The organism is Bacillus mojavensis, from assembly GCF_012648005.1.
Taxonomy (GTDB): Bacteria; Bacillota; Bacilli; order Bacillales; family Bacillaceae; genus Bacillus; species Bacillus mojavensis.
Genome location: NZ_CP051464.1, coordinates 581200 through 638870 on the forward strand (window position 1 = coordinate 581200; position 57671 = coordinate 638870).

Annotated in this window: 49 protein-coding genes, 2 tRNA genes, 2 rRNA genes, 3 pseudogenes and 1 riboswitch (2 of these 57 only partly in view); of the genes and pseudogenes, 41 read left to right on the top strand and 15 right to left on the bottom strand. The window is 42.9% G+C overall.

Translation table 11 applies throughout. The annotated features are described in order from the left end of the window. Positions 1-774: the 5' portion of a DMT family transporter gene (locus HC660_RS03045; protein WP_010333149.1), read on the bottom strand. It extends 90 nt beyond the left edge of the window; the window shows 774 of its 864 coding nt (coding positions 1-774); the start codon lies at positions 772-774; its stop codon lies beyond the left edge, outside the window. A gap of 155 nt (positions 775-929) precedes the next feature. Here HC660_RS03045 and pdxR (HC660_RS03050) point away from each other — a divergent pair, with 155 nt between their 5' ends. The 5 genes from pdxR (HC660_RS03050) (at position 930) to HC660_RS03070 (ending at position 5643) form a co-directional block, all read left to right on the top strand. Continuing rightward, positions 930-2321 carry a MocR-like pyridoxine biosynthesis transcription factor PdxR gene (pdxR, locus tag HC660_RS03050; protein ID WP_168747035.1) on the top strand — a complete coding sequence of 464 codons (1392 nt, stop codon included), beginning with the start codon at positions 930-932 and terminating at the stop codon, positions 2319-2321. 208 nt (positions 2322-2529) lie between these two features. After that, on the top strand, positions 2530-2838 hold the full coding sequence (locus tag HC660_RS03055) for an ArsR/SmtB family transcription factor (protein WP_168747036.1): 309 nt from the start codon (positions 2530-2532) through the stop codon (positions 2836-2838). A gap of 64 nt (positions 2839-2902) precedes the next feature. After that, a complete protein-coding gene (locus HC660_RS03060; RefSeq protein WP_168747037.1) occupies positions 2903-3316 on the top strand; it encodes an ArsI/CadI family heavy metal resistance metalloenzyme in 414 nt (137 codons plus the stop codon). A 502-nt stretch (positions 3317-3818) separates the two neighbouring features. After that, entirely contained in the window at positions 3819-4691 is an 873-nt protein-coding gene (locus HC660_RS03065; protein WP_010333153.1) for a YitT family protein, read from the top strand. Positions 4692-4878: 187 nt separating this feature from the next. Continuing rightward, positions 4879-5643: a Vgb family protein gene (locus tag HC660_RS03070; RefSeq protein ID WP_168747038.1), complete on the top strand. Its 765-nt coding sequence runs from the start codon at positions 4879-4881 to the stop codon at positions 5641-5643. Between the two features lie 139 nt (positions 5644-5782). On the opposite strand, the gene HC660_RS03075 is transcribed toward HC660_RS03070, so the two are convergent. Then, entirely contained in the window at positions 5783-6241 is a 459-nt protein-coding gene (locus HC660_RS03075) for a spermine/spermidine acetyltransferase (protein WP_168747039.1), read from the bottom strand. Positions 6242-6739: 498 nt separating this feature from the next. Here HC660_RS03075 and manR point away from each other — a divergent pair, with 498 nt between their 5' ends. The 4 genes from manR (at position 6740) to HC660_RS03095 (ending at position 12562) form a co-directional block, all read left to right on the top strand. Further along, entirely contained in the window at positions 6740-8692 is a 1953-nt protein-coding gene (manR, locus tag HC660_RS03080; RefSeq protein WP_168747040.1) for a mannose transport/utilization transcriptional regulator ManR, read from the top strand. A 148-nt stretch (positions 8693-8840) separates the two neighbouring features. Beyond that, positions 8841-10781, top strand: coding sequence for a PTS fructose transporter subunit IIABC (locus HC660_RS03085; RefSeq protein ID WP_168747041.1), 1941 nt, complete (start codon positions 8841-8843; stop codon positions 10779-10781). 13 nt (positions 10782-10794) lie between these two features. Next, positions 10795-11742 (top strand): mannose-6-phosphate isomerase, class I, encoded by a 948-nt coding sequence (manA, locus tag HC660_RS03090; protein ID WP_168747042.1) that lies wholly within the window; start codon positions 10795-10797, stop codon positions 11740-11742. 394 nt (positions 11743-12136) lie between these two features. Continuing rightward, positions 12137-12562, top strand: coding sequence for a MaoC family dehydratase (locus HC660_RS03095; protein WP_010333159.1), 426 nt, complete (start codon positions 12137-12139; stop codon positions 12560-12562). A 223-nt stretch (positions 12563-12785) separates the two neighbouring features. On the opposite strand, the gene HC660_RS03100 is transcribed toward HC660_RS03095, so the two are convergent. Next, positions 12786-13685 (bottom strand): DMT family transporter, encoded by a 900-nt coding sequence (locus tag HC660_RS03100; RefSeq protein WP_168747043.1) that lies wholly within the window; start codon positions 13683-13685, stop codon positions 12786-12788. Positions 13686-13817: 132 nt separating this feature from the next. Here HC660_RS03100 and pdxR (HC660_RS03105) point away from each other — a divergent pair, with 132 nt between their 5' ends. Beyond that, the gene (pdxR, locus tag HC660_RS03105) at positions 13818-15266 is read left to right on the top strand and encodes a MocR-like pyridoxine biosynthesis transcription factor PdxR (RefSeq protein WP_168747044.1); all 1449 of its coding nucleotides are present in this window, start codon (positions 13818-13820) and stop codon (positions 15264-15266) included. A gap of 206 nt (positions 15267-15472) precedes the next feature. Continuing rightward, a complete protein-coding gene (locus HC660_RS03110) occupies positions 15473-16246 on the top strand; it encodes a GNAT family N-acetyltransferase (protein WP_168747045.1) in 774 nt (257 codons plus the stop codon). Positions 16247-16332: 86 nt separating this feature from the next. On the opposite strand, the pseudogene HC660_RS03115 reads toward HC660_RS03110, so the two are convergent. Next, positions 16333-16450: pseudogene (locus tag HC660_RS03115) on the bottom strand (MBL fold metallo-hydrolase); the annotation flags it as partial. Here HC660_RS03115 and HC660_RS03120 point away from each other — a divergent pair. The 6 genes and pseudogenes from HC660_RS03120 to HC660_RS03145 all read left to right on the top strand — a co-directional run. Further along, positions 16446-16630, top strand: a pseudogene (locus HC660_RS03120) (PLP-dependent aminotransferase family protein); the annotation flags it as partial. The pseudogenes HC660_RS03115 and HC660_RS03120 sit on opposite strands and share 5 nt — an antisense overlap. Before the next feature lie 303 nt (positions 16631-16933). After that, on the top strand, positions 16934-17554 hold the full coding sequence (locus HC660_RS03125) for a nitroreductase family protein (protein WP_010333164.1): 621 nt from the start codon (positions 16934-16936) through the stop codon (positions 17552-17554). A 26-nt stretch (positions 17555-17580) separates the two neighbouring features. Continuing rightward, positions 17581-18525 (top strand): ring-cleaving dioxygenase, encoded by a 945-nt coding sequence (locus HC660_RS03130; RefSeq protein WP_168747046.1) that lies wholly within the window; start codon positions 17581-17583, stop codon positions 18523-18525. Positions 18526-18651: 126 nt separating this feature from the next. Further along, complete coding sequence (locus HC660_RS03135) at positions 18652-19041, top strand: DoxX family protein (RefSeq protein ID WP_168747047.1); 390 nt, start codon at positions 18652-18654, stop codon at positions 19039-19041. A gap of 184 nt (positions 19042-19225) precedes the next feature. Continuing rightward, positions 19226-19564: a thioredoxin family protein gene (locus HC660_RS03140; RefSeq protein ID WP_168747048.1), complete on the top strand. Its 339-nt coding sequence runs from the start codon at positions 19226-19228 to the stop codon at positions 19562-19564. 589 nt (positions 19565-20153) lie between these two features. Further along, on the top strand, positions 20154-20627 hold the full coding sequence (locus HC660_RS03145; protein ID WP_168747049.1) for a GNAT family N-acetyltransferase: 474 nt from the start codon (positions 20154-20156) through the stop codon (positions 20625-20627). A gap of 317 nt (positions 20628-20944) precedes the next feature. Here HC660_RS03145 and abc-f read toward each other — a convergent pair whose 3' ends face one another. The 3 genes from abc-f to dinB all read right to left on the bottom strand — a co-directional run bounded on the left by abc-f (position 20945) and on the right by dinB (position 24994). After that, entirely contained in the window at positions 20945-22579 is a 1635-nt protein-coding gene (abc-f, locus tag HC660_RS03150; protein WP_168747050.1) for a ribosomal protection-like ABC-F family protein, read from the bottom strand. 340 nt (positions 22580-22919) lie between these two features. Continuing rightward, positions 22920-24296: an amino acid permease gene (locus HC660_RS03155; RefSeq protein ID WP_010333171.1), complete on the bottom strand. Its 1377-nt coding sequence runs from the start codon at positions 24294-24296 to the stop codon at positions 22920-22922. A gap of 188 nt (positions 24297-24484) precedes the next feature. Continuing rightward, positions 24485-24994, bottom strand: coding sequence for a damage-inducible protein DinB (gene dinB, locus HC660_RS03160; protein WP_168747051.1), 510 nt, complete (start codon positions 24992-24994; stop codon positions 24485-24487). Between the two features lie 167 nt (positions 24995-25161). Here dinB and HC660_RS03165 point away from each other — a divergent pair, with 167 nt between their 5' ends. The 3 genes and pseudogenes from HC660_RS03165 to HC660_RS03175 all read left to right on the top strand — a co-directional run. After that, positions 25162-25620: a MarR family transcriptional regulator gene (locus HC660_RS03165; RefSeq protein WP_168747052.1), complete on the top strand. Its 459-nt coding sequence runs from the start codon at positions 25162-25164 to the stop codon at positions 25618-25620. Then, positions 25617-28274 carry an MMPL family transporter gene (locus tag HC660_RS03170; RefSeq protein WP_168747053.1) on the top strand — a complete coding sequence of 886 codons (2658 nt, stop codon included), beginning with the start codon at positions 25617-25619 and terminating at the stop codon, positions 28272-28274. Before HC660_RS03165 ends, HC660_RS03170 begins: the two co-directional genes overlap by 4 nt. 51 nt (positions 28275-28325) lie before the next feature. Next, a pseudogene (locus tag HC660_RS03175) lies at positions 28326-28707 on the top strand (SDR family oxidoreductase); the annotation flags it as partial. Between the two features lie 40 nt (positions 28708-28747). On the opposite strand, the gene HC660_RS03180 reads toward HC660_RS03175, so the two are convergent. The 3 genes from HC660_RS03180 to HC660_RS03190 form a co-directional block, all read right to left on the bottom strand. After that, the gene (locus tag HC660_RS03180) at positions 28748-29377 is read right to left on the bottom strand and encodes a nitroreductase family protein (protein WP_010333176.1); all 630 of its coding nucleotides are present in this window, start codon (positions 29375-29377) and stop codon (positions 28748-28750) included. Positions 29378-29392: 15 nt separating this feature from the next. Further along, on the bottom strand, positions 29393-29887 hold the full coding sequence (locus tag HC660_RS03185) for a MarR family transcriptional regulator (protein ID WP_168747054.1): 495 nt from the start codon (positions 29885-29887) through the stop codon (positions 29393-29395). An 82-nt stretch (positions 29888-29969) separates the two neighbouring features. Further along, positions 29970-30527: a helix-turn-helix domain-containing protein gene (locus tag HC660_RS03190; RefSeq protein ID WP_168747055.1), complete on the bottom strand. Its 558-nt coding sequence runs from the start codon at positions 30525-30527 to the stop codon at positions 29970-29972. Positions 30528-30646: 119 nt separating this feature from the next. Here HC660_RS03190 and HC660_RS03195 point away from each other — a divergent pair, with 119 nt between their 5' ends. From HC660_RS03195 to HC660_RS03205, 3 genes are all read left to right on the top strand, one after another. Next, entirely contained in the window at positions 30647-31372 is a 726-nt protein-coding gene (locus HC660_RS03195; RefSeq protein WP_168747056.1) for an AzlC family ABC transporter permease, read from the top strand. Beyond that, positions 31369-31692 (top strand): AzlD domain-containing protein, encoded by a 324-nt coding sequence (locus HC660_RS03200; protein ID WP_168747057.1) that lies wholly within the window; start codon positions 31369-31371, stop codon positions 31690-31692. The genes HC660_RS03195 and HC660_RS03200 overlap by 4 nt, the downstream gene beginning before the upstream one ends. 203 nt (positions 31693-31895) lie before the next feature. Continuing rightward, positions 31896-33101 carry a Bcr/CflA family efflux MFS transporter gene (locus HC660_RS03205; protein ID WP_010333181.1) on the top strand — a complete coding sequence of 402 codons (1206 nt, stop codon included), beginning with the start codon at positions 31896-31898 and terminating at the stop codon, positions 33099-33101. A 41-nt stretch (positions 33102-33142) separates the two neighbouring features. Here the strand turns inward: HC660_RS03205 and HC660_RS03210 are convergent, their stop codons facing one another. After that, complete coding sequence (locus HC660_RS03210) at positions 33143-33880, bottom strand: sulfite exporter TauE/SafE family protein (protein ID WP_168747058.1); 738 nt, start codon at positions 33878-33880, stop codon at positions 33143-33145. Positions 33881-34131: 251 nt separating this feature from the next. Here HC660_RS03210 and HC660_RS03215 point away from each other — a divergent pair, with 251 nt between their 5' ends. The 4 genes from HC660_RS03215 (at position 34132) to HC660_RS03230 (ending at position 39385) form a co-directional block, all read left to right on the top strand. Then, entirely contained in the window at positions 34132-34806 is a 675-nt protein-coding gene (locus HC660_RS03215; RefSeq protein WP_168747059.1) for a GntR family transcriptional regulator, read from the top strand. A 138-nt stretch (positions 34807-34944) separates the two neighbouring features. Continuing rightward, positions 34945-36207, top strand: coding sequence for a glycoside hydrolase family 18 protein (locus tag HC660_RS03220; RefSeq protein WP_168747060.1), 1263 nt, complete (start codon positions 34945-34947; stop codon positions 36205-36207). Between the two features lie 281 nt (positions 36208-36488). Continuing rightward, positions 36489-37673 carry a macrolide family glycosyltransferase gene (locus HC660_RS03225; protein ID WP_168747061.1) on the top strand — a complete coding sequence of 395 codons (1185 nt, stop codon included), beginning with the start codon at positions 36489-36491 and terminating at the stop codon, positions 37671-37673. Between the two features lie 365 nt (positions 37674-38038). Then, the gene (locus tag HC660_RS03230; RefSeq protein WP_168747062.1) at positions 38039-39385 is read left to right on the top strand and encodes a collagen-like protein; all 1347 of its coding nucleotides are present in this window, start codon (positions 38039-38041) and stop codon (positions 39383-39385) included. A gap of 311 nt (positions 39386-39696) precedes the next feature. Here the strand turns inward: HC660_RS03230 and HC660_RS03235 are convergent, their stop codons facing one another. After that, positions 39697-40404 carry a DUF4352 domain-containing protein gene (locus HC660_RS03235; RefSeq protein WP_168747063.1) on the bottom strand — a complete coding sequence of 236 codons (708 nt, stop codon included), beginning with the start codon at positions 40402-40404 and terminating at the stop codon, positions 39697-39699. A gap of 64 nt (positions 40405-40468) precedes the next feature. After that, positions 40469-41857: an alkaline phosphatase family protein gene (gene phoB / locus HC660_RS03240; protein WP_168747064.1), complete on the bottom strand. Its 1389-nt coding sequence runs from the start codon at positions 41855-41857 to the stop codon at positions 40469-40471. 322 nt (positions 41858-42179) lie between these two features. On the opposite strand from phoB, the gene HC660_RS03245 reads away from it, so the two are divergent. Then, entirely contained in the window at positions 42180-43157 is a 978-nt protein-coding gene (locus HC660_RS03245) for an HD domain-containing protein (protein WP_168747065.1), read from the top strand. Positions 43158-43300: 143 nt separating this feature from the next. Further along, positions 43301-43921 carry a YdhK family protein gene (locus HC660_RS03250; RefSeq protein ID WP_168749393.1) on the top strand — a complete coding sequence of 207 codons (621 nt, stop codon included), beginning with the start codon at positions 43301-43303 and terminating at the stop codon, positions 43919-43921. A gap of 16 nt (positions 43922-43937) precedes the next feature. Here HC660_RS03250 and pbuE read toward each other — a convergent pair whose 3' ends face one another. Further along, positions 43938-45104, bottom strand: a complete 1167-nt coding sequence (pbuE, locus tag HC660_RS03255) for a purine transporter PbuE (RefSeq protein ID WP_168747066.1) — start codon at positions 45102-45104, stop codon at positions 43938-43940. A 54-nt stretch (positions 45105-45158) separates the two neighbouring features. Next, positions 45159-45258, bottom strand: a riboswitch (purine riboswitch). Between the two features lie 177 nt (positions 45259-45435). On the opposite strand from pbuE, the gene HC660_RS03260 reads away from it, so the two are divergent. The 8 genes from HC660_RS03260 (at position 45436) to HC660_RS03295 (ending at position 52682) form a co-directional block, all read left to right on the top strand. Then, positions 45436-45747, top strand: a complete 312-nt coding sequence (locus HC660_RS03260) for a PTS sugar transporter subunit IIB (RefSeq protein WP_168747067.1) — start codon at positions 45436-45438, stop codon at positions 45745-45747. Then, a complete protein-coding gene (locus tag HC660_RS03265; protein WP_010333194.1) occupies positions 45747-46079 on the top strand; it encodes a PTS sugar transporter subunit IIA in 333 nt (110 codons plus the stop codon). The genes HC660_RS03260 and HC660_RS03265 overlap by 1 nt, the downstream gene beginning before the upstream one ends. Positions 46080-46096: 17 nt before the next feature. Beyond that, complete coding sequence (gene celB, locus HC660_RS03270; protein ID WP_168747068.1) at positions 46097-47422, top strand: PTS cellobiose transporter subunit IIC; 1326 nt, start codon at positions 46097-46099, stop codon at positions 47420-47422. A gap of 18 nt (positions 47423-47440) precedes the next feature. Beyond that, positions 47441-48838 carry a glycoside hydrolase family 1 protein gene (locus HC660_RS03275; protein WP_168747069.1) on the top strand — a complete coding sequence of 466 codons (1398 nt, stop codon included), beginning with the start codon at positions 47441-47443 and terminating at the stop codon, positions 48836-48838. Between the two features lie 150 nt (positions 48839-48988). Beyond that, positions 48989-49702 carry a transcriptional regulator GmuR gene (gmuR, locus tag HC660_RS03280; RefSeq protein WP_168747070.1) on the top strand — a complete coding sequence of 238 codons (714 nt, stop codon included), beginning with the start codon at positions 48989-48991 and terminating at the stop codon, positions 49700-49702. A 28-nt stretch (positions 49703-49730) separates the two neighbouring features. Beyond that, a complete protein-coding gene (locus HC660_RS03285; protein ID WP_168747071.1) occupies positions 49731-50630 on the top strand; it encodes an ROK family protein in 900 nt (299 codons plus the stop codon). Beyond that, positions 50627-51577, top strand: coding sequence for a mannose-6-phosphate isomerase, class I (manA, locus tag HC660_RS03290; protein ID WP_168747072.1), 951 nt, complete (start codon positions 50627-50629; stop codon positions 51575-51577). Before HC660_RS03285 ends, manA (HC660_RS03290) begins: the two co-directional genes overlap by 4 nt. Positions 51578-51593: 16 nt before the next feature. Continuing rightward, complete coding sequence (locus HC660_RS03295) at positions 51594-52682, top strand: mannan endo-1,4-beta-mannosidase (protein WP_168747073.1); 1089 nt, start codon at positions 51594-51596, stop codon at positions 52680-52682. Between the two features lie 57 nt (positions 52683-52739). Here the strand turns inward: HC660_RS03295 and HC660_RS03300 are convergent, their stop codons facing one another. Further along, positions 52740-53594, bottom strand: a complete 855-nt coding sequence (locus HC660_RS03300) for a manganese catalase family protein (RefSeq protein ID WP_168747074.1) — start codon at positions 53592-53594, stop codon at positions 52740-52742. A 335-nt stretch (positions 53595-53929) separates the two neighbouring features. Between HC660_RS03300 and HC660_RS03305 the strand changes: the two genes are divergently transcribed. From HC660_RS03305 to HC660_RS03320, 4 genes are all read left to right on the top strand, one after another. Further along, positions 53930-54006 (top strand) — tRNA-Arg (locus tag HC660_RS03305). A 13-nt stretch (positions 54007-54019) separates the two neighbouring features. After that, positions 54020-54093: transfer RNA gene (locus HC660_RS03310), tRNA-Gly, on the top strand. 105 nt (positions 54094-54198) lie between these two features. Continuing rightward, positions 54199-55747, top strand: a 16S ribosomal RNA gene (locus HC660_RS03315). Between the two features lie 169 nt (positions 55748-55916). After that, positions 55917-57671 (top strand): 23S ribosomal RNA (locus HC660_RS03320); it runs 1173 nt beyond the window's last position. The 16S and 23S rRNA genes sit together here with 2 tRNA genes alongside, the layout of an rRNA operon.

Genomic DNA, 57671 nt, shown 5'->3' on the forward strand with positions numbered 1-57671 from the left:
CACTGAGGCAAGCAGCAGTCCAAAGAAGGGCTGGAGGAGCTGCAGCTGTCCAACCGCCGCAATACCGCCTTGGGCGAGACCTCGATACCAGAACACAAAGCCGATCAGCATACTGAATAAAGATACATACGCAAGACTGAGCAGCGCAGGAACGCCGACGCCCGACCATGAGTCCGGCGTAAAATAGAATGACAATGGCAGCATAAGAGGAAGCGACAGAACGAGAGCCCAAGAGATCACCTGCCAGTTTCCCAGCCGCCGTGAGAGCCGTGCTCCTTCTGCATAACCGAGTCCGCATACGACGATAGAAGCCAGCATGTACGCGTCGCCGATCGGGGAGGATACTCCGCCTTGGATGAGGGCGAATCCTGCTACTAGTAAGCTACCTGCAGCCGAGAAAATCCAGAAGGCTGGCCGGGGGCGTTCCCCTCCGCGCAGTACGCCGAAGATCGCTGTCGCGAGCGGAAGTAGTCCAATGAAAACAATGGCATGGGCGGATGTGACATACTGAAGCGCCAAGGCTGTCAGCAACGGGAAACCGACCACCACGCCGAACGCTACCACCAATAGCGCAGTTATGTCACCTTTGGCGGGTCGCTGCTGCCGGAAGATGAAAAGGAGCGCTCCAGCCAGTACACCAGCTATCGCAGCGCGGCATACGGTGAGGAACAACGGATCGAAGTCCGCCACAGCCAAGCGGGTCGCAGGCAGCGAGCCGCTGAAAATGAGCACCCCCAGAAAACCATTCATCCAGCCATTTGTTGCTTTGTTCATTTACAATCACTCCATCATATGTTTCTTCTCACAAGATCATTTTTTCTCTGTCAAAACCTGTATTTAAGGATTACAATGACTATAAACTGTAATTGACCTTTTAAAAACAGCCAGTTTTCATAAAAAAATGCATACCAGTTAGGGGAAACGAGCAAATGGATATCACGCCTTTTTTAAATAGAAATCTGGATATTCCGCTTTATCAGCAGCTTTATCAGTATTTCAAAGAAAACATGCATCAGGGGCGTATTCAAAAAGGAATGAAACTGCCATCAAAGAGGCTTCTGGCGAGTCAGCTTTCCATCAGTCAAACGACTGTTGAGCGTGCCTATGAACAGCTTGCTGCTGAAGGCTATATTGTGAGCAAGCCAAGAAGCGGATGGTTTGCTGATTATAATGATGCTGATTTTGTCCATAGTAAAATGCTTAGCACATCACCAGCGAGTCAAAAATCGCAGAAAAATGAACAATGGATTGATTTTCACTATGGAAATGTAGATTCTTCTCACTTCCCTTTTTCCGCTTGGCGAAAAAGTATGGTCAATAGTTTGGACCAATATGGCCACGAGCTTTATCGGCCAGGAAATGCTTTAGGGGAGCTTGAGCTGAGGACACTTATTGCAGATTATCTGTATCAATCACGCGGAGTTCATTGTGTCCCTGAACAAGTGATCATAGGTGCCGGAAACCCTTTTCTTCTGCAAATCTTGTGCCAGGTTTTTGAACCGGATATTTTCATAGGATATGAGGATCCGGGTTATCCAAGAGCTAGGAAGATTTTTGAAGCCAATCGTATGAATATCGTTCCTATACCGGTCGACGATGAAGGAATTTGTATACAGAAGATCAAAGAACACCAGCCAACCCTTGTTTATGTCACGCCTTCTCACCAATTTACGCTGGGAACAATCATGACAATTAACAGAAGAATGCAGCTTCTCAAATGGGCGGCAGACAATCAATCATTCATCATAGAGGACGATTATGACGGGGAATTTAGATACACAGGACAGCCGGTCCCATCCTTGCAAGGGCTTGATCAGCATAACCGTGTCATTTATATGGGCACTTTTTCTAAATCTCTTCTTCCTTCGCTGCGTATCAGCTATATGATTCTCCCTTCGCCTCTTTTGGAAAAAGGCCATGACATCACTTCTTTATATAAGCAAACAGTGTCCTGCCACAGTCAGCTGACGCTGGCTCAATTTATAAAAAATGGAGAGTGGCAAAAACACATCAACAGAATGAGAAAGCTATACCGAAAGAAAAGGGCCATTTTATTAGAGACTGTGCAAAGAGAATTAGGAAATCACGTCAGGATTCGCGGGGAAAATTCTGGACTTCGTATCTTACTAGACGTTTTCTTGCCATTCAGTGAAGAACAATTAATTGAGAAGGCAAAGGAATATGGAGTGAAAATTTATCCGGTTTCTCTTTCTTATCAAAAACATCCTCCTACAAAAACGGTTTCACTTGGATTTGCAGGGGTTTCGGAAGTCAACATACGAGAAGGCATAAAAAAGCTGAAAGCTGCTTGGGAGATATAAGGGAGCTTTCAGGTTTGCCATTTGATATTCCTTCAGGTTGAATAAAAGAGCGAGTGACGGAGATTAACAATGTTGGCGGAAAAATCATACGAAAACGGCTTTTGTATTTTGCCTTTAATCAAAAAAAATCGGTTCATTTTATTGAATTTTATGAAAATTTATGATTATAATTAATATATCAAAAAAAATTGATTAAAGAGGTGATATGATGAATGATACCAAATTAGAACTGTTTCAGATTTATGAGAAAAAATTTAAAGCTCTAGCAGATCAAAAACGGTTAGAGATCATGTATGAACTTTGTCAAAGAGGAAAAACCTGTGTTTGTGATTTGACTGAGATCTTTAATATGACTCAATCAAAGCTTTCTTATCATCTTAAAATATTGCTGGACGCGAACTTAATTACTAAAGAAGTTAAGGGAACATGGAGCTATTATGATGTAAATAATCCTGAGTTCAACCAATTACTGTCAGAAGAGGTTTGTTGTGTATTTAGAAAGAGCAGGGAGGGATGATGCGGTTACATTTTAACCATTAAATCAATATTTCTTGATGAATATCAATAAAGGAGGAATCATTATGATGTATGTTCATGTAGGAGTGAATGTAACCAAATTAGGGGATTCAATCACATTCTATGAAAAAGTTTTAGGGGTGAAACCTGTAAAAGTAAAAACAGACTATGCAAAGTTTCTGTTAGATAAACCGGGATTGAATTTTACGTTGAATGTTCGTGATCAGGTGCAAGGGAACCAAGTGAATCATTTTGGATTCCAAGTCGATAGTGTAGATGAAGTGTTGAGACATAAGGAGCGGCTTGAAAAAGAAGGCTTTTTTGCACGTAAGGAAATGAATACAACATGCTGTTATGCAGTCCAAGATAAATTCTGGGTTACAGATCCCGACGGAAATGAATGGGAGTTTTTCTATACCAAGCCGAATAATGTTGACCAAAAACAAGATTCTCCCTCTTGTTGTTTAACACCTGAGTGAAAGTGTTAATTATTTAGATGAAGGTCAAAATTTCCGCCAGCTAGGCAGAGTGGGTAAACATAAACATTAAGCTCGATTAGCTGAGCATAGTAAAAAGGAGCAGCACTTGTTGCTCTTTTTCACCTTTCTTTTTTTCATCATTTTTATATCCTCAGCTTCACCTAGGGGTGGGTCGACTTGAGGCAAATGAAGCGACCAACAATGAAGAAGTCTATAAAACAACAATTCGCAAAAATATTAGGATATTTTCTCCCTTTTTTGTGGCTTTTTTGATCGTTTACCGTTTTTTCAGAATTTCTTTTCGGTTTATACTTTGCACCCCAAGGGAAGAAGTCAGCCGGGCTATGAACATGTAGAAGCAAGTTCTGGAACTTATCAGAGGAATTCATTTATTGGTTTACTATTGGGAAATATACATATACCTTCTGAATATGGTCTTTAGTACAAATAACTCTATTATGGTATATTTAAATAAGACTAAATATTCGAAACGAGGAATGATATGAATACGAACAAAAAACAAAAGCATATTAAAATAAAAAGGATACTGCAAGTCATAATGGTTATTATTGGAGGAATTATAGCGGCATATGGACTGGAAACCGTATTGATTCCAAACAGTGTGTCTGATGGAGGGGTGACAGGCCTTAGTATCGTTGGTTCACAGCTATTTGATTTGCCATTAGGGGTCCTTATCGCAGCTTTAAATATCCCATTTGTCTGGTTAGGATATAAACAAATCGGGAAAGACTTTGCATTATTATCCATTATCGGAATCGTATCACTTGCCGCTGGCACAATGTTTTTCCACCACACTCCAGCTATCATAGAGGGGGATACCTTGCTAATAACCGTTGTTGGCGGGATTATCCTTGGATTGGGAATGGGGTTGGCCTTACGTAATGGCGGCGCATTGGATGGAATTGATATGCTCGCTGTGCTGCTATCTCGAAAATTGCCATTTGGAACGAGCGATCTCATTTTATTCTTAAACCTTTTTGTGTTTATTTTTGTATCCATTGTATTTGGCTTACAAGGGGCATTACTGTCAGTCATTGCTTACTACATTGCGTCTAAAGTCATACATATTGTTGAGGAAGGCTTAAGTGGTTCTAAAACCTTTCAAATTATTTCAACTCAGCCTGAATTAATGGTAGAGACAATACGTGATCAGTTAGGTCGAAGTGCTACCTATAAAGAAGCTTATGGCGGTTTTTCCCACGAGAAATTTAAAGAAATTACATGTGTCATCAACCGCCTGGAAGAAACAAAACTAAAGGAAATTATTAATGAAATTGATAAAAATGCCTTTGTTACCGTATATGACGTAGCTGAAGTGAAGGGCAGTAATTTTAGAAGACATACGAGTCATTAGAGAAAAACACAACGTCTAACCCAAAAGCGAGAAACCGCTTTTAAAATGGTAAGCCTCAGAAATTTTATATTAAATTGTTTCTGTCATTTGCTCAGAAAACTGTACTGGAATTACATTGCCTCCTGTCTCGTATAATGAGAATAGGAGGCTTTTTTGTATCAGGTTATGCTTAAATGGAGGGATTTATTTGAATATTGAGCTGCAAGAAATAGATATGTTACAAGCGGATTCGGGTCCTTATGGGATAGCGGTCTCTCGTGAAGGAAATGTATGGTTTACTCAACATAAAGCAAATAAAATCAGTTGTCTTCATCAAGATGGAACAATCAAAGAATTTATTGTTCCAACTCCTGATGCACGAGTGCTGTGTTTGACTATATCATCAATAGGTGATATTTGGTTTACTGAAATGAATGGAAATCGCATAGGGAGGTTGATAGCAGAAGGTATGATTCATGAATATGAACTGCCGAATAAAGAATCATATCCTTCTTTTATTACGTTGGGGCCCGATGACTCGCTTTGGTTCACTGAAAATCAAAACAATGCGATTGGCAAGATAACCGGATCAGGAGAAATAACGGAATACCCAATCCCAACACCGGGAGCAGCACCAGTAGGTCTTGCAAACGGAAATGATGGTGACCTTTGGTTTACAGAAATAATGGGGAATAAAATAGGAAGGATCACGATGTCCGGCGAAATAACGGAATATGATATTCCTACACCAAATGCCCGGCCTCATGCTATTGCTGCGGGAGTCGAATCGGATTTATGGTTCACTGAATGGGGAGCAAATAAAATAGGAAGGTTCACGAAAGAGAGAACCTTTGAAGAATATACAATCCAAACCCCTAATGGCGAACCTCACGGAATTGGCTGTGACAAAGAAGGCTGCGTATGGTTCGCATTAGAGTGTAATAAAATCGGAAAGTTACGCTTTCTGAAATAAACATTGAGGTTTAGTCTAAGAACAATGCATGATATAAAAAGCATACCAAGAACATTGTATGCTTTTTCATCTCCGTGAAATAATGGTACATTAACTGAAACTGAGGTTCATCAACGTAGATTTTCAAAAAATTAAGTGCTTATAGTTCTTTTACCATGACCTTCTCGCCGTTATAATCGAGCTCGCCATTAAATGTAAAACCGAATTTTTGATACAGGCGCAAAGCATGAATGTTGTTCTCAAAAATGCTTAAATAAATTCTGTTACATGTATATAGCTCAGCAAGGTGATGAATAAGAGCTTCAAGCATCATGCTTCCTAATCCTTGACCCTGAAAACGCTCGTCAATGAAAAATCGGTCAAGCCACACTCTTCCGTTTTTATTTTCTTCATCAATTTCAGGAAACCATCCATACATAGCAAAACCGACTAACTCTCCTTCGTAATAAAGTCCAGCAGGTTTATAATACTGACATTTTGTTGCATCCTCTAGACATTGCTTGGTTGATTCTATATATGATATTTGGCTCTTGTGAACATGAAGAGACAGAATAGATTCACGATTCTCTTCAGTTACCGCCTTTATCTCAATACTCATAGTCATTCTCCTTTTATCTGTTTATCTGAAAAGGACAGAAGCTTTTCAGATCAATTGTTACGCTTTCATCCACATCATGTAGTCTTAAAAAAACAATGAGTTCTGTAGTTAATCCCCTAACTTTACTTTTGAACAAAACCTTCATTAAATCCTTTTTATAACCTTTAACTGATAGCTCATCTAACATCACTTCTTTTCATAGTTTTGTCGCGGCAGCTGAGGAGCTGCTTTTTTTGTAAACCTGTATGGGAGTCTTGCGGTACACTAGGTGCTCTTTCATAAATTAGTTTCACCTGAACATTCTTTATGGTGAGCATCTTCTTTTTAATGATGAACAGGTGAATTTTCTGAGCAAAAATCCAATTTTTCCGGAAGTTTCGGTAAAAAACGAAACTTTTAGCGCGTGTATTTTACTTTATAATGTAAGCGGTTTCTCCTATAGTATACTTATACTATCGTACATCATTTGAGTGAAACACAGGAAGGATAGAAAAACAGATGAGATACATGAATACTAGACAAAAAGACATTTTGTATCTGTTGTTATCTGAACCTGATGACTATTTAGTTGTGCAAGATTTCGCCGACAGGGTAAAGTGTTCTGAAAAAACGATCAGGAATGATCTGAAAACAATCGAAGGTTATCTGCATGAACATTCCCCTGCTCAGCTCATTCGCAAACCAGGATTAGGAGTCTATTTAAATATAGAAGAACATGAAAGGGCCCGGTTAACTCAACAATTAGGTACTGAACATTTTGGCTCAAAGCACCAGTCCGATGAAGAAAGAATTCTGCAAATCGCTTATCAATTATTAATGAACCCAAAACATGTGTCAGCAAAAGAAATTGCCGCTCAGCATTTTTTGAATAAGTCTTCCATTAAAAGGGATTTACATGAAATTGAAGGGTGGCTAAAGCGATTTGATCTCAAATTGGTGTCAAAGCAGCGGCTCGGTTTAAAGATCGAGGGAAATGAAAGAAATAAAAGAAAAGCCTTAGCCAGAATCTCTGATTTGATTGATAATCCAGAGTTTACAAGTCAATTTATCAAAAGCAAGTTCTTAAGTCATGAAGTGAAATTTGTGGCGAATGAATTCAAAACATTGCAAAAGCACCATTCTATCTATTTCACAGATGAAACCTTCGAGAATCTATTATTGCATACATTGCTGATGATACGCCGAATCAAAATGAAGCAGCCCATCTCGATTTCGCCAACAGAAATGGCAGCAGTAGAAAAGAAGAAAGAATATCAGTGGGCAATGACATGTTTAAAACGGCTGGAAGCGGTTTTTGCCATCCGCTTCCCTAAAGAAGAAGCCGTGTATGTAACGTTGCATATACTCGGCGGAAAAGTTCGTTTTCGAGCTCAGGGAGAAGAGAAAAAGGTTCTGGAAAATCCCTTGCTTCCCATGGTTGTGCGGCATTTAATTGATCGTGTATCAGAGCTGAAAATGCTTGATTTTCATAGTGATCAGGATTTGATCAACGGATTGAACATCCATCTCAATACAGTGCTAAACCGGCTGAATTATGATCTTTCTGTATCAAATCCAATGCTAAATGACATAAAAAAAATGTACCCTTATCTGTTTCATATGATCATTGACGTTCTGGAAGACATCAATCAAACGTTTGCTCTTTCTATTCCTGAGGAAGAAGCCGCTTATCTGACATTGCATTTTCAAGCTGCGGTCGAACGTTTGCACCACAGCAGCGAGAAGCGTAAAAAGGCAATCATCGTCTGCCACATGGGCATTGGAATGTCACAATTGCTGCGAACAAAAATTGAACGGAAATTTCATCAAATCGCGGTGAAGGCCTGTATTGCAAAAGCTGATTTAGCAGATTACACAACAAAGCATGGGGACGTAGATCTTGTCATTTCCACGATAGCGTTAGAACATGTGCCGATTCCTCATATTGTTGTATCACCGCTGTTGGAGCCTTCTGAGGAGAAGAAACTAAGTGCATTTATGGATCAGGTTGACGTATCGCAACGCCAAACACAAAAAACGTTTAAGATGCTGAACAATACGACTCCTTTCTTAGTTTTTTTGCAGCAAGAGTCAGTTCATCGCTATAAGCTGATTGAACAAATGGCAATGGTTTTATACGAGAAAGGCTATGTGGAAAAGGAGTATGCCATTCATGCTGTGATGAGAGAAAAAATGTCGGCGACAAACATTGGAGCTGGCATTGCGATTCCTCATGCAAACTCTAAATTGATTAAACAATCAGCGATTGCGATTGCCACATTAAAAGAGCCGCTTGATTGGGGGGCCGAAAAAGTGTCACTCGTCTTTATGCTGGCTGTCAAACACGAGGATCAAAACATGACAAAGCAATTGTTCCATGAACTGTCATATCTAAGTGAGCAGCCGGCATTCATTCATAAGCTGACGAAGGAAACAAATGTTATGAGATTTTTATCTTATTTGGATTATTAAAAGCGGGGCTTCGATGCCCTGCTTTTTTTGTATATGGAAATATGCTAGTTTTTCCGGAATTAACGGTAAAAAACAGCGCTTTTACAAGCATGATTTTGATATACAGTTGTTACAGGCCTTATGATTCATACTTTAAAGGAGGACTCGTATGAAACTGTTAGCGATTACATCATGTCCGAATGGAATTGCCCATACATATATGGCGGCTGAAAATCTGCAAAAAGCTGCCGACAGATTAGGCGTCCAAATGAAAGTCGAGACCCAAGGCGGAATCGGGGTGGAAAATGAGCTGACCGGAGAGGAGATTCGTGAAGCAGACGCGATCATTATCGCTGCAGACCGCTCGGTAAACAAAGACCGGTTTATAGGAAAAAAGCTGTTGTCTGTCGGGGTTCAGGATGGTATCCGCAAACCGGAAGAATTAATTCAAAAAGCACTTAGCAGCGATGTGCCGGTCTACCGTTCAGCTTCAAAATCGGAAGCCGGCAATCAACAGGAGAAAAAACAAAATCCGATTTACCGTCATTTAATGAACGGTGTTTCCTTTATGGTTCCATTCATCGTCGTCGGAGGATTATTGATAGCGGTTGCATTGACGCTTGGAGGTGAGAAAACACCGAAAGGCTTAGTCATTCCGGACGAATCTTTTTGGAAAACGATTGAACAGATCGGAAGTGCCTCATTCTCATTCATGATCCCGATTTTGGCCGGATATATCGCGTACAGCATCGCTGATAAGCCCGGGCTTGTACCAGGAATGATCGGCGGATACATTGCAGCGACGGGAAGCTTTTACGGCAGTGCAAGCGGCGCCGGTTTCCTCGGCGGCATCATCGCCGGTTTTTTGGCGGGGTATGCTGCCCTTTGGATCAAAAAATTGAAGGTTCCAAAGGCGATTCAGCCGATTATGCCGATTATTATTATTCCAGTGTTCGCTTCACTAATTGTAGGTTTGGCGTTTGTGTTTTTGATCGGTGCACCTGTAGCCCAAATTTTCGAATCTTTAACGGTATGGCTGGCGGGTATGAAAGGTTCGAGCTCCATCCTGCTGGCATTGATTTTAGGCGCAATGATTTCATTTGATATGGGAGGTCCCGTAAACAAAGTGGCATTCCTGTTTGGATCGGCCATGATCGGAGAAGGAAACTATGAAATTATGGGACCGATTGCCGTCGCCATTTGTATACCGCCGATCGGCCTTGGGATTGCAACGTTTTTTGGAAAAAGAAAATTTCAGGAGTCGGAAAGAGAAATGGGAAAAGCATCATTTACCATGGGGCTTTTCGGCATCACTGAAGGAGCCATTCCATTCGCGGCACAGGATCCGCTTCGCGTCATTCCGGGGATTATGGCAGGTTCTATGACTGGTTCTGTGATCGCTATGATCGGCAATGTCGGAGACAGAGTAGCACACGGCGGGCCCATAGTTGCAGTACTAGGCGCCGTTGATCATGTATTGATGTTTTTTATTGCAGTGATTGCCGGATCTCTTACCACCGCTCTTTTAGTTAATGTACTAAAAAAAGATATTCCGGTTTCTTCACCCGCCGGGCTGAGTGAAGCTGCAGCGGCGAATGACGTTCCGCAACAGCACAATGAAGCGGAAAGCAGACAGATGGAGAAGACGGATATTCACAAGCTGACAGACATTATGAGTTTAGATCTAATTGAACCAACTTTATCAGGCGAAACCAGAGATGACATTATTGATGAAATGATTCAAAAATTGTCCCGAACAGGTATGCTGCATTCAGAGAGCGGTTTTAAACAAGCGATCATGAATCGCGAACAAGAGGGGACAACGGCGATTGGCATGAATATCGCGATTCCGCACGGGAAATCTGATGCGGTCAAGAAGCCTAGTGTGGCATTCGGAATCAAACAATCAGGCATTGACTGGAACAGTCTCGATGGATCAGAAGCAAAGTTAATCTTTATGATCGCTGTACCGAAAGATAGCGGAGGGAACCAGCATCTGAAACTGCTGCAAATGCTATCTCGAAAACTGATGGATGACAGCTACAGGGAAAGGCTGCTCTCTGTGCAGACAAAAGAAGAAGCATACAAACTCCTGGATGAAATCATATAAAGGGGGGGGGATCATGATGGCTGAACCGCTATTTTTCAAGCCGGTTTTCAAAGAAAAGATTTGGGGCGGCACCGCTTTAACCGCTTTCGGCTATGACATTCCGTCAGAACGAACGGCGGAATGCTGGGCTTTTGCAGCACATCAAAATGGACAAAGCATTGTTCAAAACGGGATATACAAGGGGCTTACGCTCAGCGAATTATGGGACCATCATCGGCATTTATTCGGACATCTGAAGGGGGATCGCTTCCCTCTTCTCACGAAAATTTTGGATGCCAATCAAGACTTATCCGTTCAGGTGCATCCAAAAGACGAGTATGCAAAAATGCGTGAAAAAGGGGAGCTCGGAAAAACGGAATGCTGGTATATCATAGACTGCCAAGAAGATGCAGAAATCGTTTATGGCCACAACGCAAAAACAAAGGAAGAACTGATCTCGATGATAGAAGTTGGAAAATGGGACGAGCTCCTGCGCCGCGTAAAGGTAAAACCGGGGGATTTCTTCTATGTGCCAAGCGGCACCGTTCATGCGATTGGGAAAGGCATTCTCATTTTAGAGACGCAGCAGAATTCCGATACTACCTACAGATTATATGATTATGGCCGAAAAGATACAGAAGGCAATTTTCGCGAGCTCCATTTGGAAAAGAGCATAGATGTGATAGACGTACCATTTGCACCGGATCAGCAAACGGTTCAATATGAACAAACAGATGATTTGCACAGAGCCGTATTGATAGAGTGCCCTTATTTTTCAGTGGAAAAGTGGGATTTAACAGGATCAGCAAGTTTAAAACAGCAAAAATCATTCCATCTTGTCAGTGTCATCGAAGGAGAAGGCCGGATAATCTCAAGCGACCATACATATGACTTTAACAAAGGAGATCATATGTTGCTGCCTTACGGGTTTGGGGAATTCAAACTCACAGGGGGTGCGGAGTGTATCGTATCTCATCTGTAAAATAAAACTTTATACCAGTTTCATTTTTGATATAAAGAACGAACCAAAGTGATCTCATTTTGAGCTAAATGAATAGTTAAATATAAAAAGATACCACTGGTATCTTTTTTCACGCTTCAATCTTATTTGAGCAAAAGAGAAGACGAAATGTGTTTCTGAATGATTTGTTTGTAAAAAAACAAGCTATCCTATTATAAACGCAGGTTTTTTATTTCATGTGCAAAATCATCTTTGAGCTGTCACGTTCGCTATTTCAAATGTTTCTTTCCCGAAACCCAACATTTGATCTGACAAGTTTTATAGGTAAGAATGTAAAGGATGATCTACATGAAATATGATAAAGTATTTTTAATGCGTTAGTTGTTGAAGGAATATTTTGATAAGAGGTGTATTTATGAAGTTTGATGAATTTGCGATTGGACAAGTATTTCATACAAAGTCTTTTAGGGTAACAAAAGAAAATGTAATGAGGTTTGCGGAAGAATTTGACCCTCAATATATGCATGTAGATGAGGAAAAAGCGAATCAAGGCAGATTTAATGGAATCATCGCTTCTGGAATACAAACGTTAGCCATTTCTTTTAAGCTGTGGATTGAAGAGGGTTACTATGGCGACGATATTATCGCTGGAACAGAGATGAATCATATTAAATTCATAAAACCCGTGTATCCAGACGATGAATTGCATTCAGTTGTTGAGGTTGTAGATAAGAAACCAAAGAAAAGTGGAACGGGAATACTTACTGTATTGATATTTACTTATAATCATAAAGAAGAGAAAGTATTTGAAGGTGAGTTATCGGTATTGATTAAGCAGTGACTAATGTAAATTAAAGTTTTTCATCATCAACTACCTATTGATATGGATATCAATGTTAAAGGCTCATCTTAGAAAGAAACATACCAAATCATATTGGTATGTTTTTTTGTTCATGCATTTTTTTATGGAACCTGTCATTCCTGCAATGACAGGAAGCAGAGTACCGATACCTTGCATCAAGTCGGTAAAGAAAAGAAAATTGGCAGTTTGACAGAAAAGAAAATTAGAACTTTCTAATCTCCTTTACCACCTTCATTTTGCTTCCTTTTATGTAGGTGAAACAAACCCCGCAGACAGTAACTATTCCGCCTAGCAGTGAAATAAATGCAGGCATTTCGCCTATCCACACCCAGGAAATCACCAGTGTCAAAGCAGGCGTTACATAAAGTGAAATCGTTGCTTCAGAAGGACCGACGATTGAAGTTACGTATGCAAGCGCAAAGTATGGGATAACCGTCGGGAATAAACCTAAGTAAACGATAGACAATGTGGAGTTCATTGAGGCGAGTATAAACTCTCCCCATAAACCTGGAAGAAAAACAAGCATTGGTATGACTGCCCCCCAAATTGTGAACGTTACAAATGGAATAAAGCCATACTTTTTTATATAGCGGGCTTGAAAAACGAAATAAATACTCTCTGCAAAAGCTGCCAGCAGGATGAACAAAATCCCTTTCATAGAATGCGTATGATCTCCTGTCCCAAATGTAATAAATGACACACCCAATAAACTAATGATAGAGCCAATCCATTTAGAAAAACCAAAATGTTCACCAAAAAACAGTCGAGATAACACCGCAGAAAAGATTGGTGCTGTTGTTACGAGTAAGCTTGCAATCCCGGCACTAACTGTTTTTTCACCGATATTAAGCAAAAGGTGATATAGTGCAAAACCTAAAAACCCTAATAATAAGATGACAGGGACATCTTTCATGTCAGGTAAGCGCATTTTAGTCAGCGCAGCAAAAAGTAACAACGCCATAGATCCGATTAACAAACGAAATAAAGCAAGGTGTTCTGGTGTGTAGTATTCCAAACCTACACGAATTCCAGGAAAAGCTGATGCCCACAATCCAATCATAAGACTGTAAGATATAATCAGTTGAACAGTTTTCTTTTTCATGATCTTCACTCCTTCTCTACAAAAACCAACCAGTGATTTAGTGTGTTATATACTAATAGAGATTTGATAAAATGACTTCAACCAGTTACGCAATTTATGACCCAACCACTTAGTAGAAGGAGACTGCTTTTGATGAGCTTTACAGAAGAAAAAACGAATAGAAAGCTTCCTAAGTACTTACAAATCATTGACTATATAAAAGAGAAAATAGGAAATGGAGAGTGGCCGATTGGAAGTAAGATTCCTAGTCAGCGAACGCTTGCAAAAGACTTTCATGTAAATCGAAGCACGGTTATCACAGCGTTAGAGGAATTGATGGCAGATGGATTGATTGAAGGCAGAATGGGTAAAGGGACAGTTGTCATCAACAATACTTGGACACTGTTAGCTAAGAATTCTGCACCTAATTGGGAGAAATATGTAACTTCTGGAATCCAGCAGCCAAGCCGAAGAATTGTTCAAGAAATCAATAAATCAGAATCAAATTCCGATCTTATACAGCTCAGCAAAGGAGAACTTTCAAATGAGATTTTTCCTTTGTCTGCCATGAAAGAGATTATGGGCAAGGTATCTAAAAATATAGAGGCGTTCGGATATGAGGAACCAAAAGGATACTTACCCTTAAGAGAGGCATTGAGTGTTTATTTAAAAACAATCGGGATTCAGGCTTCTCCTTCATCCATTCTTATTGTTTCAGGAGCACTGCAAGCCTTACAGCTTATATCAATGGGGCTTTTGCAAAGAGGATCAACTGTTTTTCTTGATCAGCCATCTTATCTTTATTCATTACATGTATTTCAATCAGCCGGAATGAATCTGACCGGACTTCCTATGGATAAAGAGGGGCTTTTGCCAAACCATATTCATATGACAAAGGGAGAACGGGGGAAAGCCATATTATATACAAACCCTTGTTTTCATAATCCGACTGGTATCTTAATGTCAGAAGAGCGGCGGAAAGAAATCCTTGCAGCAAGCGAGGAAACACAGCTTCCCATTATTGAAGATGACATATATCGTGAGCTATGGATAGATGAAAACCCGCCATATCCCATTAAAACAATAGATAAAAACGGCCATGTGCTATATGTAGGAAGTTTATCGAAAACGCTAAGTCCCGGCTTAAGGATTGGATGGATAGTCGGACCAGAACCAGTGATTGAACGTTTATCCGACATTAAAATGCAGACAGATTACGGATCCAGTTCGTTATCTCAAAGAGTTGCGGCGGAATGGTTCACATCTGGCCAATATCAGCGGCATTTAGAACGTGTGAGACATCAATTAAAGATAAGAAGGCAATTTGTTACGAGCGCTTTAGAAACCAATATGAAGAATGCAGCTGTTTGGACTATTCCAAAAGGGGGATTCTTTATCTGGTTAAAAATTTTGCCTTCGATATCTATGAAATTACTTTATAAAAAAGCCTTAACAAAAGGGATTCTTCTCAATCTTGGCAGTATCTATGCTCAGGAAAAAGGCAATTATATTCGCTTGTCATACGCTTATGCATCCCTTGAAGATCTCCAAAAGGGAATTTATGAATTAAGTTTGATGATTAAGGAACTTGCAAGTAAATAAATATGCATTCAATGTTGAGAACCTATCTATCAAGCAATGTTGGTATGTTTTTATTTTTATGCGTTCTTAGAAATGTAAGATGAATATGTAGAGGAGTAGGTATCTCCTCATCTTACTGGGCTGTTCTAAAAAACAGAAGTGTCCCTTAAAAGAGGGAATTCTTTTATGGATAGAATAAAAGAGAGAAAGTGATAGGAGGGTACAGTTTGCAGGAGGTAAAGAAAGAACAATATAGTGATGTCAAAGCATTGATCCATCATAAAGAAACATGTTGCCCGACATTTGTTTATTCAATATTAGAACAAACCATTCCAGGAGTTGTTTATGCAGAGGATCAATCGTTTCTGATAGGAACCAGCTCAGGAATTTATTATGTTGCAGGGGATGAAAGGAATCAAAATGTCCATGAATGTATCGTTGAATTACACAAAAAGAGAGCAGAATCCAAAAAAAGATTTACGCTGTATTCTCCCAATCGTTCATGGGACAGCGTAATAAAAACTGTACTGCGTGATGAATTGAACCAAATGATGCGATATGCGCTTTCTCAACAATTTTCTGCCAAAAAGGCTTTTCAGCTTCCAAAGGGATTTACATTAAAAAGAATAAATGAAGATATCATTTCAACCAGCACTGAATTTCATAAAGCTTATTATGAGGAGTATTGGGGTTCAGTCTCGAATTTTTTTAAAAACGGATTTGGATTCGCTGTTTTGTATGACAATCATGTTGTCAGTGAGTGCACTTCCATATTTCTAGGCGGCGATCATGCGGAAATGGATATCTATACAAGCGAAGAATATAGAGGGATGGGGTTCGCTTATATTGCTGGGAGCAAATTTATAAATGATTGTCTCGAAAAAGGCGTCACCCCTAGCTGGGATTGTGATGTCAGCAACAAGTCATCTATTCATTTAGCAAAAAAACTAGGATTTAAGATATCAACCAAATACTCCATCTTTTTTAAAAAATCGGGTTAAAAAAACCCTTCTTAGGAAGGGTCTTTTCTTGAGCACCAAGCTGACGGAGAATACCATGTTTATCCACATGAACCCTTTTCTCCATTTTAAAATGAATAGGATTCGCCATCATCCGGTACCAGGTACATGAGATGACATGCCTTTTTCATGAATAAAGCTTTTTAATTCTTCTCTAGATAACGCCCAATGGTTGACAGTCTCCATATCAATGAAATCCCTTTATATAAAAGCTTTATCAAAAGGGATTCTTCTCAATCTCGCCAGTATCTATGCTCAGGAAAAAGGGAATTATGTTCGCTTATCATATGCTTATGCATCGCTTGAAGACTTCAAAAGGGGATTTATGAATTGGGTTTGATGATTAAAGAATTGGCAAGGAAGTAAGGTGAAAGAAAAAAAGTTGGAGCCGGGCTAAAAGATCACACACCAAACATATAGGTTCTTATGAAACAAGCGGTGATGGCACACCAATTAACATCTGCTTCAGTGGAAAATTCCACTATTTTTTAAAAACAGTTGACATTTGAACATCCATATTTTATTATTATCTCATATTCAAGATATTTTAATTCGAGATAAATAGCCATGACCAAGCGTAAACCTGCTTGTATATAGAATCTCAATCCTTCTAATGTGATTTTTTTTAATATAATATCTCGAATTCGAGATAAAAGAGGAGTGGCGTAAATGGCTGAATTTTCACAGCTAGTCAAAGAAAGAAGATCTGCAAGCAACTTCCTATCGGATCATCCAATCACGAAAGAAGAACTTAATGAGATGTTTGAATGGGTTGCATTGGCTCCATCGGCTTTTAATTTACAGCATACAAAATATGTGACGGTTCTAGACCCGGGTGTAAAAGAAAAGCTGAAACAGGCCGCAAACGGACAATATAAAGTGTTTAGCTCATCTGCGGTTCTTTTGGTATTAGGAGATAAGCAGGCATATCAACAAGCGGCTGACATCTATGAAGGATTAAAGGTGTTGGGGGTGCTAAATAAGCAAGAGTATGACCACATGGTTCAAGACACCGTTTCATTTTATGAAAGCAAGGGAGAACAATTTAAGAGGGATGAGGCGATAAGGAATGCTTCACTTTCTGCGATGATGTTTATGCTGAGTGCTAAGGAAAAGGGCTGGGACACCTGCCCTATGATCGGCTTTGATGCTGAAGCCGTGAAACGGATTTTGAATATAGATGATCAATTTGAGGTTGTCATGATGATTACAATCGGGAAAGAAAAAACAGAGAGCAGAAGGCCGCGCGGTTACCGGAAACCTGTGAATGAGTTTGTTGAGTATATCTAAATGAACATGTAAAGGAGCGGGTAAAAATGGCTAAAACAACGATGGGAATACATCATATTACAGCAATTGTCGGTCACCCTCAAGAGAACGCAGATTTTTACGCAGGAGTCTTGGGGCTTCGATTGGTCAAGCAAACTGTCAATTTTGATGATCCAGGTACGTATCATCTTTATTTTGGAAATGAAGGCGGGAAGCCGGGAACAATCATCACCTTCTTTCCGTGGGCAGGAGCCCGCCAAGGCATCATTGGGGACGGTCAAGTTGGCGTGACTTCTTATGTTGTGCCGAAGGGAGCTATGGCTTTTTGGGAAAAGAGACTTGAAAAGTTCAACGTTCCATACACCAAAATCGAGCGTTTTGGAGAACAATATGTAGAATTTGATGATCCGCACGGTCTGCACTTAGAAATCGTGGAAAGAGAAGAAGGAGAAGCCAATACGTGGACGTTTGGAGATATAACACCTGATGTTGCCATTAAAGGCTTTGGCGGTGCAACCCTGTTATCAGCACAGCCTGATAAAACCGCTGAGCTATTAGAAAATATCATGGGACTGGAACAAGTCGGCAAGGAAGGTGACTTCGTTCGTTTTCGTTCTGCCGGTGATATCGGAAATGTGATTGACCTTAAATTAACGCCTATTGGCCGCGGACAAATGGGAGTCGGCACAGTGCATCACATCGCTTGGCGTGCTAGTGATGACGAAGATCAATTAGATTGGCAAAGATATATTGCTTCTCACGGATACGGTGTGACTCCTGTTCAGGATAGAAATTATTTTAATGCGGTTTACTTCAGAGAACATGGGGAAATCCTGTTTGAAATAGCAACTGATCCGCCGGGCTTTGCTCATGATGAATCACCAGAAACAATGGGTGGAAGGTTGATGCTGCCTGTGCAGTATGAACCGCATCGAACACAAATTGAACAAGGGCTGCTGCCGTTTGAAGTGAGAGAGTTAGACGGATTGTAATAACGCATGAAGAGAAATAAAGAGACATATATTCAACAGATGACCGCTGGAAGTTACTGGAGGTAAATAACAAGACGTGCTGCCTTTCAGCACATCATGTTACATCAAAAATAAGGAGAGATAAAAATGGAAGATGCAGGACTATTGCTTATTCGTATTATGATTGGTGTGGTGTTTCTGTTTTATGGATCACAAAAAGTATTCGGCTGGTTTGGCGGATACGGGATTAAAGGAACCGGACAATGGTTCGAGTCAATTGGGGTTAAACCAGGTAACGCCGCGGCCGCTTTATCAGGTCTTGGGGAATTAGTAAGCGGAATATTATTTATTTTAGGTGTATTCCTCCCGCTTGGAGCTGCTATCATAACGATCATTATGTTAGGTGCCATCGTAAAAGTCCATGGAGCGAAAGGATTTGCGAATGGCGCGGGCGGTTTTGAATATAACGTGGTGCTGATTGCAGTCTCCATCGGGGTTGCACTCATCGGTTCAGGGGCTTACGCTTTGCATTTTTAATACGAAAGTATGTAAGAACAGTTACTGGCAAGCGGTAACTGTTCTTTTGTTTTGCCATTTTCATGCAAACTTGCAGGTGCCCTGCAAAGCAAAAAAGCGGATATCATAAATATAAATGTGTATAGTGAATGATACGTATCGATGCTTGGTCATGAAAAATAGACCAATTTGAAGGAGTAAATGGATGAAAGAGATGACAGAATTACATTCATTAGATGCTATAGAGCATTTTATTATGCAGCATCAATTCAGTTTTATCTATATATCAAGACCCGGCTGTACAGTATGTCATGCTGTTCTGCCGCAGCTCAGAATATTATTGGATCAGTTTCCAAACATCACATTGGGGCATATCAATGCTGACGATGTAGAAGAGGTCGCCGGCCGATTTTCGGTCTTCACCGTCCCTGTGCTTCTTTTGTTTATCGATGGGACTGAGTTTCTGAGAGAAGCTCGTTTTGTTCATTTTGAACAGCTCGAAGAAAGGCTGAAAAGGGTTTATCGTTTATATGAAAATGAATAAAGCTTTACGCTTTCCAAATGAAAAGGAGCTCTCTGAAATGGGGCTGGAGCAAATGAATCAAGATGTTCTGTATCATACATGAGGATCAATCAGGGGATATAAATGATTTCCTCATTTCATCATATCTTCAGCCGTCATCTAGTAGAATATCATTGGGCTTGCATAGAAACATCACATCATTTCTAAACAAACCAATAAGTGAAGCAAAAAAGGGTGTTACAAGGTGTAGCATCCTTTTTGATTTTTTAGAAATAGTAATATTCAAATAATGTAGGAAAGGGGGTTTATTAATGAAGAGCAAAGATGTTAAGAAAGAAGGGCATCATCGTGGGGATCGTCACAAGGGCAGAGGCGGTTCACACCATCATGGACCAAAAACTTTTCGCCGCGGCAGGGCCATTGCACTTTAGAGATGGTGCATTTTTTTCTCTTATATCCCTACAGTCTTTTATACTGGTTTGCAGGAAATCTTTTTCTCTTATCGAATGATAGAGAGTCAGAGGCTTAAAACGGGTTATTGAAGAGCTTTTCATTTGTACGCAGTGATGTCCGGCATTGGCTGGACTTTTTTTATAAGGAGGAATACAGGATGGCGTTAACTTTGGAAGATATGACTGTGGAAGAGTTTAAAGCATTTCGCGGGATGTCCGTGCAAAATTATGCGAAACAAAACATAGCGTCGGGAACTTGGACAGAAAAAGAGGCGATTGAGAAATCGGAGCAAGCATATGAGAAAATGATTCCGGATGGACGAAACAGCAGCAATCACAACTTTTGGAACATTACAAATGAACAAGGGGAAAGGATAGGATGGCTCTGGCTGTATGCTGATCCGCTCCATCCACAAAAGGAAGCATTTATTTATTCCTTTGGATTATATGAAGCCTATCGCGGAAAAGGGCTGGCTCAATTGGCGCTTCAAACGCTGGATGGAAGAGCAAGAGAGATGGGCGTGGAAAGACTTGCGCTTCATGTGTTTGCGCACAACGAGACAGCCGTCTATCTCTATCAGAAGATGGGCTATATCATGACAAATATCAAAATGCGGAGACAGCTGTGCTAGCAGGTGAAAATGGGGGTCTGCTTAGCGGACGCGTTTAGTCCAATAAAAGACAATGACTACTTGGATAGCGTCGCGGCGTATTTTATTCCCTCCTTTGAGACGCTAAGGTCATGGGAATCGATAGAGTCATGAGGAATTCCAAAATCATTGAGATGTCTGAGGTTGTTGAAGAAGAAGTGGCGTCTATCATTGACTTTTTAAGTCCCGGAAGCATGTGCTAAATGTAGCCTTTTGCAGGCAATGTCATGTAAGACTCTATCTTTTGGCGAAAACTTGAAAAATACCAAGGGCGAACAGCCCTTGGTATCCCTTACACACTATTGATCCAGCTCTTTCATTCGTTTCGTAAGCTCATTGAACGCCTGATCAAGCTCTTTGTACCCTTTATCATTTGGCGTCATAAAACTAAGCTTTCCCAGCACTTCTTGTCTTTCTGTCTCTAGCTTTAAACGAAGCTCTTCCCGGTCATTCCTTTCTGAAGGAACGTCCTTCAATTGCTTTTCGATGCCATTGTCTGAAATAACGAGTTTACTGTTCGTTGTTTTCTCAAGAAAATAACGGTCGTGTGATACCACAATCAGTGTGCCGCTGTATTGTGACAGTGTTTCTTCCAGCTGTTCGCGTGACGGCAGGTCGAGGTGATTGGTCGGTTCATCTAATATCAGCACGTCTTTTTCCTCTAAGATATATGCCATCAGCTTGCACTTTACACGCTCACCCATACTCATATGTTGAATTGGTTCTGTCCATTGAGAAGCTGTAAAGCCCAATTGCGTCATGATATTCTGCACGTTTCCTCTCGCCTTGAACGTGTCTTGATAAAATAACTCCTCCGGTGTTTGTGCTAAAGGCAAATCAAATACTTCCTGTGTTAAATAACCGATTTTTGCAGATGGTGATATCCATACCTTTCCCTCTGCCGTTTCCTGTCCAAGAATGACTTTCAATAAGGTTGTTTTTCCGCTGCCGTTTGGGCCTGTAATGGCAACCTTTTCTCCGTGCTGAATCGTAAAGCGGGCGTTTTGAAACAGTGTCTTTTCGCCAAATGACTTCGTCAGGTTTTGAACCTCCAAAAACCGTTTTCCTGTTTTATGAGCTGTATCAATTGAAAAACGAACAGTATATTCCGGATCGACAGGTTCAGCCTTTGTTTTTTCGAGTTCTTTTTCAAGCCGCTTTTGTTTCGATTTGATCTGGGCATCTGTGCGCTTTGCTTTTACACGATGGTATTCTTTAAACCCTTCCTTTTTCGTCGATTGTGCGTGGGCTTTTTTCGACCATGAAGTGAGTTCTGTCATTTGTGCTTCAATTCGTTCAATCATTTTCTGCTGTTTTTCATATTCACGCTGCTGTGCCAGTCTTTTCTCTTTCCGGAACTTCATGTAACCAGAGTAATTCCCTTTATATTCAGTCAGCGTGTGGCCTTCGATTGACCATATTTTCGTGGCAACTTCATCTAAGAAATACCGATCGTGCGAAACGAGAATGACAGTGCCGCTAACATTTTTCAGCTGTTGAATGAGAAATTGCAGGCTTATGTCATCAAGATGGTTTGTCGGTTCATCTAACAGGAACAGGTCTGCATCCTCTGATAGTCCTTTTGCCAGCCGTGCTTTCAGTTTTTCTCCGCCGCTTAACTGGCTGAAATCACGGGCTGGCACGCGCCATTTCTCCAGCAGTTTCACTTCGGCAGGTGTCTGATTCTCAAAGGAAAACGATTCAGTCTCCTGTTCAACCAGCACCGTTTTTAAGCCGTGCTGCATCCATTGGATTTGTCCCTGTGACGGAGTTAAGTCCTTGTTGATCAGGTGAAGCAGTGTCGATTTTCCAGCTCCATTTTTACCGATAATCCCAATGATATCGCCTTGCTGAACGCTTGCATGTATGTGATTAAAAATGGTAAGATCCTTCACTTCATAGCTGACGTTTGTAAGTTTTAATTGTTCTTTCATCTATATCCCTCGCTTTAAGGGAGAACAAAAAAATCCTCCCAAATGTTTTGGAAGGATTAGCCGTGCCTTTGCCATGATGAAATAAGCTATTCTTCATAAAATAGCGCGTACGTATATAGAAAATGGGCAGACTAATCCTATTTTTTATGATTTGAAATATACGATTTCAAACGTGAAAAATAAGATTAGTTAATCATTGTCCACCCATCATCCCTTCTCAATTTATTACAAACAATATAGCATTATTTTTCAATTTGAGCAAAGAAAAATGGGAACTCCTCTGGATATTCAATTAAAAAAGCTCCTGCTCTCATTTCTGAGGGCAGGAGCTGTAAGAGGGTTATTGCTGCTTTAATTTTCTTACTTTATAAATCACAATCAGCAAAATAAACCAAACCGGTGTAACAAATAAGGAAACCCGAGTATCCTGTGCTAATGCCAGCACAACAAGGACAAACGCCAGAAATGCCAAAATTAAATAATTCGTAAATGGATAAAGCGGGAGCTTAAATTTGTTTGCTTTCGCCAATTCAGGTCTTGTTTTACGGTATTTCATATGGCAGATAACAGTAATTCCCCAAATATAGATAAAACATACGGTGGAAATACTTGTGATCAAGGTAAATACGCCTTCCGGCATGATGTAGTTCAATGTGACACCGATTAAAATCACAATAGCTGAAAAGAACAATGCATTTCTCGGTACCTTGCGCGGTGTCAGTTTTGCCATTGATTCCGGCGCATTCTTATCTTTCGCCAGTGAATAGACCATGCGGCTTGTACTAAATACAGCACTGTTGCAGGCTGAGGCAGCTGACGTTAATACAACAAAGTTGATAATGCTTGCCGCACCGACGATGCCGACTGCAACAAAGACCTGTACGAATGGGCTTTCGCTAGGGTTGATGACATCCCATGGATAGATGCTCATAATCACAAGAAGCGCCCCAATATAGAAAAGCAGCACCCTTACAGGGATATTGTTGATCGCCTTAGGGATGACTTTTTCAGGGTTTTCTGTTTCACCCGCTGTAAGCCCGACGAGTTCAATACCGACAAAGGCAAACACAACCATCTGGAACGACAGGATAAACCCGTGCATGCCATTTGGAAACATACCTCCGTGGCTCCAGAGATTTGTGAAACTGGAGACGCCTGAGCTTGTGGAAAAACCTTTAAAGATCATGACAAGGCCAATGACGATCAGCGCCAAAATGGCAATGACTTTAATTAAAGCAAACCAAAATTCTAATTCTCCAAAAAGCTTGACGGTTGCCAAGTTCATAATCAGTAAAATAATCAGAGCGATTAAGCCGGGCACCCATTGCGGCACACCAGGGAGCCAATATTGAGTGTAGAGCCCGACGGCTGTCAGATCAGCCATTGCAATCGAAATCCAGCAGAACCAATAAGTCCAGCCGGTGATAAAGGCTGCCATATCGCCTAAATAGTCTTGTACAAAATCAACAAAAGAGTGATAGTTCAAATTTGATAGCAGCAGTTCACCCAGAGATCTCATAATCAAAAAGCAAATGATCCCTGTGATCATGTAAGCAAATAGAATCGACGGTCCGGCAAAATGAATGGATTTTCCTGAGCCGAGAAATAAGCCCGTTCCAATGGCCCCGCCGATGGCGATGAGCTGGATGTGCCTGTTTTTCAGGCCTCTTTCCAATTTTTGCTGATTTATATTGTCTTTCGTCATGTCGTCTGTCACTTTGTGTGTTCCTCCATTGAAAATTGTTTATTGAGTCAGCAATATATTTTTAATGATTATTATAACACTAAAATTTCGATCTTTTTTACTATACAGGAAATATGGAAGGAAATTTTAAGGTTTATCGATGCTTCACATGATACGAAAAAAGCGGCTCAATTGTGGGAGCCGCTTTTGTTTACGCCATTTTATGCTTTTTTCATATACAGATAAAGCCCATAATCAGTCGGAGCAGATGCGTACCCTATCTGATGCAGCATCGCTGTTATGTTGCCGCGGTGGTATGTCCCGTGATTCACAACGTGGGGAACCAGCTCAGAAACAGTCGTTTTCATGATTCCGCCTGAGGGATTTATAATTTGGAGGGGCTTATTGAGCTGTTCTTTTTGCTGCAAAAATAATGTATAGCGCTCCGATAATGTCAGAAACTGGGCTTCCATTTCCTCCATTTCTTTTGCTTCTGTCTGTTCTTTAAGTTGTTCAGCTAACGCCAAAGCATCGGTCATGCTTTGGCCGGAAAACACTTCCATCCAGCCGAGATCAGAAAGATAAACATGAGACAACACATGCGATATCGATGGAAACACGCTTTGAATGTCTTGGTGGTACACCTCTTTTGGAAGCTCTTTTAATCGGTTGAATATTTGCTGATTGGCCCAGACGTTATATTCATACGATTTTAATGAAAAATCCGACATGTTAATTTTTCCCCTTTCGCATTTATAGAATCCATTATACACGAACGAGTGTTCTTGTTGTCGTGTTCGTGAATAAAATATGTTGACAGACATAGTTTAGGGGAATAAACTAATTGACATTGAGCATAAAGTTTAGAGGGGTAAACTATAGTGAGGAGGGGCAGATGTTGAATGAACAAAAGCTATGTCAGGCGATAAACCTGTTTGTAGAAGTATTACTTGAAGGGACAGAGTTTGTGCATCGTGAAATCAATCAGGATGTCTTCAAGCATATCTCAAGGGAACAGGCGGACCTGTTAAAAATTTTAAAAGTTAAGGGCCCAACGTCTCCCGGCAGCCTGGCCATGTATCAAAATGTACATAAAAGCGCGATTTCGAACAGGCTGAAAAAGCTGATCGATAAGGGATTGGTTGAATGGGATGACTGTCCGGCAAAAAGTGATAAGCGCTCTAAGCTTATTAACATCACAGCCAGCGGTGAAAGCATACTGGAAGAATTAGATTCAGCCATTTTTAATGCTCTCAAAGAGCTGATTGATGATATAGATGAGAAACACTTAAATTCTATCATAGAGATATTCACTATTCTAAAAAGCAAATTTAAAGGAGGAGATTCTGCAGAATGAGAGCAATCATCAAATTCAAGTGGGCCATTGCAGCAGTTATATTAGCACTTACCGTCGTATTGAGTTTGTTTTCTCCGAACTTAACGGAGCTGGCCAATCAAAAGGGGCAGGCCCAGCTTCCTGCTGATGCGGTTTCAGAAAGAGCAAATGCCATTTTAAAACAAGCGGGAGAAGACAATAATTCGCTCAGTATCGTCTTTACATTAGACCACGCTTTGAAGAAAGAAACAGAGGATCAGCTCGAGACAATGATTGATAAAGTCAAAAAGATCGACGGTGTAGAAGAAGTAACGTCTCCTCTAACAGCAGAAAAAGAAGTCAAAGACCAATTGATTTCAAAAGGCAAGAAAACGATTCTCATTCCTGTCACGATTACAGGTTCTGATAAAAAAGCGGAAAAAATCGCGGATGACATCTATAAAATCGTTCCTAATGATTTGACTGCATATATTACGGGAGCCTCTCTCATCAATCAGGATTTCGCTCATAGCTCAGAAGAAGGGCTCAAGAAAACGGAAGTGATCACAGTCTGCTTGATCATCGGTTTACTGCTGATCGTGTTCCGATCTGTTGTGACGCCTTTTATCCCGATTGTAGTTGTCGGTTTCTCTTATCTGATCAGTCAATCTATACTGGGCATCCTTGTATACAATGTAGATTTTCCGATCTCGACGTTTACGCAAACCTTCTTAGTTGCCATCCTGTTCGGTATCGGAACAGATTACTGCATTCTGCTTCTTACCCGATTCCGTGAAGAGTTAGCAAACGGGCATGATAAAAAAGAAGCGGCGCTTATCGCTTACCGTACAGGAGGAAAAACCTTATTTATTAGTGGATTTGCGGTATTGGTCGGTTTTTCCGCCTTAGGATTTGCGAAGTTTGCGATTTTCCAATCCGCAGTAGGGGTCGCAGTCGGTGTAGGGATCTTAATGATCATTCTCTATACACTGCTGCCATTATTTATGGTAACGCTGGGTGAGAAATTATTTTGGCCTTCTAAGAAAGTGCTGTCGCACAGTGACAACAAATTATGGGCGTTTCTCGGCAGACATTCCGTTATGCGTCCGTTTCTGTTTATTGCCATTACGGTGTTTATCACGCTTCCGTTTATTTTGACCTATGATGACCAGATTTCCTTCGATTCGACTGCGGAAATCAGCAGCGATTATAAATCAGTAAAAGCTCTCGAGGCCATCAAAGATGGATTCGGTGAAGGGAAAGCGTTCCCGATCAATGTTGTCATAAAAGGAGACAAAGATCTCACAACAGCTGATACAATCCCTTATCTCGGAAATATCAGCAAAGCGATTGAGAAAGTCGAGCATGTTGACTCTGTCTTGACCATCACGCAGCCGACTGGTGAAAAAATCAAAGATTTATATATTGATAAACAGCTAGGCTCGGTTTCAGACGGGCTAGATAAGACGGTAAAAGGAATTGCCGATGTCCAAAGCGGTTTAACTGATATCGAAAACGGGTTGAATCAAATGGCGGGTCAAACCGGCTCAAACTCAAATAGCAGCTCCGGCGGTTCACTGGGCGATGCGGCAGACGGATTGGGCAAAATCAATCAGCAGCTGCAGCTCGTAAGTAAACAGATTTCCCAAACCGGCAATACTGCACAGACCGTGCAGCAGCTTGCGGCAATCAGCGGACAGCTTGGACAGATTCAAACCGGACTTGAACAAGCGAACCAGCAGATCTCAGGCCAGCAGGCGCAAGCTGGAACACTGACAGAAAGCCTGAAGAAGCTTGCAGGGGGCGTGAAGAGTGCAAATGATGGCCTGACGAAAATCTCTGACGGCATGACAGCTTCCAGTGATATGTTAGAGGACATGAGCAAAAGCTCAACCGTAAGGGATACAGGGATATTCATTCCTGATCAAGTCATGAAGGATAAAGACTTTAAGAAGTCAATCGACCAATATTCCTTTGAAGACGGCAAAGGCGTGCAATTAAGCGTCGTCTTGGATTCTAATCCTTATTCAGAACAAGCCATTACAACAATAAACCAAATCAAAAAAGCTGTAGCAAACGAAGTGGACGGCACTCCTCTCGAGGATGCACAGATCGTATTCGGCGGGGTCACGAGTGTGAATGCTGATTTAAAAGAGCTTTCCACAACGGACTTCTCCAGAACAATGGTGATCATGATTATTGGCCTGTTTATTGTGTTAACGATTTTGTTCCGCTCCATGATCATGCCGATTTATATGATCGCGTCACTGCTGCTGACGTATTATACGTCGATATCCATAACAGAATTAATTTTTGTAAACGGCTTAGGTAACGCCGGCGTCAGCTGGGCAGTACCGTTCTTCAGTTTTGTCATATTGATCGCGTTAGGCGTAGATTATTCGATCTTCTTGCTGGACCGATTTAAGGAAGAGGTACACCTTGGCATTCATCAAGGTGTCATCAGGTCAATGAGCAAAATGGGCTCTGTCATCATCACCGCGGCTATTATTTTGGCCGGTACATTCGCGGCGATGATGCCATCAGGCGTCAATACGCTGATGCAGGTGGCAAGTGTCATCATTATCGGGCTGCTGCTTTACGGCCTTGTCATTCTTCCGCTCTTGATGCCGGCAATCATTGTGACATTTGGAGAAGGAAACTGGTGGCCGTTTGGCAGAAAGAAAAATATAGAATAGAAAAAAAGAGTGGTGACAATTCATTTGTTCATCACTCTTTTTTGTAGATGGAAGAGGCCGTTTTTCGTCTGTCAGCAAGCGATGAAATACATGGAGGGGAAGGGGGGAAAGCCTCAACTTTTCTGCATTGTTGTCAGGCAAATGTCTCCTGCGTACAGCGTATATGCGGGAACAAAAGGTGCGGTTGAGCAATTCGCCCGTCAGCTAGCCAAAGAATTAGCCGGAAACAAATCACCATTAATGCGGTTGCACAAGGGCCAGAGAACACCGGGCTGTTTCATGCAGGCAAAACCGAGCAGCAGCTAGAAGGAGTGAACAAGTCGACTGCATTGGCGAACCGGAGGATATCGCAAATGTGATTGACTTTTTGGTGAGCGAAAAATCCCAATGGATCACAGGCCAGACGATCCGTGTGCATGGCGGATTTATCTAAAATGAAAAAGCTCCCAAGAGTCATTCTTGGGAGCTTTGTATTATTTCCATTCTGCAATGGTATCAACCGGCAGACGGTAGGAAGCGTATCCTTCGTCCGCAGCTTTTCCGATAGAAAGAAGCATAACAGGCACATAACGCTCTTTGTCTAATCCGAAGGCTTCTGCGATGTTTTCTTTATCGTAGCCGCCGATCGGGTTTGTGTCATAGCCGTGCGCGCGTGCAGTCAGCATAAGCTGCATAGAAACAAGGCCGCCGTCAATCAGGATCGTTTCACGGTTTACCTGTGCAGGAAGCTTTTCAAAATGAGCAGTCAGGGCAGCGATTTGTCTGTCTTTTACCTCCTGCGGCATGTAACCGAGCTCAACGGCTTTTGAATAAATGTCTTCTAAATAGTCTGCATTGTTCATGTCTGCAAAAACAGCGATGACAGCAGATGAAGTTGTGACCTGTGTTTGGTTAAAGCTTGCTAGCGGCGCGAGCTTCTCTTTTCCTTCCGGGCTGTCGATGACGAGAAAACGCCATGGCTGCGCGTTGACAGAGGATGGTGCAGTTGTAGCTTCCTCTAGGATTTCTGTCATTTCTTCTTTGCTGATTTTTACTGTCGGATCATAATTGCGAATGGAACGGCGTCCTTTCATAATCTCCATAAAATCGTTTGTTTTAATCATGTTGATACACTCCTTCTAAGCTTCGATATTATCTATGTTGTTTCGCATGCGCCCAAGCACATCAATAAGCACGCGGCGCTCTTCAGCACTTACATTTGCGAGCATTTCTTTCATGAAACGCTCCTTTTCTTTCTTAGAAGACTCGATTCGTTTTCTTCCTTGATCTGTTAACCGCACAAGGGTAATCCGATTGTCTTCGGGCTTGCGCCGTCTTAATACCATGCCTTTGGCTTCAAGCTGTTTTAGGTGTCTTGTGACGGCCGCGCTATCGATATTGACTTTCTTTTGAAGGTCGCTTTGACTAATCTCATCCGCATGATAAAGCAATGTCAGCAATTCCAAACGAGATTGGCTGATGCCCGTGCATGCCTCGAACTTCACGCCAATCACTTTGTTCACGCCTTGCAGTTGATATAAAATCTCGGCTTCCTCAGAACAAAATGATGCCAAAACCCATCCCTTCTTTCTTGTCAAAAAAAATAATTGATATATCAATGATTGACACATCAATTAATATACAACGATTGATTTCAATTTGCAAGCCTTTTGCACATTTGAAAAACCTCCCAACATATAAGTTGGGAGGTTCTTGTTATCCTTGCGGCTCAGGATAAAACATCAGCAGAAAAAAGCTGGCCGTTTCCTGTGATGAATTGATGTAGCTGTGCGGTGTGGATCCCGTAAACTGCAAGGCGTCTCCGGAAACAAGCGTATGCTTCTGGTTCTGCAGATTGACGGTTAACTCGCCCTCTTTAATTAAAATGTATTCTTCTCCTAAATGTGTTTTTGCTTCATGTATGCACCCCGGTTTCAGATCGACAACATAAATTTCAAACTTTGTTTCAGGATTGTAGGGAAAAAAGGGGTAAACGATGTAGTTTTCTTCATTATCTGTAACAGGTTCAATATCTTTGAGATTAATTTTTCTTACTTTCGGCTTGTCTTCTTTCAGAAAAACAGAAAAAGATACTTGCAGCCCATTTGCGATCTTCCAGAGAGTGGTGACAGTCGGGGTCGATTTTTTTTTCTCAATTTGTCCGAGCATCGCTTTGCTGACGCCTGTTAACTCAGAAACTTGATCAAGAGTCAGGTTTCTGCTTTTTCTGAGTTTGGCAAGATTCTTTGCGATAATGGCTTGGATATCATCCATACATGTATCTCCTTACGTCATATTCGCTTTATTATAGCATATTAAAATCAGCTCTTACATACTGTTGTAAGCTATAACGTATATGTGTATAATATGTTAGACGAGGGGGGAGGAACAGAATGATATCAGAGAAGGAACTAACCCATGCCCAAACATGCGAGCCATCGTTCATACAAGGGTTTAAAGATTGTGTCCCGACGCTAATCGGCTATATCAGTATAGGTTTGGCTGCCGGTATCGTGGGGATTGCCTCGCATTTAAGTGTCCTTGAAATTACACTGTTGTCAGGTTTGGTTTTTGCAGGCGGCGCCCAGTTCATTATCTGTGCTTTGTTAGCAGCAAACAGTCCGATGTCCGCTATTATCCTGACAACATTTATTGTGAATTTACGAAATTTTCTATTAAGTGCTGCGCTTGCTCCTCATTTTTCAAAGTATTCGCTAGTGAAAAATGTGGGGATCGGCATGATGGTGACAGATGAGTCCTTTGGTGTTGCTTCAAATAAGATTGTAAAAAAAGAACCGATTAGTGATCGATGGATGTTCGGTTTAAATCTCACTGCATATGCGTGCTGGGTGCTTTCTTGTGTGGCAGGTGCAGTCTTTGGTAAATGGATTACCGATCCGGAAATGTTCGGACTCGACTTTGCGGTGACGGCCATGTTTTTAGCATTGCTGATTTTGCAGATGGAACATGTTGTGCCTGCAAAGGTTAAACACTATGTATCTCTCATCATTTATATGGTGATTGCGATGATTATTTTCTCTTTCATTATGCCGTCTCATCTCGCTGTCATCATGTCAACGATCATCGTAGCGACAATCGGGGTGGTGACAGATAAATGAGCATAAATGCATACATCCTGATGGTGATTATCGGCTGCGCGCTGGTCACAATGATTCCCCGCGTGGTTCCATTTTTAGTTGTCCGGAATATTTCCTTGCCGGTGCCTGTGCTGAAATGGCTCTCCTATGTGCCGGTTTGTATATTGACGGCACTTGTTGTGAAGGATTGCATGATTCAATCCAATGATTCTCTTACATTGAATTGGCAGGTCACTGTTGTATTGGTTCCTACTCTATTGATTGCATTGAAAACAAAAAGTTTATCTATGACAGTTATCAGCGGTGTTGTTCTTATGGCCGGCTTGCGCTTATGGGTATAAAACAGCTGTTTACATTTACATTAAAACCACGATATCAGGGGGAAGTAGACCCTGGTATTTTTTGTGTCTATGATTCAATCTTTAAGCGGCTTTCACTGGCTGAAAGTTATGGTACAATATACAAATGTTTTACAGCTTCAATCAATTGTTGGAGTGACATCTATTGAAAATAAATACTAGATTAAAGGGAAGGTTTTGATAGAATGCTGCAAAATCCAACTGGAAAAGAGCGTTTGGCATTGGCGTTTCTGCTCGGCATGCTTGCTATATTGGGCCCACTTAATATAGATATGTATTTGCCTAGTTTTCCTGACATTGCCGATGATTTATCGGCCAGTGCCTCGCTTGTACAGTTAAGTTTAACAGCCTGCCTGATCGGGCTTACCATAGGCCAAGTAATTGTCGGGCCGGTCAGTGATGCGCAGGGAAGACGGAAACCGCTATTAATCTGTATTTTCTTATTTGCGTTATCTTCTCTGTTCTGTGCGCTTTCACCAAACATTACAACACTGGTGGCAGCCCGTTTTTTACAGGGGATTACTGCCTCTGCGGGACTTGTGCTGTCTCGGGCAATCGTGCGGGATGTGTTTACAGGGAGAGAGCTTTCTAAATTTTTCTCACTGTTAATGGTGATTACTGCAGTCGCGCCAATGATTGCGCCAATGACAGGCGGTGCTCTTTTATTGCTGCCGTTTGCAACGTGGCATACGATTTTTCACTTTTTAACGATCATCGGATTTGTACTTGTACTGATTATTGCGCTGAAGTTAAAAGAAACATTGCCGCCGGAAAAGCGGATTCCAAGCTCAATCGGAACATCTGTCAGAACGATGGGGAGCCTGCTGAAGGATCGTTCTTTTATGGGCTACGCGTTAACTGTCGGATTTATTCACGGAGGAAGCTTTGCTTATGTATCCGGTACGCCTTTTGTGTACCAGGATATTTATGGGGTGTCGCCGCAGGTGTTTAGTATTTTATTCGGCATAAACGGCTTGGCGATTATTACGGGAAGTTTTATGATCGGGCGCTTTGGCGGAATCATTCATGAAAAAAGCCTGCTCCGCATGGCGGTCATTACAGCTATGATTGCGACTGCCGTGCTATTAACGATGACGATGATTCACGGCCCTCTCGCTGCATTGGTTATCTCTATTTTTGTCTATATGATTACGATCGGCATGGTTCTGACGAGCACATTTACGCTGGCCATGGAAAAACAGGGGCACCGCGCCGGAAGTGCAAGTGCGCTGCTGGGAATGCTCCCGCTGCTCCTTGGCTCCATCGTTTCGCCGCTTGTGGGCATTGATGAGACGACAGCTGTTCCGATGGGAGCGATCATGTTTGTTACAGCAGTTATCGGTTCGCTCGCCTTTTTTAGATTAACAAAGGAGAGCGTGAAGCAAAATTAATCAAAAAAACCTGACGGCATGTCAGGTTTTTTTTGATCTCATTAAAATAGCAAAAGCAGGCCGGCGATGGCCGGAGTCAAAAAGATTGCTGATTTCAAGACGGCCTTTGGCATGAGATTGGTGAATTTCGCGCCAACATACGCACCGCACATGGTTCCGATCAAGACTTTGATCAGCAATACGTAATCAACAAATCCTTCCGAGATATACCCTATGCCTCCGCCTACAGCAAGAGGGATAATGACAAGCATCGTCGTTCCGACAGAATGACGGATGGACAGGTTCAGCATAATCATTAAACCAATCTGGATAAAAGGAGCAGAACCGATGCCGAATGTGCCGGAAAGTATGCCTGATACGATTCCTAAAATCACGGCTTTTGTATACATTGATACATTGCTTTGATTCACTTGAGATTTTTCTTTTAAGATAAATAACCTGATTAGAATAAGAATCGCTGATAAAAATAACATTCCCGCTGTCAAATAATGAAGCAAATCGGCCGGAATAAAAGATGTCAGCTTTGCCCCGAAAAATGATCCAACGGCAGCGAAGCATCCGACCGTTAAACCGATTTTCACTTGAATGTTGCCTTCCCTGTAATGGCTGTACGCCCCCGATAAGCTGGTGAAAGCCATACCGGCGAGGGAAGTGCCTAAAGCCGTATGAATCGGAATATGAAAAACAAGGGTTAAAAGAGCGATAACAAAGCCGGCTCCCCCAGCACCAATAAAGCCTAAAATGATTCCAAGAAGAAACATAACAAGAATAATGAGCATAGCTTTTCCTCCATTGTATACTGAGCTGTAAATGTAATGATCTAGTGCTTGTAGCTGAGGCGAACTGTTCGGTAACACATGAGAGGATCATCTCATTGGTTGACAGTAGTCCGTCGACCGTCGTTTAGCAAAAATATCGTACCGCAAATTTTGGGATTTGACAAGGCAGTTTGTTGCTTCCCTTTATTATCTGTTATATGATTTTGATGAAGAACAGACCCCTGAATCTATTCAAAAGAGGTATTATGTATATGGATGATTTTAAATTAGACAAGCCGACTCCTTATTACCTGCAATTTTATTTCCAGCTGAAAAAAATGATTTTTAACGGAACTTTTAAGCCGGGGGAACGGATCAATGAAACACAGCTGGCTAAAAGTTTCGGCGTCAGCCGCTCTCCGATACGGGAAGCTATGCGGCTGCTTGAGAAAGACGGCTTGTTACGGGCAGATGACCGGAATGGATTTTCAATCGCTTCTTTAACAGCTAAAGATGTAGATGAAATTTATAAAATCAGAATTCCTCTCGAGCTGCTTGCTGTCGAATTGGTAATAGACAAAGCGAATGACGAAGAGCTTCAAACGCTTGAAACACAGCTTGAAGAAACAGAAAACGCGATTCGTAACGGAGCGGAAGAAACTGAAATGACCAGCTTAAACCAAAAGTTTCATCAGCTGCTTGTCGATTTTAGCCATAACAGATATTTGAAAAATTTGCTTGAGCATGTAAATGATCTGATTCACTTTTGCAGAATCCTTAATTATAAAGGGGACAACCGCCCTGAAACGATCCTGCGTGAACACCGCAGCATATTTGAAGAAGTCAAAAAGAGAAACAAAGAAGCAGCCAAAGAATATATGATGGCTCATTTCAATCATGACTCAGAACATTTGAAGCGTGTGCTTGAAGAAGGAAAAGAAAATTAAATGACATGTACGGATACCAAGGAAGAGTCCTTGGTATTTTTTATTGCTCTCATCCACTTAATAAATCGCAAATCATATATAAGGAAGCCCATTAATAAGATTCTATGATGATTGACTAACGAATAATGGGGGTTAGACATGTTTATCCATATCGTCCGGCCGGGTGATTCTTTGTTTTCCATAGGCAGAAGATACGGTGCTTCTGTTGATCAAATACGGGGTGTGAATGGGTTAGAAGAAACGAATATTGTGCCGGGGCAGGCTCTGCTTATCCCTCTTTATGTATATACAGTACAGCCGGGCGACACGCTCGCAGCTATTGCGGCAAAAGCGTTTGTTCCAGCAGAACGGCTAAGAGCCGCAAATCCCGCTATAAACCCAAATGCCTTGCAAGCAGGAATGAGACTAACGATTCCTAATATCTCAAACTATATTGCGGGAACGTTAAGCTTTTACGTGCTCCGTAATCCGGATCTTGATCGCGATTTAATCAATGATTACGCACCGTATTCGTCTTCGATTTCCATTTTCGAATACCATATTGCGCCTAATGGCGACATTGCAAACCAATTGAATGACGCAGCCGCTATTGAAACCACATGGAGAAGACGAGTGACGCCGCTTGCAACAATAACAAATTTAACTTCAGCAGGCTTCAGCACGGAACTCGTACGCCAAGTGTTAAACAATCCAACTGCGAGAACCAATCTGGTTAACAATATTTATAACTTGGTATCCACAAGGGGATATGGCGGCGTAATGATCGATTTTGAAAAAGTGAGCGCCGCAGATCGGGATCTGTTCACAGGATTTTTGCGTCAGCTCAGAGATCGTCTGCAGCCGGGTGGCTATGTGCTGACCATAGCTGTTCCGGCAAAAACAAGTGATGATATTTCATGGCTGAGGGGCTATGATTACGGAGGGATTGGAGCGGTCGTCAGTTATATGTTTATCATGGCGTATGACTGGCATCATGCGGGTAGCGAGCCGGGGCCTGTTGCGCCGATTACTGAAATAAGAAGAACAATTGAATTTGCGATTGCTCAGGTGCCTCGGAGAAAAATCATCATCGGTGTCCCGCTCTACGGCTACAATTGGATCATCCCTTACCAGCCGGGAACAGTGGCTTCAGCTATTTCAAATCAAAAATCAATTGAAACAGCGATGAGGTACCAAGCACCCATTCAATATTCAAACGAATATCAATCGCCATTTTTTCGCTACAGAGATGAGCAGGGACGGACGCATGAAGTATGGTTTGAAGATGTCAGGAGCATGAGCCAAAAGATGCTGATCGTCCGAGAATATGGACTACAAGCCATTGGCGCCTGGCAGTTAACACTCGGATTCACACCAGCACCGTGGCTTCTGCGTAAATTTTTTACGATCAGAAAAGTGTAAGGGCACCGAACACGGTGTCTTTTTAGTGATGTTTTAAGCTGCTTCGTGCAGCTCTGAGTTCCAGATAGATTGTCAGTTCACTGACGCTGGCGATATCCTTAATCGTAGCCATAAAACCGCATCAGCCTAAAGTGGCAGAATAATTCGTGCATTTGTCACTTGCATGGCGTCGGTCTCCCCAATTATGATCGATAGTGATAACTATCATCAGTCTAATCAGGCACAAATTGCATATCGTCTTATGAAAGCTTACGGAATACGAGTGAGAGGAAGTTGTCAGAATGAAAAAAGTATTGATCCTAAATTTTCCTGCAGAAGGCCACGTAAATCCTACATTAGGCATTACGAAAGCCTTTGCCGATCGGGGATATGATGTCCACTATATCTCCACTGAAAGGTATAAAGAAAGATTAGAAGCGGTAGGAGCGACTGTCCACCTTCATCAGGATTTGCTGAGGACAGTTCCCGTTCGTACAGGTTCCCCTGACGGTATTCTCTCCTTCTTAAAAATTCATATAAAGACATCTCTGGCCATATTAAATATCGTGAAAGAACTGTCAAAAAGCATTCAGTTTGATTTTGTTTATTATGATAAATTCGGTGCGGGAGAGCTGGTCAGAGATTATCTCAACATCCCGGGCATCTCTTCATCTGCTTCCTTTTTATTCGATGAAGAGCATTTGAAGATATTGCCTCTGCATCCGGATTCAGAAGTGCCTTTACAATTGGATAAAGAGTGTGAAGATCTATTATTAGAGATGAAACAAAATTACGGTGTATCACCTGAAAATATGGTTCAATTCATGAATAATAAAGGTGGCCTAAATGTAGTGTACACAAGCCGATATTTTCAGCCGGAAAGCCATTGTTTCGGCAATGAGTTTCTATTTATCGGTCCAAGCTTTCCAAAGAGAGCGGAAAAAACTGATTTCCCGATTGAGAAATTGAAAGGTGAGAAAGTTATCTATATTTCAATGGGGACGGTATTAGACGAAACTGAGGAGTTTTTCAACTTATGTATAGATGCTTTTTCTGATGTCAGGGGCAAGGTCGTGATAGCTGCGGGAGAAAAAGCTGATCTGACAAGATTAAAGCAAGCGCCGGAAAACTTTATCATTGCTTCATATGTGCCTCAATTGGAAGTGCTGGAACAGTCAGATGTTTTCATCACTCACGGAGGAATGAACAGTGTAAATGAAGGCATTCACTTTAACGTTCCTTTAGTTGTAATGCCGCACGATAAGGACCAGCCAATGGTGGCCCAGCGGCTGACTGAATTACAAGCCGGTTATACAGTATCTAAAGACCATGTAACCGCGCAGTCTTTAAAACATGCAGTGGAAGAAGTGTTGAATAACGACCGATACAAGGAAGGGATTCAAAAAATCAATCAAAGCTTTCAGGGTTGCATGAATATGGAAGAGGTAATGGAGCAGATCGATCAATTTATAGATCAGAGAAAATAAACAGCAAAAATAAGAAAAAAAGTGAGATTTATATGTTCTCACTCTTTTTTCATTTAGGGTCTTGCTGGCACTACGGAAATAACCGAAGTCAATTTGCGGATCAACGGTTTTGTCAAGAGGATTATAGATGTAAGGGTTCATTTTCTGAGGGCGATGGCAGCAGGAGAAATACTTTCGTATTCATTCACACTCAACGTCATTTTTCATATTATGAATAAGTGTATGGAAAATACAGTTATAAAAGGATGTGAATAGAAAATATGTCTCGCAAACCGTCACATAGATGCCCTTACTGTGGATCCAACTCTTCAAGCCCCAGTTGTAGAGTAGGCCCTAAAAAAAATCCTGAGCCTAAACATACATGTATGTGCTGCTGTTGTGTAAGGGGAGCAAGAGGGCCGCAGGGACCACGTGGATTACGCGGTATACCAGGCAGTATTGGAGCCACCGGACCACCAGGACCACCAGGACCACCAGGGCTGCCTGGAGTTACGGGAGCCACCGGACCACCAGGGCTGGCCGGAGCTACGGGGGCCACCGGACCACCAGGACCACCAGGGCTGCCCGGAGTTACGGGAGCCACCGGACCACCAGGGCTGGCCGGAGCTACGGGAGCCACCGGACCACCAGGACTGGCCGGAGTTACGGGAGCAACAGGAGCACCAGGGCCTGCCGGAGCCACCGGACCACCAGGGCTGGCCGGAGCTACGGGAGCCACCGGACCACCAGGGCTGGCCGGAGCTACGGGAGCCACCGGACCACCAGGGCTGGCCGGAGCTACGGGGGCCACCGGACCACCAGGGCTGGCCGGAGCTACGGGGGCCACCGGACCACCAGGGCTGGCCGGAGCTACGGGGGCCACCGGACCACCAGGGCTGGCCGGAGCTACGGGAGCCACCGGACCACCAGGGCCGTCCGGAGCAACAGGAGTCACGGGAGCCACAGGAGCAACTGGGGACGCAGGACCAGCCGGAGCGACGGGAGCCACAGGAGCAACCGGGGACGCCGGACCAGCCGGAGCAACGGGAGCCACAGGAGCAACCGGGGACGCCGGACCAGCCGGAGCCACAGGAGCGACGGGAGCCACCGGAGCCACCGGGGACGTCGGACCAGCCGGAGCAACGGGAGCCACAGGAGCAACCGGGGACGCCGGACCAGCCGGAGCCACCGGAGCGACGGGAGCCACAGGAGACGCCGGACCAGCCGGAGCAACGGGAGCCACAGGAGCAACCGGTGACGTCGGACCAGCCGGAGCAACGGGAGCCACAGGAGCAACAGGAGCTACCGGCACAGGAGCAGCTGGGTTATCCGAATACGGGTATATTTATAACTTTAGTGCTCAAACAGTAGCTATAGAGGCTGATGTCATTTTTGATTCAACAGGGATAACCACCCCTGGAATTACACATGCCCCCGGGACTTCTCAAATTGCAATTACCACTCCGGGAGACTATGAGGTCACTTTTTCTGTTTCGGGAGTAGAGCCTAACCAATTTACATTATTTTTAAATGGTGCACCGATTACGAATACAGTCTACGGTTCAGGTGCAGGTACTCAGCAAAACAACGGTCAGGCTATTATAGCCATAGCAGCCGGCGATGTCCTCACTCTTCGAAATCATACGTCCGCTGCCGCAGTGACTCTGCAGACTTTGGCGGGAGGGACACAAACTAACGTAAACGCTTCAATTGTAATTAAAAAATTAGATTAACAATTAGCACTGTGTCATGAACAAACAAAAGTACTCTATTGATCTTACTAGTACTTAATCGTTCAACAGTGCTTTTTTGACCTGATTTAAGTTGACCATACAAACGCTCCAGTTTCTTTTTACCTCAGGTGTATGCGGAAAAGAGACAAATACGAAATTCATAGCTCACTGAACGACTTTTATCACTATAGGAAAGAAAAAGAAGTTCGATTTACTCTATCTTTTTTAGTGATAACTGGATATCAAATGGGCATACAAGGTGACAGCTTAACTTCACCAATAAAAAAACCTTCCGTGTTGGAAGGCAATCGTTAAAATTCAATTTTGATCTTTTGAGAATCACTGATTTTCTTATGGTTTTGGTCAAAAACGTCACTTGTTGTGATTTCAATCCACTTGATCTCTTTTTTCTTCTTATCAGCTGATGGTTCATCGTGAGCATGGCCACTTGCTGCGTTTACAATAAAGCCGAGATTGCCGGATTTTTCGGCGCCGGCTTCTAATTCACCATTCAACTCTTCTAGGTAAATATCTTTGTTCCAATCAAAGGTTTCTCCTGTATTTGTTTTCATCAATGCAACCGGGGCAAAATTCACTTTCTCGGAAGATGTGTTCTTGATATCAACGAAAACTTTAACGAAATCAAACTCTTCATCGTGTGTTAATACATGAAAATAATCAATCATGCTGTAATCCGGACGTAAGTGGATCAGCTTCATTTCTTTTATTGTTAACTCTACGTTTCCAATCTTATAAGTTTGATTGACTTGTTTGATATCTTTTAAGATGGCTTCTCCTTTGTCATCAGAAAACGTTTGATTGACCTTCAGCAATGACCGGTCATCTGTTACCTGTGCATTAGGCTGATACTCATCTATACTGTCTTTTTGAGACGAAGTGCTTTGCGGTGTGGCTTTTGCTGTTTGCTCTCCGGCTGTATTTTGTTTTTCTGAATTGGCGTTTGAGGAACAGCCCGCAAGTATGACGATAAAAAATAAGATCGATAGAGTCTTTTTCATCATAAGTCCTCCATTAAAAAGAGAGCCCGTTCCTTATACAAGCAACGGGCCACCTTGTATTCTCTTACTTATCTTTAATTTTAATGTTGTATTGTAAAGCATCGAAAACATTTTTGGCGATTTCGGTATTATCGATTTGGCCGGAAAACTTCTCACTGGACGGTCCGTACGCATAGACAGGAACATCCTCGCCGGTATGTCCGCCTGTTGTCCATCCTGTGTGGGAGCGTTTATTGAAAATCTCCTCAATCGCATTATCAATATCAAGGACTTCCTTCGATTTTGCCGCGTTTTCAACAGATTGAATTTCAGATGCAGTTAAAGCTAATTTCTTTTGGTCAATATACGTTTTTAAAGTTTTTTCAACATCTGCGCCGTCGGCGATTTTTTCTGCCATAAAGTCAGGTGTGCGCTTTGCTGCTTTAATTGGTTCACTGAACCAGTTGTAAATGCCGTCCGCACCGATGGAGTATCCGCCGGTTGAATGGTCAGCCGTTGCGACAACCAAAGTATGCTTGTCTTTTTTGGCGAAATCAATTGCCGCCTTGTAGGCTTGTTCGAAATCTTCCATCTCACTCATGGCGCCGACAATATCATTGTCATGCCCGGCCCAGTCAATCTGGCTTCCTTCAACCATGAGGAAGAAACCGTCTTTGTCCTTGCTTAATTTTTTGAGGGCTGTGTTTGTCATGTCTTTTAATGAAGGAATATCCTTCGTGCGGTCGATCTTTTTAGGCAGGCCGCCGTCAGCGAATAGGCCGAGAACTTGGCTATCCTTGTTTTTCAGCATGTCCTTGCGGTTATCCACATAGCTGTATCCCGCTTTTTTGAATTCCTTTACCAAATTACGGTCCTTGCGGTCAAAATTGCTTTTTCCACCGCCTAGAAGGACATCAATTTTGTGCTTGCCGTTCACCATTTCATCAAAATAGTCGTTTGCAATAGAATTCATATTTTTCCGGCTGTGATCATGCGAGCCGAAAGAAGCCGGAGTGGCGTGTGTAATTTCTGAAGTGGCGACAAGCCCGGTTGATTTTCCTTTTTCTTTTGCTGCTTCAAGAACTGTTTTGACCTCTGAACCGTCATTATCCACAGCAATTGCATTATTATATGTTTTAATCCCAGCTGACATAGCCGTTGCGGCGGAAGCGGAATCCGTTACATTTTGTTCAGGGTCTTCAGGATAAGTGGTCTGCTGTCCGACAAGGTATTGGTCAAAAGCTGTAGGCTCTACAACCTTTGTCTTTTTATTATCCTTTAAGTAACGGTGAGCGGACGTATAAGACACACCCATCCCATCACCGATCAAGACGATGACATTCTTAATTTCGTTTTGATTCCCCTTTTTCTTTTCCTGGGCGCTGGCTTCAGGCACGCTGCCGCTGACTAGGCTGCTGAACGCAATAGATGATAACACCGCAATAGGCAGCAGCTTCTTCGGGAATTTTTTCAACTGAATAACCTCCTAAAAATATGATCCTCAATGACAAACCCATTATATTTTTAAAGTGTTAAGCTAGTATTAATCGTTTTTAAAGATTGAATTTACAAGATGACAAGGAAATGAAAAGGCAGTGCCGAAAGTAAATATGATGTGCAAATCTGACCGGCTAGTGATTATGTATGTGACTAGAAGATGTCAATCAATCCCTTGATATAGAACTCAAAAAGAAATCGAGTTTGCTAGAGGTAATATTTCTTACTGAGGGGATATTAAAGGAAAACATGTGACCGGCAATGCACCCGAAGAAGAGAATAGATGTTGAGGTGACAGGATGGAAATAAACGATGTGCTTTACGGCAGGCATCAACTAGACGGAGTACTGGAAGAACTCATAAAAAGCGCACCCGTGCAAAGATTAAAAGGGGTTTATCAAGGCGGCGCCAGCTTTTTAGTCAATCCAAAGTGGAATGTGACCCGGTATGAGCACTCCATTGGCGTTATGCTTCTAATCAAAAGGCTGGGGGGAACCATAGAAGAGCAGATCTCCGGTCTTCTCCATGATGTGTCGCACACAGCATTTTCTCATGTAATTGATTTTGTATTTGAAAATGAAGCGGAAGATTATCATGAAAACATTTTTCAACAAGTCATTGACCAATCCGAGATCCCGGAAATTCTAAAACAACATGGTTATGATGCTGACGATCTTTTATTAAATGATACAAGATGGACACTGCTCGAACAGCCCGCACCGGAGCTGTGTGCTGATCGCATCGACTACACGCTGCGTGACATGTATCAATATGGACAGATCACGTTGCGCGAAGCTGAAATCTTTTTGGATCATCTCGTTGTGAGAAACGGAAGGGTGTTTCCAGATGGTATCGAAACAGCTGAATGGTTTGTGCGAGTGTATTACAAGGAAGTGATTGATTTCTTTATGAACCCGGTGAATGTATATGGGTATGAATACTTAGCGCAAACGCTGAAGGCTGCGCTGAAGCACAATGTCATCGCCGCCGAAGATTTGCTGAAAACAGACCAAGAGGTACTAGGCATTCTGCATTCATCAGAAAATGACGAAGTACTGAGACTGCTTGAAAAAATACATCCTCACATACTAGTAAAAGAGGATGACATTCATTATGATTTTCATCGAAAAACGAAAATGCGTCTCATCGACCCTTCTATTTTCTTTCATAATGAATGGATCACATCCTCATCAGTATCTGAACATATCAGAAAAATGGGAGAGGCCGCTTATCGGAAAGCCAAAAAAGGTGTGTATGTCAAAGTAATCGAAAACTAACCGAAGCCGCGCAACCGCGGCTTTTATCCAGCGCGTTTTATTCTGCGGATCATGGGGAATAGGACAAACAGCAGCATATGTTATGAGAATATTAGCGCATTTACATACCTTTCGGGGGTACCGTATTATTGAAAAGATCATGTATGACAGGCAGATGTGAAGGTTCACACCAAAAAATGAAGCAAAGGAGAATGAACATGAAGATTTCGAAAAAGGCACTTGGAATTTTACTGCTGTCTCTTATTTTTGTTTTATCAGCATGCGGCAATAGCGATAGCAAAAAAGAAAGCACTCATGACAGTCATTCGGACTCCGGCTCACACGAAGAAATGGATCATTCCGGATCTGCTGAAGTTCCAGAGGGATTAACGGAATCGACACATCCTAAATATAAAATAGGCAGCCAGGTCATCATCAATGCTTCTCATATGAAAGGGATGAAGGGCGCCGAAGCAACAGTTACAGGCGCATACGATACAACGGCATATGTTGTTTCTTACACACCGACAACCGGAGGGCAGCGAGTTGATCATCACAAATGGGTGATCCAAGAAGAGATAAAAGATGCAGGAGATAAACCCCTCAATCCCGGAGATCAGGTACTCTTAGAGGCCTCTCACATGAAAGGCATGAAGGGAGCAACTGCTGAAATCGACTCTGCAGAAAAAACAACGGTATACATGGTGGACTATACATCGACAACAAGCGGAGAAAAAGTAAAAAATCATAAGTGGGTAACTGAAGACGAGCTTTCAGCTAAATAATAAAAAAATCCTCCCTTTACAAGGAGGATTTTTTTACGGTATGAACAGGTCTTGTTAAAGAAAATAAAGCAAACAGAACGGCGATCACAACAATCGATCCTCCACACCAAGCTGTTGACACAACAGTCCCCGTCTGATCCAATACAACACCGCCAATGGCTGAACCAAGGGCAATCCCGATTTGTAACGCAGACGTATTAAAGCTTTGCTGAATGTCAGACGTGTCCGGTGCAATCTCAATTAAGTAGCTTTGCTGTGCGGGGGCCAGACTCCAGCTCAGCAATCCCCAAATGACCATAACAGGCAAAAAGAAAATCATAGACGACGTTGACAGCGGCAATAAGAACATAATGATGGCGAAGGAACCGGTCACCAGCAAGATGCTCTTAAAGGAACCGAGCCGGTCAGAAAGCGCTCCTCCAAAAGGACCTCCGCACACGGCAGATATTCCAAATAGGAAATAACAAATGCTGACCCAAAAAGAGCTTAGGTGGAGAGTCGTCTCTAAAAACGGGGCAAAATAAGCATATAAAGTGTAGTGCCCCGCTAATGTAAACATCGTCACAAGGTGCGAGCTGGCGATTTTAGCATTGGCGATTGTTTTCATCTGATCCCGGAATGGAATCATTTTCTCCGTCGGTATCTTCTCAAAAAAGATCGAAATAATCAGCATAGAGATAAGCGCCAGAAGTCCGATGCCAAGGAACAAAATGCGCCATCCGAAGGAATTGCTGATCAATATGCCAAGCGGCACACCTAATGCGATGGCAGAACTGAATCCCATAAAAATGATGCCAATTGCGCGGGCTCTGTATTCAGGCGCCACAATTTTCGGCGCAATCGTCAAGGAAAGCACAACAATCAGCCCTGTGCTCATCGCCGCCAATACCCTTGATACCATCAGCATCGCAAAATTAGGGCTGAAGTAGGCGACAAGGTTACTCAAAAAGAAAACAAATAACGCAATTAAATATAAACGCTTCCGTTCAACCTTCGCGGTCAATGCCAAAAGCAGCGGCCCTGAAACAGCATATCCCAGCGCAAACACACTGATCAGCTGTCCGGCCGAAACAATGGAAATGTGTAAATCATTTGCGATTTGAGGAAGAATCCCACCCACAATTAACTCAACCAATCCAACTGCAATCGTAGAAGCTGCAAGCAGAAAAACTTTAAAATTCATAACAAACTCCTTTACTTCAATTTTTTAACAAATAAAAAAATCCTGATTACAAAAAAAGTGATAAACAATTTTTGTAATCAGGATTTTACGGTTCCTGGTAGACACCCTCAATCCATATCATTGAGGTTATACAAGTAAAAATAGCTATTTATTTGATTTAGTTTCTGAGGATGAGTTTAACATATTGTGAGCGAATCTTCCATAGAAAAATTTGATAAATAGTTGAACGAAAAATAATATGAATATATTTATTATATAAAAGTATAGACATTTAAAATTAATTGACTATAATGAATTTTGTAAGCGTTTTATAAAAGGGGAGGGACATCCATTGAAGAAAATTTTACTTGCGTGCAGTTCGGGAATGTCCACCAGTTTGCTGGTGACAAAAATGAAAGAATACGCGCAATCCATTGGAGAGGAAGCGGAGATCTGGGCAGTCGGCCAGGATAAAGCGAAAGAAGATATGCAAAAGGCAGACGCGGTTTTAATCGGCCCGCAAATGAGCTTTCTGAAAAGCGAACTGCAAAAAGCAGCCGACCAATACAACATTCGGGTTGAGGTCATTGACATGATGGCTTACGGAATGGCAGATGGCAAAAAAGCATATGAACAGGCTTTGTCATTAATGGGGCAACAATGATGGAGCACATAAAAATTGCCGACTTAACAGACGAACAAATCAGCTTTCAGCTTATTCTCCACAGCGGCAATGCCCGCAGCTGTATCATTCAATCACTGCGCGCCTACAAGGAAGGAAACAGGGGGGAGGCAGATGCCCTTATTGCCCAAGCTGAGGATGCTCTATCTGCAGCCCATGACATTCACTTTCAAATGATACAGAAAGAATCAAGCGGCGAGGCAGCCAATTTCTCATTGCTGCTTATGCACGCGGAAGATCACCTGATGTCAACATTGACCATGAAAGAATTGGTAAAAGAGCTGCTTGGCATCTTTAAAACAAAGAATCTATAAAAATCGGGGTGAATAGGGTGTTCGAGAAAATCAGCCAATTCCTTGTTCCAATTGCAGGGAGGTTAAATAATAACCGTTATTTGCAGGTGTTGCGCGATGCGTTTATGCTGGCCTTCCCGCTTACGATATTCGGGTCCATTTTTGTGGTGTTAACGAACCTGCCGTTTTTAAATAAAATCATGAATGCTTCAATGCTCACATCGTTTCAGTCCAATTTTGGCATTGCGTCTACGGCGACCATGGGGATTATGTCTGTCTTCGTCGTGTTCGGTATAGGCTATTATCTCTCAAAAAGCTATCAGGTCGAAGCTGTGTTTGGCGGTGCGATCGCTTTGGTTTCCTTTTTCCTGCTGACGCCTTTTATTGTTCAGCCGGAAACAGGAGATGCCATAACCGGCGTCATTCCGGTAGACCGCCTCGGTGCCAAAGGAATGTTTCTGGGAATGATCACGGCATTTCTTTCTGGTGAAATCTACAGAAGAATCGTTCAAAAAAACCTGACGATCAAAATGCCTGCCGGGGTTCCGCCGGCTGTAGCAAAATCATTTGCCGCACTTATCCCGGCTTTTATCACATTGACTGTGTTTTTGCTGATTAACGTTGTGGTCACCCAGCTTTTCAAAACCAATATGCATGATGTCATTTATCATGCGATTCAGGCTCCGCTTGTCGGACTTGGAAGCGGTATCATACCGACGCTGATTGCTGTATTTTTTATTCAAATTCTATGGTTTTTCGGATTGCATGGGCAAATCATTATCAACTCTGTGATGGATCCGATCTGGAATACACTGCAGGTGGAAAACCTGGCAGCCTACACAGCGGGGAAAGAAGTGCCGCACATCATCTCAAAACCGTTTATGGAGATTTATACAGTGGGAATGGGCGGAACCGGGATGACGCTGGCGATTGTGTTTACGATTCTCATATTTATGAAAAGCAGGCAGATGAAGCAAGTGTCAAAGCTCGGCCTTGCTCCAGGGATTTTTAACGTAAACGAACCGATTATCTTCGGGCTGCCGATTGTGATGAATCCGATCATCCTTGTGCCTTGGGTTTTGGCGCCGATGGTTGTCACACTCGTCACCTATCTGGCCATGTCCGCAGGGCTTGTTCCGCCTCCAACAGGTGTCACGGTACCATGGACGGTTCCGCTATTTATTAATGGCATCATGGCGACAAACTCAATCATGGGCGGCGTGATGCAGCTTGTCAATCTGATGATTGTCTTTGTGATATGGTTCCCGTTCCTGAAAGCGATGGATAAATTACATTTGGCAAAAGAAAAGGAACAGGCTGTTCAGGAAACAGCACAGCAAAATGATAACAGCATCAAAATGTGACATAAGGAGAGAGAGAACTTGACTCAAATAGAACGGTATCGTTTTCCGAAAGATTTTTGGTGGGGATCATCTGCTTCAGCGACACAAACGGAGGGTGCCGCCGATCGAGACGGAAAAGGGAAGAATATTTGGGATTACTGGTTTGAAAAAGAGCCTCATCGCTTTTTTGATCATGTAGGACCTGCATCCACATCGAAATTTTATGACTACTATAAAGACGATATCAGGCTGATGAAGGAGCTTGGCCACAACTCGTTCCGTATGTCGATTTCATGGTCACGTTTAATACCGTGCGGAACAGGCGAGATCAACCCTAGAGCAGCGGACTTTTATAACAGCGTCATTGATGAGTTCATAGCTAATGGAATAGAACCCTTTGTCAATTTGTTTCATTTCGATATGCCGATGGAACTTCAAAACATCGGCGGCTGGGCAAACAGAGAAACGGTGGACGCTTATGAAAACTATGCGAGAACGTGCTTTCGTTTGTTTGGCGATCGCGTGAAAAAATGGTTCACCCATAACGAGCCGATCGTGCCGGTCGAAGGCGGATATTTATATGATTTTCATTATCCGAACAAGGTAGATTTTAAAGAAGCCGTTCAAGTCGGGTTTCACACAATGTTATCAAGCGCCCGCGCCATACAGGCTTACAGAGAGATGAGGCAGGATGGAAAAATCGGCATCATCTTAAATTTGACGCCATCCTATCCGAGAAGCAGCCACCCGGCGGATGTAAAAGCGGGAGAAATAGCAGATGCGTTCTTTAACCGATCTTTTTTAGACCCTTCTGTAAAAGGCGAGTTTCCAAAAGAACTCATACACATTTTAAAAACTGAAGGCTTTATGCCTGAATACGAGAAAGAGGATCTTGAGATCATTAAACAGCATACGGTTGACTTATTAGGTGTGAATTATTATCAGCCGAGACGTGTAAAAGCCAAAGAGCATCTGCCGAATCCGGATGCGCCATTTTTGCCTGACAGGTATTTCGATCCTTACGTCATGCCGGGCCGAAAAATGAATCCTCACCGAGGCTGGGAGATTTACGAAAAAGGCGTTTATGATATCCTGATCAATCTAAAAGAAAATTACGGGAATATCGAGTGCTTTATTTCTGAAAACGGCATGGGAGTTGAAGGGGAAGAGCGTTTCAGAGATGAACAGGGCATGATTCAAGATGACTACCGAATTGAATTTATCAAAGAGCACTTAAGATGGATTCATCGCGCTATACAGGAAGGATCAAACGTAAAAGGCTATCACTTATGGACGTTTATGGACAATTGGTCATGGACAAATGCTTATAAAAACCGATACGGATTTGTATCAGTCAATCTGGAGAAAGACGGAGAAAGAACGGTCAAAAAGAGCGGAAAATGGTTCAAAGAGGTTGCTGAGAAAAATGGTTTTTAGGTTGCTATAGCAAAAAGGTCTTCCGGCGGTCAAGATTTCTAATAGAGACAACAAATAGCCATAACATTGATGAAACAGGGAAAAGAACTTATGATATCGGTAAAGAAGCTTATTTGATATCAAAATTTTTACAGCTGCCGGAGGATACCAATGAATAAATACGAAATCATTGCAAATGAAATGAGAAAACGAATCAAAAATAACGTATATCCCATCGATCAGCCGATTCCCGATGAAATATCTCTTGCAAAAGAGTTCAATTCAAGCCGCATGACGATGAAAAGAGCTCTTGATAATTTAGTTGCTGAAGGACTGTTATTCAGAAAACGCGGTCATGGAACCTTTATCATTCAATCTGCGATACAGGATGATCATGTCCATGTCGTCAGCAATGAAATCCTCGGACTGACCAATTTGTTAAAAGACAAAAAAATCAAAAGCAAGGTCATTCAGTTCGAGGTGCAATTTCCCACTGAGGAAGTGGCTGCCCATTTATCAATTGATCAAAAAACGCCGGTTTATTATGTTGTACGGCTGCGGATTGTGGAAGGCGAGCCATATGTGTTGGAAAAAACATATATGCCGACACACTTAATAGCCGGCATTAATGATGAGGTGCTGCACCACTCTATTTATGAACACATCACAAACAGGCTTCAGCTAAAGATTGCCGGAACACACCGGAAAATCAGAGCCTGTAAATCTGATGAGATGGATCAGCAGCATCTGGGCTGCAAGCAGGATGATCCTATTCTTGAAGTGGAGCACGTGGGCTTTTTAGATAACGGAATTCCATTTGAATATTCCTTTTCACGTCATCGGCATGACAAATTTGTCGTCACTTCGGTAAATGTAAGGCGCTGATCGCGGAGATAACAAGGAGGCCATCTGCATGCTTGGCGGTATTGAAGCAGGCGGCACAAAATTTGTGTGTGCCGTCGGAACAGAAGATGGAACGATCATTGACAGAATGGAGCTACCAACAGCGATGCCGGATGAAACGATAGAGAAAGTGATTCAATATTTTCGCCAATTCTCGCTACAGGCAATCGGCATCGGCTCCTTTGGTCCCGTTGATATAGATGTAAACAGTAAAACATATGGAACCATTACTGCCACGCCTAAACCAGGCTGGAGGCACTATCCATTCTTGAAAACAATAAAAGAAGAAATGAATATTCCTGTCGGATTCAGCACAGATGTAAACGCTGCGGCGCTCGGAGAATCTCTTTTCGGAGCAGCTAAAGACCTCGACAGTTGCTTATATATCACGATCGGAACTGGCATTGGTGCAGGCGCGGTTATAGAAGGGCGGCTTCTGCAAGGATTGTCACATCCTGAAATGGGCCATATCTATATTCGCCGCCATCCGGATGACACGTATCAAGGAAAGTGCCCCTATCATAAGGATTGCTTCGAAGGTCTGGCTTCCGGTCCCGCTTTAGAAGCACGATGGGGAAACAAGGCGGCAGATTTATCACATGTAAATGAGGTCTGGGAACTTGAAGGATATTATATTGCGCAGGCTCTGGCACAATATATCCTCATCCTGGCACCCCAAAAAATGATTCTTGGCGGCGGCGTCATGAATCAGAGCCAGCTGTTCCCTTATATATATCAATATGTACCTAAAATAATGAACAGCTACTTTAATTTTTCCGAATTATCAGAAAGTATAAATGAGTATATTGTATCTCCCCGTTTAGGCAGAAATGCCGGAATCATCGGAACGTTTGTTTTAGCCGATCAGGCATTAAAAGCAGAAGAAGCATCCGGGGAGGTTCCATCATGAAGCATCCTTTATTTTTAGAGCCGATTTTTAAAGAAAGGATATGGGGCGGCACAGCGCTTCGTGATAGATTCGGCTACAGCATCCCTTCAGAAAAAACGGGTGAATGCTGGGCTGTTTCGGCCCATGCCAATGGATCATCGACTATTCAAAATGGCCGGTTGGCAGGAAAAACACTGGATCAAGTGTGGAAAGAATGCCCGGAGTTTTTCGGCTTTCCGCAAAGAAGCGTGTTTCCGTTACTGGTGAAAGTACTTGATGCCAACATGGACCTCTCCGTACAGGTGCATCCTGATGATGATTATGCCATTGTGCACGAAAACGGAGACCTTGGAAAAACAGAGTGCTGGTATATTATTGATTGCAAAGAAGGCGCAGAACTGATTCTGGGACATCATGCAGGCACGAAGGAAGAATTCAAACAGCTTATAGAAAGCGGTGACTGGAACGGGCTGCTTAGGCGCATCAACATAAAGCCCGGAGATTTCTTTTATGTGCCAAGCGGCACGCTGCATGCATTGTGTGAGGGCACCCTCGTCCTTGAAATTCAGCAAAATTCCGATACCACATATCGCGTATACGATTATGAGCGCTGTAATGACCATGGCCAAAAAAGGGATCTCCATATAGAAAAAGCGATGGAAGTCGTAAACATACCGCATACGGACTCTGAACCAATACCGTCGGTGAAAGAGATCAAAGATGCCGTGATTACGTCTTATGTTCAGTCAGATTATTTCTCAGTTTACAAATGGAACGTCAGCGGCAAGCCGGTTTTCCCTTCCCATCAAACCTATTTGCTGGGCAGTGTTGTCGAAGGCTCAGGGATAATAGAAAACAACGGTGTGCAGTATGAATGCAAGAAAGGCTCACACTTTATTTTGCCTGCCCATTTTGGCGAGTTTTCAATAGAAGGAACTTGCGAGCTGATCATAGCCCATCCTTCATAAGAACGGAGGAATTTCTGTGTTAAAGAAACCTATCATCTGTTTAATCATCCTATTTTTACTGGCTTCTGCCGCGATGGCTGAACCCATTCAAGCACATACTGTGTCACCTGTTAATCCTAAGGCACAGCAGACAACAAAAGATGTGATGAATTGGCTTGCCCACCTTCCGAATCGTTCTGAAAACAGGGTGCTTTCCGGTGCGTTTGGCGGTTACAGTCATGACACATTCTCTATGGCAGAAGCAGAAAGAATCCGGAACGCATCCGGACAATCACCTGCCATTTACGGCTGTGATTACGCGAGGGGATGGCTTGAAACCTCAAATATTGAAGATTCTATAGACGTGAGCTGCAACAGTGATTTAATATCGTACTGGAAAAGCGGAGGGATTCCGCAGATCAGTCTGCATCTAGCAAATCCTGCTTATCAGTCAGGACATTTTAAAACACCGATTACCAACGATCAGTATAAAAAACTGTTAGACTCTACAACAACAGAGGGGAAGCGGCTGAACGCCATGCTCAGCAAAATTGCTGACGGACTACAACAGCTGGAAAACCAAGGCGTGCCCGTTCTGTTCAGGCCGCTGCATGAGATGAACGGCGAGTGGTTTTGGTGGGGGCTGACGTCATATAATCAAAAGGATGATGAAAGAATCCTCTTATATAAACAGCTCTATATCAAAATCTATCATTATATGACTGACGAAAGAGGATTGGATCATTTATTATGGGTTTACTCCCCCGACGCTAATCGAGATTTTAAAACAGATTTTTACCCGGGAGCTTCATACGTAGATATCGTTGGGTTAGATGCATACTTTCAAGATCCATATTCGATAAGCGGATACGACCAGCTGACAGCACTTAATAAACCCTTTGCTTTCACGGAAGTTGGTCCGCAAACTGCAAACGGCAGCTTTGATTACAGCTTGTTTATGAGTGCGATAAAACAGAAATACCCTAAAACCACTTATTATCTGGCCTGGAATGATGAATGGAGCCCGGCTGTGAACAAAGGCGCTTCCGCTCTCTATAATGATAGCTGGACATTAAATAAGGGAGAAGTATGGAACGGTGATACATTAACACCTATAGTTGAATAAAAAAACGTTTTACATTAATAAAGGTTCTCAAGGATATCCTTGAGAACCTTTTGCTCATCAAGCGTTCATATCCCCTAAGCCGGGACTATGTTCATTCGGCATTTCTGGAAGAACCGGAACAGGGAATCCAGCAGGAGGTTCGGTTACTTGCAGCTCGCCGCCATTTCTGCTTGGAGATTTTCCTTGGAAGATCTCTGCAATTCTTGTTTCATCTAATCTGAAGTTAAACTGTACATTATGGTAGCCCAAATCAACATACTTTCTGCACTCTGGGTATTTATTAATGTCGTAATTCGGAACAGGAAAAAGCTTAGCCCAGTCAACGCCCAAAGTCTCAAGCGCTTTAGCGAAAGCATTTTGGTGAGCATTGTCACGTACAATAAGAAAAGCGAGAGTTTCCCGGAACGTCTGATTAGAGCTCATTTCATAAATTCTTGTTTTTTGGAGAACACCAGTAGACTCAAGCAACAAGTTATCCAACAGGTCAGTGATTAAGTTTCCGTGATTATACACCCAGGAGGCGTTCCAAGGATTGCCGCCCGCATCAACCGGGAGTGAACTCTGTGCGCCAATAATGTAATGATGGGGGTTAGCATGTTTAACTGCTTCATCAAGGGGAGCGTGATCTATACCCTGGCTGCCGACACCAGCACCGCCTGATTCATCCAACAAAGCATTGATTGTATTTTGCACAAGCTCTACATGGGCAATTTCTTCTAAGAAGATACCGCGCAGCAAATCACGATATTGTTTCTGCTTTCCTCTGAAATTGGAGCTTTGAAAGAAATATTGCATCATTGTACGCATTTCTCCATAATGTCCGCCTAATATTTCCTGCAGTACTTTAGCTGCGGCCGGATCTGGCTTATCGGGTTTAATGATATTGATCAATTCTTCTTTGTAGTAAAACATAACATGCCTCTTTTCTATATTATTTTGTTTTTATATCATCTGTTCAATCAGATAAAATATACGGACTAACAAACAGCGGAAAAGAAAATGAGAAAATCCAAATAAAAATATAGAAAAAGTGTTGACCAATGAAAAAACACATGGTATAGTATTAAATGTCGCTGATGAACAGCACAAAAAAATGAAAAACAAAAAAGTTTTTCGAAGGTGTTTACAAACACTTCAGAATGTGTATAATAGATAAAGTCGAATCAAAAAGATTTTAAAAAAAGCATTCGAAAAAACATCTTGACTTTAATATCAATTAATAGTATGATAGTTAAGTCGCTCGATAAGCGCCCGTAGCTCAATTGGATAGAGCGTTTGACTACGGATCAAAAGGTTAGGGGTTCGACTCCTCTCGGGCGCGCCAATATAATATACACGCGGGTGTAGTTTAGTGGTAAAACCTCAGCCTTCCAAGCTGATGTCGTGAGTTCGATTCTCATCACCCGCTCCATTATTTATTGAATGATCTTTGAAAACTAAACAAGACAAAACGTACCTGTTAATTCAAGTTTTATTATAAAATCGCACAGCGATGTGCGTAGTCAGTCAAACTACTTTATCGGAGAGTTTGATCCTGGCTCAGGACGAACGCTGGCGGCGTGCCTAATACATGCAAGTCGAGCGAACAGATGGGAGCTTGCTCCCTGATGTTAGCGGCGGACGGGTGAGTAACACGTGGGTAACCTGCCTGTAAGACTGGGATAACTCCGGGAAACCGGGGCTAATACCGGATGCTTGTTTGAACCGCATGGTTCAAACATAAAAGGTGGCTTCGGCTACCACTTACAGATGGACCCGCGGCGCATTAGCTAGTTGGTGAGGTAACGGCTCACCAAGGCAACGATGCGTAGCCGACCTGAGAGGGTGATCGGCCACACTGGGACTGAGACACGGCCCAGACTCCTACGGGAGGCAGCAGTAGGGAATCTTCCGCAATGGACGAAAGTCTGACGGAGCAACGCCGCGTGAGTGATGAAGGTTTTCGGATCGTAAAGCTCTGTTGTTAGGGAAGAACAAGTACCGTTCAAATAGGGCGGTACCTTGACGGTACCTAACCAGAAAGCCACGGCTAACTACGTGCCAGCAGCCGCGGTAATACGTAGGTGGCAAGCGTTGTCCGGAATTATTGGGCGTAAAGGGCTCGCAGGCGGTTCCTTAAGTCTGATGTGAAAGCCCCCGGCTCAACCGGGGAGGGTCATTGGAAACTGGGGAACTTGAGTGCAGAAGAGGAGAGTGGAATTCCACGTGTAGCGGTGAAATGCGTAGAGATGTGGAGGAACACCAGTGGCGAAGGCGACTCTCTGGTCTGTAACTGACGCTGAGGAGCGAAAGCGTGGGGAGCGAACAGGATTAGATACCCTGGTAGTCCACGCCGTAAACGATGAGTGCTAAGTGTTAGGGGGTTTCCGCCCCTTAGTGCTGCAGCTAACGCATTAAGCACTCCGCCTGGGGAGTACGGTCGCAAGACTGAAACTCAAAGGAATTGACGGGGGCCCGCACAAGCGGTGGAGCATGTGGTTTAATTCGAAGCAACGCGAAGAACCTTACCAGGTCTTGACATCCTCTGACAATCCTAGAGATAGGACGTCCCCTTCGGGGCAGAGTGACAGGTGGTGCATGGTTGTCGTCAGCTCGTGTCGTGAGATGTTGGGTTAAGTCCCGCAACGAGCGCAACCCTTGATCTTAGTTGCCAGCATTCAGTTGGGCACTCTAAGGTGACTGCCGGTGACAAACCGGAGGAAGGTGGGGATGACGTCAAATCATCATGCCCCTTATGACCTGGGCTACACACGTGCTACAATGGACAGAACAAAGGGCAGCGAAACCGCGAGGTTAAGCCAATCCCACAAATCTGTTCTCAGTTCGGATCGCAGTCTGCAACTCGACTGCGTGAAGCTGGAATCGCTAGTAATCGCGGATCAGCATGCCGCGGTGAATACGTTCCCGGGCCTTGTACACACCGCCCGTCACACCACGAGAGTTTGTAACACCCGAAGTCGGTGAGGTAACCTTTATGGAGCCAGCCGCCGAAGGTGGGACAGATGATTGGGGTGAAGTCGTAACAAGGTAGCCGTATCGGAAGGTGCGGCTGGATCACCTCCTTTCTAAGGATATTTACGGAATATAAGACCTTGGGTCTTATAAACAGAACGTTCCCTGTCTTGTTTAGTTTTGAAGGATCATTCCTTCGAAACGTGTTCTTTGAAAACTAGATAACAGTAGACATCACATTCAATTAGTAACACAAGATATCACATAGTGATTCTTTTTAACGGTTAAGTTAGAAAGGGCGCACGGTGGATGCCTTGGCACTAGGAGCCGATGAAGGACGGGACGAACACCGATATGCTTCGGGGAGCTGTAAGCAAGCTTTGATCCGGAGATTTCCGAATGGGGAAACCCACCACTCGTAATGGAGTGGTATCCATATCTGAATTCATAGGATATGAGAAGGCAGACCCGGGGAACTGAAACATCTAAGTACCCGGAGGAAGAGAAAGCAAATGCGATTCCCTGAGTAGCGGCGAGCGAAACGGGATTAGCCCAAACCAAGAGGCTTGCCTCTTGGGGTTGTAGGACACTCTATACGGAGTTACAAAGGAACGAGGTAGATGAAGAGGTCTGGAAAGGCCCGCCATAGAAGGTAACAGCCCTGTAGTCAAAACTTCGTTCTCTCCAGAGTGGATCCTGAGTACGGCGGAACACGTGAAATTCCGTCGGAATCCGGGAGGACCATCTCCCAAGGCTAAATACTCCCTAGTGACCGATAGTGAACCAGTACCGTGAGGGAAAGGTGAAAAGCACCCCGGAAGGGGAGTGAAAGAGATCCTGAAACCGTGTGCCTACAAGTAGTCAGAGCCCGTTAACGGGTGATGGCGTGCCTTTTGTAGAATGAACCGGCGAGTTACGATCCCGTGCAAGGTTAAGCAGAAGATGCGGAGCCGCAGCGAAAGCGAGTCTGAATAGGGCGCATGAGTACGTGGTCGTAGACCCGAAACCAGGTGATCTACCCATGTCCAGGGTGAAGTTCAGGTAACACTGAATGGAGGCCCGAACCCACGCACGTTGAAAAGTGCGGGGATGAGGTGTGGGTAGGGGTGAAATGCCAATCGAACCTGGAGATAGCTGGTTCTCTCCGAAATAGCTTTAGGGCTAGCCTCAAGGTAAGAGTCTTGGAGGTAGAGCACTGATTGGACTAGGGGCCCCTACCGGGTTACCGAATTCAGTCAAACTCCGAATGCCAATGACTTATCCTTGGGAGTCAGACTGCGAGTGATAAGATCCGTAGTCGAAAGGGAAACAGCCCAGACCGCCAGCTAAGGTCCCAAAGTATACGTTAAGTGGAAAAGGATGTGGAGTTGCTTAGACAACCAGGATGTTGGCTTAGAAGCAGCCACCATTTAAAGAGTGCGTAATAGCTCACTGGTCGAGTGACTCTGCGCCGAAAATGTACCGGGGCTAAACGTATCACCGAAGCTGCGGACTGTTCTTCGAACAGTGGTAGGAGAGCGTTCTAAGGGCTGTGAAGCCAGACCGGAAGGACTGGTGGAGCGCTTAGAAGTGAGAATGCCGGTATGAGTAGCGAAAGAGGGGTGAGAATCCCCTCCACCGAATGCCTAAGGTTTCCTGAGGAAGGCTCGTCCGCTCAGGGTTAGTCGGGACCTAAGCCGAGGCCGAAAGGCGTAGGCGATGGACAACAGGTTGATATTCCTGTACCACCTCCTCACCATTTGAGCAATGGGGGGACGCAGGAGGATAGGGTAAGCGCGGTATTGGATATCCGCGTCCAAGCAGTTAGGCTGGGAAATAGGCAAATCCGTTTCCCATAAGGCTGAGCTGTGATGGCGAGCGAAATTTAGTAGCGAAGTTCCTGATTCCACACTGCCAAGAAAAGCCTCTAGCGAGGTGAGAGGTGCCCGTACCGCAAACCGACACAGGTAGGCGAGGAGAGAATCCTAAGGTGATCGAGAGAACTCTCGTTAAGGAACTCGGCAAAATGACCCCGTAACTTCGGGAGAAGGGGTGCTC

Bases quoted from the DNA above. Each gene is read 5' to 3' on its own strand.
- manA (WP_168747042.1), top strand. From the start codon at position 10,795: ATGATGGCTGAACCGCTATTTTTCAAGCCGGTTTTCAAAGAAAAGATT.
- HC660_RS03285 (WP_168747071.1), top strand. From the start codon at position 49,731: ATGCTTGGCGGTATTGAAGCAGGCGGCACAAAATTTGTGTGTGCCGTC.
- HC660_RS03130 (WP_168747046.1), top strand. From the start codon at position 17,581: ATGGCTAAAACAACGATGGGAATACATCATATTACAGCAATTGTCGGT.
- pdxR (WP_168747044.1), top strand. From the start codon at position 13,818: ATGAGCTTTACAGAAGAAAAAACGAATAGAAAGCTTCCTAAGTACTTA.
- HC660_RS03100 (WP_168747043.1), bottom strand. From the start codon at position 13,685: ATGAAAAAGAAAACTGTTCAACTGATTATATCTTACAGTCTTATGATT.
- HC660_RS03250 (WP_168749393.1), top strand. From the start codon at position 43,301: ATGACAGGCAGATGTGAAGGTTCACACCAAAAAATGAAGCAAAGGAGA.
- manR (WP_168747040.1), top strand. From the start codon at position 6,740: ATGAGATACATGAATACTAGACAAAAAGACATTTTGTATCTGTTGTTA.
- HC660_RS03245 (WP_168747065.1), top strand. From the start codon at position 42,180: ATGGAAATAAACGATGTGCTTTACGGCAGGCATCAACTAGACGGAGTA.
- HC660_RS03145 (WP_168747049.1), top strand. From the start codon at position 20,154: ATGGCGTTAACTTTGGAAGATATGACTGTGGAAGAGTTTAAAGCATTT.
- HC660_RS03075 (WP_168747039.1), bottom strand. From the start codon at position 6,241: ATGAGTATTGAGATAAAGGCGGTAACTGAAGAGAATCGTGAATCTATT.
- HC660_RS03195 (WP_168747056.1), top strand. From the start codon at position 30,647: ATGATATCAGAGAAGGAACTAACCCATGCCCAAACATGCGAGCCATCG.
- HC660_RS03135 (WP_168747047.1), top strand. From the start codon at position 18,652: ATGGAAGATGCAGGACTATTGCTTATTCGTATTATGATTGGTGTGGTG.
- gmuR (WP_168747070.1), top strand. From the start codon at position 48,989: ATGAATAAATACGAAATCATTGCAAATGAAATGAGAAAACGAATCAAA.
- HC660_RS03170 (WP_168747053.1), top strand. From the start codon at position 25,617: ATGAGAGCAATCATCAAATTCAAGTGGGCCATTGCAGCAGTTATATTA.
- HC660_RS03205 (WP_010333181.1), top strand. From the start codon at position 31,896: ATGCTGCAAAATCCAACTGGAAAAGAGCGTTTGGCATTGGCGTTTCTG.
- pdxR (WP_168747035.1), top strand. From the start codon at position 930: ATGGATATCACGCCTTTTTTAAATAGAAATCTGGATATTCCGCTTTAT.
- HC660_RS03060 (WP_168747037.1), top strand. From the start codon at position 2,903: ATGATGTATGTTCATGTAGGAGTGAATGTAACCAAATTAGGGGATTCA.
- HC660_RS03200 (WP_168747057.1), top strand. From the start codon at position 31,369: ATGAGCATAAATGCATACATCCTGATGGTGATTATCGGCTGCGCGCTG.
- HC660_RS03235 (WP_168747063.1), bottom strand. From the start codon at position 40,404: ATGAAAAAGACTCTATCGATCTTATTTTTTATCGTCATACTTGCGGGC.
- HC660_RS03180 (WP_010333176.1), bottom strand. From the start codon at position 29,377: ATGATTAAAACAAACGATTTTATGGAGATTATGAAAGGACGCCGTTCC.
- HC660_RS03190 (WP_168747055.1), bottom strand. From the start codon at position 30,527: ATGGATGATATCCAAGCCATTATCGCAAAGAATCTTGCCAAACTCAGA.
- HC660_RS03085 (WP_168747041.1), top strand. From the start codon at position 8,841: ATGAAACTGTTAGCGATTACATCATGTCCGAATGGAATTGCCCATACA.
- HC660_RS03065 (WP_010333153.1), top strand. From the start codon at position 3,819: ATGAATACGAACAAAAAACAAAAGCATATTAAAATAAAAAGGATACTG.
- HC660_RS03125 (WP_010333164.1), top strand. From the start codon at position 16,934: ATGGCTGAATTTTCACAGCTAGTCAAAGAAAGAAGATCTGCAAGCAAC.
- pbuE (WP_168747066.1), bottom strand. From the start codon at position 45,104: ATGAATTTTAAAGTTTTTCTGCTTGCAGCTTCTACGATTGCAGTTGGA.
- HC660_RS03140 (WP_168747048.1), top strand. From the start codon at position 19,226: ATGAAAGAGATGACAGAATTACATTCATTAGATGCTATAGAGCATTTT.
- HC660_RS03225 (WP_168747061.1), top strand. From the start codon at position 36,489: ATGAAAAAAGTATTGATCCTAAATTTTCCTGCAGAAGGCCACGTAAAT.
- abc-f (WP_168747050.1), bottom strand. From the start codon at position 22,579: ATGAAAGAACAATTAAAACTTACAAACGTCAGCTATGAAGTGAAGGAT.
- HC660_RS03055 (WP_168747036.1), top strand. From the start codon at position 2,530: ATGAATGATACCAAATTAGAACTGTTTCAGATTTATGAGAAAAAATTT.
- HC660_RS03230 (WP_168747062.1), top strand. From the start codon at position 38,039: ATGTGCTGCTGTTGTGTAAGGGGAGCAAGAGGGCCGCAGGGACCACGT.
- HC660_RS03300 (WP_168747074.1), bottom strand. From the start codon at position 53,594: ATGTTTTACTACAAAGAAGAATTGATCAATATCATTAAACCCGATAAG.
- HC660_RS03220 (WP_168747060.1), top strand. From the start codon at position 34,945: ATGTTTATCCATATCGTCCGGCCGGGTGATTCTTTGTTTTCCATAGGC.
- dinB (WP_168747051.1), bottom strand. From the start codon at position 24,994: ATGTCGGATTTTTCATTAAAATCGTATGAATATAACGTCTGGGCCAAT.
- HC660_RS03265 (WP_010333194.1), top strand. From the start codon at position 45,747: ATGGAGCACATAAAAATTGCCGACTTAACAGACGAACAAATCAGCTTT.
- HC660_RS03095 (WP_010333159.1), top strand. From the start codon at position 12,137: ATGAAGTTTGATGAATTTGCGATTGGACAAGTATTTCATACAAAGTCT.
- HC660_RS03210 (WP_168747058.1), bottom strand. From the start codon at position 33,880: ATGCTCATTATTCTTGTTATGTTTCTTCTTGGAATCATTTTAGGCTTT.
- manA (WP_168747072.1), top strand. From the start codon at position 50,627: ATGAAGCATCCTTTATTTTTAGAGCCGATTTTTAAAGAAAGGATATGG.
- HC660_RS03215 (WP_168747059.1), top strand. From the start codon at position 34,132: ATGGATGATTTTAAATTAGACAAGCCGACTCCTTATTACCTGCAATTT.